Annotated in this window: 37 protein-coding genes; 13 read left to right on the plus strand and 24 right to left on the minus strand. The window is 56.0% G+C overall.

Annotated features, from left to right (window positions below; genetic code table 11):
• The 6 genes from OSH09_RS17775 to OSH09_RS17800 all read right to left on the minus strand — a co-directional run.
• Positions 1 to 2,402, minus strand: a 2,402-nt coding sequence (locus OSH09_RS17775) for a retention module-containing protein (protein WP_266121751.1), incomplete at its 3' end; no start/stop codon positions are given.
• A gap of 175 nt (positions 2,403 to 2,577) precedes the next feature.
• The gene (locus tag OSH09_RS17780) at positions 2,578 to 3,192 is read right to left on the minus strand and encodes a response regulator transcription factor (protein ID WP_222669435.1); all 615 of its coding nucleotides are present in this window, start codon (positions 3,190 to 3,192) and stop codon (positions 2,578 to 2,580) included.
• A 108-nt stretch (positions 3,193 to 3,300) separates the two neighbouring features.
• A complete protein-coding gene (locus OSH09_RS17785) occupies positions 3,301 to 4,662 on the minus strand; it encodes an HlyD family type I secretion periplasmic adaptor subunit (protein ID WP_207872611.1) in 1,362 nt (453 codons plus the stop codon).
• Positions 4,659 to 6,842, minus strand: coding sequence for a type I secretion system permease/ATPase (locus OSH09_RS17790; RefSeq protein WP_266121752.1), 2,184 nt, complete (start codon positions 6,840 to 6,842; stop codon positions 4,659 to 4,661). The genes OSH09_RS17785 and OSH09_RS17790 overlap by 4 nt, the downstream gene beginning before the upstream one ends.
• Positions 6,826 to 7,047: a hypothetical protein gene (locus OSH09_RS17795; RefSeq protein ID WP_207872612.1), complete on the minus strand. Its 222-nt coding sequence runs from the start codon at positions 7,045 to 7,047 to the stop codon at positions 6,826 to 6,828. Before OSH09_RS17795 ends, OSH09_RS17790 begins: the two co-directional genes overlap by 17 nt.
• A 41-nt stretch (positions 7,048 to 7,088) precedes the next feature.
• On the minus strand, positions 7,089 to 8,474 hold the full coding sequence (locus OSH09_RS17800; RefSeq protein ID WP_243430174.1) for a TolC family outer membrane protein: 1,386 nt from the start codon (positions 8,472 to 8,474) through the stop codon (positions 7,089 to 7,091).
• A 980-nt stretch (positions 8,475 to 9,454) separates the two neighbouring features.
• Here OSH09_RS17800 and OSH09_RS17805 point away from each other — a divergent pair.
• The 12 genes from OSH09_RS17805 (at position 9,455) to cysG (ending at position 26,857) form a co-directional block, all read left to right on the plus strand.
• Positions 9,455 to 10,882, plus strand: coding sequence for an NAD-dependent succinate-semialdehyde dehydrogenase (locus OSH09_RS17805; RefSeq protein WP_266121753.1), 1,428 nt, complete (start codon positions 9,455 to 9,457; stop codon positions 10,880 to 10,882).
• Between the two features lie 106 nt (positions 10,883 to 10,988).
• Positions 10,989 to 11,642 (plus strand): TetR/AcrR family transcriptional regulator, encoded by a 654-nt coding sequence (locus OSH09_RS17810; RefSeq protein ID WP_207872614.1) that lies wholly within the window; start codon positions 10,989 to 10,991, stop codon positions 11,640 to 11,642.
• Between the two features lie 213 nt (positions 11,643 to 11,855).
• Entirely contained in the window at positions 11,856 to 14,201 is a 2,346-nt protein-coding gene (locus OSH09_RS17815; protein ID WP_207872615.1) for an acyl-CoA dehydrogenase, read from the plus strand.
• The gene (locus OSH09_RS17820; RefSeq protein ID WP_266121754.1) at positions 14,198 to 15,493 is read left to right on the plus strand and encodes an acetyl-CoA C-acetyltransferase; all 1,296 of its coding nucleotides are present in this window, start codon (positions 14,198 to 14,200) and stop codon (positions 15,491 to 15,493) included. Before OSH09_RS17815 ends, OSH09_RS17820 begins: the two co-directional genes overlap by 4 nt.
• On the plus strand, positions 15,490 to 17,433 hold the full coding sequence (locus OSH09_RS17825; protein WP_266121755.1) for a 3-hydroxyacyl-CoA dehydrogenase NAD-binding domain-containing protein: 1,944 nt from the start codon (positions 15,490 to 15,492) through the stop codon (positions 17,431 to 17,433). Before OSH09_RS17820 ends, OSH09_RS17825 begins: the two co-directional genes overlap by 4 nt.
• Positions 17,434 to 17,558: 125 nt before the next feature.
• Positions 17,559 to 18,884, plus strand: a complete 1,326-nt coding sequence (locus OSH09_RS17830) for an OmpP1/FadL family transporter (RefSeq protein WP_207872618.1) — start codon at positions 17,559 to 17,561, stop codon at positions 18,882 to 18,884.
• A 9-nt stretch (positions 18,885 to 18,893) separates the two neighbouring features.
• Positions 18,894 to 19,412, plus strand: a complete 519-nt coding sequence (locus OSH09_RS17835; protein WP_207872619.1) for a DUF4442 domain-containing protein — start codon at positions 18,894 to 18,896, stop codon at positions 19,410 to 19,412.
• A gap of 19 nt (positions 19,413 to 19,431) precedes the next feature.
• On the plus strand, positions 19,432 to 20,004 hold the full coding sequence (locus OSH09_RS17840; protein ID WP_207872620.1) for a chalcone isomerase family protein: 573 nt from the start codon (positions 19,432 to 19,434) through the stop codon (positions 20,002 to 20,004).
• A gap of 23 nt (positions 20,005 to 20,027) precedes the next feature.
• Positions 20,028 to 21,692, plus strand: a complete 1,665-nt coding sequence (locus OSH09_RS17845; RefSeq protein WP_266121756.1) for an AMP-binding protein — start codon at positions 20,028 to 20,030, stop codon at positions 21,690 to 21,692.
• A gap of 154 nt (positions 21,693 to 21,846) precedes the next feature.
• Complete coding sequence (locus tag OSH09_RS17850; RefSeq protein WP_266121757.1) at positions 21,847 to 23,679, plus strand: assimilatory sulfite reductase (NADPH) flavoprotein subunit; 1,833 nt, start codon at positions 21,847 to 21,849, stop codon at positions 23,677 to 23,679.
• A gap of 11 nt (positions 23,680 to 23,690) precedes the next feature.
• Positions 23,691 to 25,400, plus strand: coding sequence for an assimilatory sulfite reductase (NADPH) hemoprotein subunit (gene cysI / locus OSH09_RS17855; protein WP_266121758.1), 1,710 nt, complete (start codon positions 23,691 to 23,693; stop codon positions 25,398 to 25,400).
• A 2-nt stretch (positions 25,401 to 25,402) separates the two neighbouring features.
• A complete protein-coding gene (cysG, locus tag OSH09_RS17860) occupies positions 25,403 to 26,857 on the plus strand; it encodes a siroheme synthase CysG (RefSeq protein ID WP_266121759.1) in 1,455 nt (484 codons plus the stop codon).
• A 304-nt stretch (positions 26,858 to 27,161) separates the two neighbouring features.
• On the opposite strand, the gene OSH09_RS17865 is transcribed toward cysG, so the two are convergent.
• From OSH09_RS17865 to OSH09_RS17885, 5 genes are all read right to left on the minus strand, one after another.
• A complete protein-coding gene (locus OSH09_RS17865; protein WP_266121766.1) occupies positions 27,162 to 27,911 on the minus strand; it encodes an ABC transporter permease in 750 nt (249 codons plus the stop codon).
• An 86-nt stretch (positions 27,912 to 27,997) separates the two neighbouring features.
• Entirely contained in the window at positions 27,998 to 29,194 is a 1,197-nt protein-coding gene (locus tag OSH09_RS17870; RefSeq protein ID WP_266121760.1) for an ABC transporter substrate-binding protein, read from the minus strand.
• 10 nt (positions 29,195 to 29,204) lie between these two features.
• Positions 29,205 to 30,014 carry an ABC transporter ATP-binding protein gene (locus tag OSH09_RS17875; protein ID WP_266121761.1) on the minus strand — a complete coding sequence of 270 codons (810 nt, stop codon included), beginning with the start codon at positions 30,012 to 30,014 and terminating at the stop codon, positions 29,205 to 29,207.
• Positions 30,011 to 31,102, minus strand: coding sequence for an acyl-CoA dehydrogenase family protein (locus tag OSH09_RS17880; RefSeq protein ID WP_266121762.1), 1,092 nt, complete (start codon positions 31,100 to 31,102; stop codon positions 30,011 to 30,013). The genes OSH09_RS17875 and OSH09_RS17880 overlap by 4 nt, the downstream gene beginning before the upstream one ends.
• Positions 31,087 to 31,647, minus strand: coding sequence for a carboxymuconolactone decarboxylase family protein (locus tag OSH09_RS17885; RefSeq protein ID WP_266121763.1), 561 nt, complete (start codon positions 31,645 to 31,647; stop codon positions 31,087 to 31,089). The genes OSH09_RS17880 and OSH09_RS17885 overlap by 16 nt, the downstream gene beginning before the upstream one ends.
• Positions 31,648 to 31,776: 129 nt before the next feature.
• Between OSH09_RS17885 and OSH09_RS17890 the strand changes: the two genes are divergently transcribed.
• On the plus strand, positions 31,777 to 32,739 hold the full coding sequence (locus OSH09_RS17890; RefSeq protein ID WP_207872629.1) for an AraC family transcriptional regulator: 963 nt from the start codon (positions 31,777 to 31,779) through the stop codon (positions 32,737 to 32,739).
• Positions 32,740 to 32,831: 92 nt separating this feature from the next.
• Here OSH09_RS17890 and rpsQ read toward each other — a convergent pair whose 3' ends face one another.
• The 13 genes from rpsQ to rpsJ form a co-directional block, all read right to left on the minus strand.
• Complete coding sequence (gene rpsQ, locus OSH09_RS17895; protein WP_009462428.1) at positions 32,832 to 33,107, minus strand: 30S ribosomal protein S17; 276 nt, start codon at positions 33,105 to 33,107, stop codon at positions 32,832 to 32,834.
• A gap of 1 nt (position 33,108) precedes the next feature.
• The gene (gene rpmC, locus OSH09_RS17900; RefSeq protein WP_003803032.1) at positions 33,109 to 33,300 is read right to left on the minus strand and encodes a 50S ribosomal protein L29; all 192 of its coding nucleotides are present in this window, start codon (positions 33,298 to 33,300) and stop codon (positions 33,109 to 33,111) included.
• A 9-nt stretch (positions 33,301 to 33,309) separates the two neighbouring features.
• Positions 33,310 to 33,726, minus strand: a complete 417-nt coding sequence (gene rplP, locus OSH09_RS17905; RefSeq protein WP_003803033.1) for a 50S ribosomal protein L16 — start codon at positions 33,724 to 33,726, stop codon at positions 33,310 to 33,312.
• A gap of 3 nt (positions 33,727 to 33,729) precedes the next feature.
• The gene (gene rpsC, locus OSH09_RS17910) at positions 33,730 to 34,503 is read right to left on the minus strand and encodes a 30S ribosomal protein S3 (RefSeq protein WP_207872630.1); all 774 of its coding nucleotides are present in this window, start codon (positions 34,501 to 34,503) and stop codon (positions 33,730 to 33,732) included.
• A gap of 9 nt (positions 34,504 to 34,512) precedes the next feature.
• Positions 34,513 to 34,842, minus strand: coding sequence for a 50S ribosomal protein L22 (gene rplV / locus OSH09_RS17915; RefSeq protein ID WP_009462426.1), 330 nt, complete (start codon positions 34,840 to 34,842; stop codon positions 34,513 to 34,515).
• A gap of 3 nt (positions 34,843 to 34,845) precedes the next feature.
• Positions 34,846 to 35,121 (minus strand): 30S ribosomal protein S19, encoded by a 276-nt coding sequence (rpsS, locus tag OSH09_RS17920; RefSeq protein WP_003803039.1) that lies wholly within the window; start codon positions 35,119 to 35,121, stop codon positions 34,846 to 34,848.
• A gap of 12 nt (positions 35,122 to 35,133) precedes the next feature.
• On the minus strand, positions 35,134 to 35,961 hold the full coding sequence (rplB, locus tag OSH09_RS17925; RefSeq protein ID WP_207872631.1) for a 50S ribosomal protein L2: 828 nt from the start codon (positions 35,959 to 35,961) through the stop codon (positions 35,134 to 35,136).
• Between the two features lies 1 nt (position 35,962).
• Complete coding sequence (gene rplW / locus OSH09_RS17930) at positions 35,963 to 36,259, minus strand: 50S ribosomal protein L23 (RefSeq protein ID WP_003803043.1); 297 nt, start codon at positions 36,257 to 36,259, stop codon at positions 35,963 to 35,965.
• On the minus strand, positions 36,256 to 36,876 hold the full coding sequence (gene rplD / locus OSH09_RS17935; protein WP_094198176.1) for a 50S ribosomal protein L4: 621 nt from the start codon (positions 36,874 to 36,876) through the stop codon (positions 36,256 to 36,258). Before rplD ends, rplW begins: the two co-directional genes overlap by 4 nt.
• 3 nt (positions 36,877 to 36,879) lie before the next feature.
• The gene (gene rplC / locus OSH09_RS17940; RefSeq protein ID WP_003803046.1) at positions 36,880 to 37,554 is read right to left on the minus strand and encodes a 50S ribosomal protein L3; all 675 of its coding nucleotides are present in this window, start codon (positions 37,552 to 37,554) and stop codon (positions 36,880 to 36,882) included.
• A 240-nt stretch (positions 37,555 to 37,794) separates the two neighbouring features.
• A complete protein-coding gene (locus tag OSH09_RS17945; protein ID WP_266121764.1) occupies positions 37,795 to 38,637 on the minus strand; it encodes an ATP-binding cassette domain-containing protein in 843 nt (280 codons plus the stop codon).
• Positions 38,634 to 40,568, minus strand: a complete 1,935-nt coding sequence (locus OSH09_RS18355; RefSeq protein WP_266121765.1) for a glycine betaine ABC transporter substrate-binding protein — start codon at positions 40,566 to 40,568, stop codon at positions 38,634 to 38,636. Before OSH09_RS18355 ends, OSH09_RS17945 begins: the two co-directional genes overlap by 4 nt.
• A gap of 139 nt (positions 40,569 to 40,707) precedes the next feature.
• Positions 40,708 to 41,019 (minus strand): 30S ribosomal protein S10, encoded by a 312-nt coding sequence (gene rpsJ / locus OSH09_RS17955; protein WP_003803053.1) that lies wholly within the window; start codon positions 41,017 to 41,019, stop codon positions 40,708 to 40,710.
• Positions 41,020 to 41,193 lie beyond the last annotated feature (174 nt).

Below are 41,193 nucleotides of genomic sequence, written 5' to 3' on the forward strand. Positions count from 1 at the left end.
ACGTCGTCTTCGGCGATCACGTTGATCGCGATCTCAGCTTCTGGCAGGTCGGTGTCTACGCCGTAGCCACGGTCGGCTTCAGCGCTAGCTGGGTTACCAGCGGCGTCTTCCGTTTCCACCTTGGCGTGAACATTGCTGTCCTTGGCCAGTTCGGCACCAGGAACGTCCACGTTCCAGGTCTTGCCATCAGCGTTAACGGTGGTCGTGTAGTCCTTACCATTGACCGTCACGGTCACGGTGTCACCAGCCTTGACGTCTTTACCCACCGTACCAGAGACAGTGACATCTCCTTCCGATTCGGCCTTGTTGATCACGTCGTCTTCAGCGATCACGTTGATCGCGATCTCGGCTTCTGGCAGATCGGTATCTACGCCGTAGCCGCGGTCAGCTTCAGCGCTAGCTGGGTTACCAGCGGCGTCTTCCGTTTCCACCTTGGCGTGAACATTGCTGTCCTTGGCCAGTTCGGCACCAGGAACGTCTACGTTCCAGGTCTTGCCATCGGCGTTAACCGTGGTGGTGTAGTCCTTGCCATTGACCGTCACGGTCACGGTGTCACCAGCCTTGACGTCCTTGCCAACCGTACCCGTCAAGGTCACGTCGGACTCAGACTCGGCCTTGTTGACTACGTCGTCTTCAGCGATCACGTTGATCGCGATCTCGGCTTCAGGAGGCGTAACGTCTACGTCGTAAGGCTTCTCGTCGGTGGCGGTCGTTGTGTTGCCAGCGTCATCAGTCGTGGTGACTTTGGCTTCAACCTTGTCGTTGTTGACCAGTTCGGAGCCGGGAACGTCCACGCTCCAGGTCTTGCCGTCTGGATTAACGGTGGTTTCGTATTCTTTGCCACCTACGGTCACAGTGACCTTGTCGCCTGGTTTGACGTCTTTACCCACCGTACCGGTGATCGTGACGTCACCGCCCGACTCTTCCTTGTTGATAACGTCATCGCCCGTGATCGAATCAATCTTGATCTCGGCTTCAGGAGGCGTAACGTCTACGTCGTAAGGCTTCTCGTCGGTAGCGGTCGTTGTGTTGCCAGCGTCATCAGTCGTGGTGACTTTGGCTTCAACCTTGTCGTTGTTGACCAGTTCGGAGCCAGGAACGTCCACGCTCCAGGTCTTGCCGTCTGGGTTAACGGTGGTTTCGTACTCTTTGCCACCTACGGTCACAGTGACCTTGTCGCCAGGTTTGACGTCTTTGCCCACCGTACCGGTGATCGTGACATCGCCGCCCGACTCTTCCTTGTTGATAACGTCATCGCCCGTGATCGGATCAATCTTGATCTCGGCTTCAGGAGGCGTGACGTCTACTTCGTAAGGACGATCGGTAGTGACAGTTGTGCTGTTGCCAGCCTCGTCAGTCGTAGTGACTTTGGCTTCAATCTTGTCGTTATTGACCAGTTCGGAGCCAGGAACGTCCACGCTCCAGGTCTTGCCGTCCGGGTTAACGGTGGTTTCGTACTCTTTGCCACCGATGGTCACGGTGACCTTGTCGCCTGGCTTGACGTCTTTACCCACCGTACCGGTGATGGTGACGTCGCCGTCGGACTCGTCTTTGTTAATCACGTCGTCGCCCGTGATGGGGTCGATGGTGATTTCAGCTTCTGGAGGCAGAGTGTCGACCGTGGTCGTGTCTTCGCCGCCGTTACCTGGTGTGCCCACTTCGTTGGTGTAGCTACCGTCAGGTACTTTGACGGTGATTTCGCCTTCGTAGTTCGGTGGGGGAACCAGTGTGCCGGTCCAGGTCTTGGGATCTTTATTGTCAGGCGTCAGGCCTTCGATGCGACCACCGCCGGTGACCACGATGTCTTCGATGTCGAAGCCAAATGGCACTTCAGTGAACGTGAAGGTAACCGTGCCGTCGTCGTTGATCTTGACGGTAACGGAGGGGGGAACCAGGGGACCGGCTTCTTCTTCGCCTGTACCGCTGTAGCCACCCAAGCGCACGTTTTCAACATTAGGCACGCCAGGACGTGGGTATTCCAGTGCCAGTGGGCGCGTGGTTTCCACAATGCTGACCAGACGGGTGAAGCTGCTGCCACCGCCTTCGCCACCACCGGTCAATACGGCAGCGGTTGGGTCAAGTTGGGAGAATGGGTCATTGCCGGCTTCCAAAGCGGCCAACACAGCCGTAATGGCTGGATCGTTGGGGTTAGCCAGGGCGGCTGCCACAGGGTCCACATCCGTTTCTGCGATATCGCCGCTAACCAGGAAAGACCGGTTATCGGAAATCGTCATGGGTGGGCTGCCTGGGATTTCGAGTTCGACGCTGGCGCCGGTCTCGGTGATGATCTCGGCGTTAACAGGGACACGCATCCCTTCTTTTACAGCTACTTTTGAACCATCGCTGGTACGAATCCATGCCGTACCTTCAACTCGGGTTACTAAAACAGTATCCAGTGCCATGACTGTCTGATTCCTAAAAAAAGACCGCGGCGACGCAGCAGTCTGAAATTGACTTTCTTTGATCAGAGAATAGCGAGTTGACCCGCTGCTCGATATTGGCGTCGCCGCCAGTTCGCTGTTTTATTTATTGTTATTGACTTAACTTAACAATACGAACGGGACGGCGAGCAGGCGCTTAGGCTATGCCGTGTACTTTTAGCGCCAACATCAAACGATCTGTTACATCCAGCTTCTCAAAAACAGCCTGGAGATGGGCGCGCACCGTTCTTTCGGTGATTCCCAGATCGTTTGCAATCAACTGATTGGAGTGACCCAGCGAGGCGCGTTGCGCAACCTCGACTTCACGGCTGGTCAAGGTGCTTTCCCAACCCGCCTTCGGTTCCAGACGACGGGTGACATCGCTGAGCAAACGGCTCAGCAAGGACTCGCCCACCCAGACCTGGCCACTGGCCACATGATCCAGCGCCTGCACCAGCAGCGGGGAGGAACTGTAAGCATGAATGTAACCACGCGCACCCAAAGCCAGAACAGACTGGCCTTCCGTATCCAGTGGCCGGGGGCTGGCGATAATTACTTTCATGCCCTGCACGGCCTGGGCCCACTGAGGATGGTTCCACAAAGCCAGGGCGCTATCGACCACCACCAGATCACGATGCTGTTGTTTCCAACGCAATAAATCGTCCATGCCCTGCCCTCTGGCGGGCAGCCAGGTCACGGATTCCAGATGACGCCAATGCTGCCACAACGCCTCATCGGCAGTCAGAAATAAAACCGAATTTACTTGTCGCATACCGCTTTTCCCTTACTGGTAACACGAGCTATAAGCCATCAGCTCTTGGTCTGACTCGGGTGTTACACCTCTATCGTCAGCGCTACTCCCCCAACGGACCGATCGGCCTTAACGCTCCCTGAAGGCGTTGGATCTGGCCCTGAGAATAGGTTTGAGTAAGTACTGCATAACTGTCCGCTTGCCCGTCAGGATGTGCACATCGGCCACCATACCGGGCAAGATTGGACGGTTATCGTCACCGACGTAAACCGTGTCAGTACGTACCTTAGCTATATAGAATGAATTGCCTTTTTCATCGGTAATGGTGTCGGCACTGGTTTGCTCCAGCACGCCAGGCAAGCCACCATAGATGGCGAAGTCATAAGCCGTGAACTTGACCTCGGCAGTCTGTCCCGAGTGCAGAAACCCGATATCGCGCGGATTAATACGTACTTCCAACAACAAGGTGTCATCGGTAGGCACGATTTCCAGAATATCTTTACCGGGTTGCAGCACACCGCCTACCGTATTGGCAGACAGCGTCTTGACCGTGCCGCGCACAGGCGAGCGCACTTCAGCCAGTCGCACACGATCAGCCAAGGCGCGTTGGCCTTGTTCCAGAGAAGCCAATTTGGCGCGTGTTTCAGCCAGCTCGGTACGGGCCTGGTTGCGGAAGATGATTTCCACTTCGCCAATACGGTTCTGAGCTTCCTGAATGGAGGCTTGAATACGGCTGATCTGTGCGGTAGCTGCTTTCTGTTCACCGCAGTAACGAGCTACATCACGTTGCAAGCGCAGCAAGTCCACTTCGGACACCGCTCCGCTCTTGAGCAAAGGACGAGTCATTTGCAGTTCTTGCGAAGTCAGCCCGCAACTGGATGCCGCTTGGTCACGGTTAGCCTGCGTTTCACGCAGTTCCTGTTGGCGCTGGTTCAACTGCTCTTGAGCCACCGAAATATTAGTGCGAAGCTCTTCTGTCCGAGCCTGCCAGACACGGCGCTCCATTTCAGCCAGATCCGGTGCTTTCTCCAGAACTTCGCTGGGCATATCAAAGGGCTGGTCGGCCGCAATGGCTTCCAGACGAGCCGCCTTGGCCATCAAGGACAAGGATTCGGCTTCGTTCTCACCCAGAGACGACGAGGCACGCGTAGGATCAACTCGCAGCAGCACTTCACCGGCTTCCACGGATTGACCGGGCCGCACCAGAATTTCTTCAACAACGCCGCCGTCCAGGCTTTGCACAATCTGCACCTGGCGAGAAGGCACCACTTTGCCTTCGCCGCGCACAACTTCATCAATACTGGCCAGGCTTGCCCAGACGATCAGCACGCATAACGCCAAAAGGCTTAGCCAGATCAGCAAGGTAGAGCCGCGCACTTCCTGGTAGCGAGCTGTCCAGGAAGCGTTCTTGACCATATTGTTGCCAATAGGTGGCGAATCGGAATTGTCGAGCTGAGTACGCACCCAAGCGATCAGATTTTTGATCTTCATGCTGCACTCCGGGCTTTACCGATCTGCCCACTACGCAAGGCAGCAACGACCTGATCTTTCGGACCATCGGCCACAATGCGGCCCATATCCATCACGATCAGGCGATCCACCAGCTCCAGCAAGGCCGTGCGGTGTGTCACCAGCACCACCGTTTTACCTTCGCACTCTTTATGCAGGCTACGGCGCAATGCGGATTCGCTCTGGTTATCCATATTGCTGCTGGGTTCGTCCAGCAACAGAATAGACGGGCTACCAATCAGGGCACGCGCCACGGCAATGGCTTGGCGCTGACCTCCCGACAAGGATTCACCACGCTCGCCAATCATCATGTCGTAGCCATCAGGATGGAGTCGGGCAAAATCGTCTACACCGGCTTGGCGGGCTGCTGCCAGCATCTGCTCGTCGGTCGCATAAGGCGTGCCCATGATCAGATTGTGTTTCAAGGTGCCATAAAACAGCATGGGGTCCTGCGAGACATAACCCATGGAGCGACGTACGTCAGCCGGGTCTATCTGCAAGCTATCAATGCCATCCAGCACCACGGTGCCGCCGGTCGGTTTGTACAGCCCGAGGATCAATTTGGACAGCGTGGTTTTACCAGATCCGATACGACCAATAATGCCGATCTTCTCGCCCGCTTTTAAGGAAAAACTGACCTTGTCGAGCACGTTCTGAGTTGCACCGGGATAGGTGAAACTGACGTTACGAAACTCAATCGAGCCTTCCAGATAGGGACGAGGAACAAAGTGACGCTCTTCGGGATGCTCAACCGGCATCTGCATGTAGGAATCCACCGAACCCAAGGAGGTACGGGCATTCTGATATTGCATCATCAAACCTGCCACCTGCCCCAAGGGAGCCAGACAGCGGCCAGCAATCATGGAGGAAGCAATAATGCCACCCATGGTCAGCTTGGTTTCCTGAACCAGGTACACCCCGATAATGACTACGCTGATGGTGACCATCTGCTGCAGCATTTGCACTGTGTTAACGGTAAGGGTGGAGGTCAGCTTGATTTTGGCGCCCTGGCGAGCCAGATACTCGGTGGACTGTTCCCAGGCCCGCTGAGCATTGCTTTGGGCATTCAACACTTTCAGTGTTTCCAACCCAGCCAGAGACTCGACCAAACCTGCGTTACGCTGAGCGGCCGCCTGGAAGGTCTGTTTGGTCAAACGCTCCATACGCGCCTGGGCGAACCAGGAAATACCCAAAATAATAAAAATAGCGACAACCGGCGGAATCAGCATCCAGGGCGAGATCCACGCCAGCACAGCCAAAAACAACAGCACAAAAGGCAAATCGACCAGTGTGGTCAAACTGGCCGAAGCGATGAAGTCGCGCACGGATTCAAACGAGCGCAGGTTGGCAGCAAAAGAGCCCACCGACGGCGGTCGGTTCTCCATGCGCAAGTCCAGCACCCGCTCCATTATGCGAGCCGATAACTGAATATCCACACGTTTGCTGGCGGCATCGACCACATAGGCTCGCACGCTGGTCAGCAACATGTTCATCAGTAACACCAGACCAATCCCGATCGACAGCACCCACAGGGTTTCAATCGCTTTATTGGGGACGACCCGGTCATACACGTTCATGGTGTAGAGCGGAATGGCCAGGGCAAACAGATTGATCAGAAAGGCGGCGCCAATCGCATCGCGATACAGGCGCCAGTTCTGCACCACGGCAGCCCAGAACCAGTGCTTGCCCTTGATCGGGGCAACACCATCTTTAGCACGTGCTTCAACCCGAAAATCCGGCTGCACAACGGCCAACAGCCCGGAGTACTGCGCTTGCAGAGCGTCCAGACTGATTTCACTGGGGCTACCGCTTTCCGGAAAGTGCACCCGCGCCTGCTGATCATCCAGACTCAGCAAGACACATGCCCGGTTATTGTTCAGCAACAAAATAACCGGGAACAGATTGGTGTCCAGTTCGGTGAAAGGTCGACGCCAGATGCGGGCCGTGCAATGGCCTCGCGCCGCCGCCCGACTTAGTAGCGCGGGCGTCAGTCGTCCTCGCTGCAAAGGCAGACCCGCCGACAAGTGCTGCGGCGTGCAGGGATTACCATGGATACGGGTAATCTCTGCCAAGCAGGTCAGGAGCGGATCATCATGGGTCAGATGAGGCGGGATACTGAATTCCCCGCTTGTGGGTGTCGTGCTATCAGATGAGTGGTTCATCGTCATTAATCAAATCCAGCGAATCCCGCAGGCGCTGGCGGGTCAGTTTGCGCTCATTCAATTTGGCCAAAGCCTGCGGAGGCAGATCAGTCATACGAAGTACACCGTTTGCAATCAGTGCATCAATCAAATCCTCCAGCACCCGGATAAAACCTGCATCCGAGGCAGAAAGCTCTTGCTTGTAATCATCTTCGTTCTGACTCATACGTGCCTCCTTCACTATCTAATACGCCAAGTAGCAGAGACTTACAGCCCGGCTGCTTTCTCGCGCAGGACGGGCGGAGCCATACCATCGCGATAGTCAACCGACACAGGGGTCAAATTGGACGTATCTGGAACTGGCGTCATGCAAGCCTGGAATGCCTCTTCGGGGAAATCCAGCTTGGTGGCTTCTTCAGGCTGCTCCGAGTAAGGCTGGGCCAGGCCAACCGCCGACACCAGACGGTGCGACAGGGTCAACCAACGGTATTCAGCTTGCTGCAAGTCGTACGTGGCATTGGCCAGAGCACGGCGAGCATCAAACAATTCGTTTTCCGTATCCAGCAAGTCCAGCAAGGAGCGCTGACCAATCTGGAACTGCTGCATGTAAGCAACGCGAACCTTGGAGGTAGCCAGTTCGTGTTGTTTCAGGAATGGCAACTGAGCACGCAAGCGCTCGATGTTGTTCCAGGCGACAGCCAGATCTTGCTGCACGTTACGGCAGGTGTAATCACGCACGTCGCGGGCGGCATATTGCTGAGCCGTGGTTTGGCGGATACGGGCTGCATCAGCACCGCCACGGAACAGGTTGTACGACAGCATCAACTGCACGTTGCTGCTTTGCGAATTGCGGTAAGCGGAACCGGGAGGATCATTTTTGTCTTTACCCGTAGCAGCACGGAATTCCAGCGTAGGCGACATGCGGCCTTGGGCCACGTGCTTGCCGGACTCAGCCGCTTGGTACAGCGCCTGCTTGGCCAAGATCATGGGACTGGTGCGCAGCGATGGCAAAAAGTCCTTGGTATTGGCGGGAATGGATTCGCTCAGGCTGGGAGCGGTTTGCATGACTTCAGGAGCGGCCACGCCAACAATACGGCGGTAGCGTTGCAACACGTCGTTCAGGTTGCCTGCTTCGGTCATCATGTTGCTTTGAGCCAAGGACTGACGACCATAGGCCTGTTCCAGGTCAACGCCACGGCCCACGCCGGATGCGGAACGCTCCTGGATCTGGCCCAGGATGTTCATGTGCATGCCGTAGTTTTCACGAGCCAGCTTTTCCATTTCGCGGTAACGCAACACGTCAATGTGTGCATTGGCCGCTTCCAGCGCCAGGGAGTCGACCGAAGCCAACAGCTCGTAATAAGTAGCCAGTTTTTCGTAACCGAGCTGACGGACCTGGTTGATCGAGGAGAAACCATCAAAAATCAACTGACGCAGTTGCAGGCTGTAGCCATTGCGCGACCAGTTGGTCGACGGAGCACCCGAGGTGCTGCCACGCCATTCTTTGCCAACCCAACCCTGGGCATTAACTTCTGGCATCAAGGCGCCACGGCTGACATTCTGGCCTTCAAGCGCAGACTGGAAATCCTGAAAGCGAGCGCCAAGTTCAGGATTGGACATGATTGCCCGCTCAATACTGTCCTTGAAGCTCAAGCTGCTTTCCTGGGCTAGCACTGGTTGCGCCAGCAGTAGCGCTGTCAGTAGCGAACTTACCGTTAGAGTTTTATTACCACGCACGTCGGCCTCCGTAAGATCCTGTGCAACATCGCACGACAGACGTCATCACGTCATCGTTGCAACGCATTGCCAGATCAAATTTAAGTACAAAAATGAAAGAAGAATGGGTTCGGTGTGCCACTTAAACCAAGTGAAAGGAACACCACCCGAGGGCCCAACACCTATGTATTGCACATGGGCTTTACATCTAAGGTTGGCACGCACATCGCCAACCGCAGCAGTATGTTCATAATGGACCGGGGCAAGACAAGGCGGAGCTACAGGCTTCTGACCTGTATTCTTGGAGCATAACCTTGTGTCTGATTGTGACCTTTTGCGTGACGTAGAGTGCAACTGTTCACGTGGATCACGGGACAAATTGTATCTTAGATTACAAGGGCCTTCGTCGATCACAATGTTAAAAATGATAAATAGCCTGTGACAAAAACAGCAACAAAGCCATGAAATTAAACGATTCTGAGCAATTAGGCGCTTAACCAAGAATTGTTGTGTCATGTTCGCCGCTGACAACCGTTGGTAATAATCTACAAAAAACTTTCACCATAATAAGCATTTAGGTTACATCAAGAGAAATCCCAGTTCTCATCAAACGATAAAAATAATTTCTGTGTCGTAAACATAACAATCATTCCAATTAAGAATGCTGCACTTGTAACGATTTCTTATTGCATTTTGATGTCTCTTTTCATCTCTCCGTCAGGTTTTTAAAAAGAGATTGAATATCAAAAACTTATAACAATCGAACCAGTCCTTCGCTTTTTTGCACTCCTTTGTTGCTTCTCTGAACAATCCGTTGCTGCGATCCCTACCACCCATGCTTGTCCCGCTTCTTCCCGCCCGATACCATCGGAAAGGTACGTATCTAGTTAGCAACACAGACAACTTGGAGGCCGCTCATGTATCAACACCTGGCCCTGTATATCAATGGTCAATTTCTGGATGGACAAGGTCGCCAGACCCAGGCCGTCATCAACCCTGCCAATGGCAGCACGCTGGGCCAACTGCCCCTGGCATCCCAGGCGGATCTGGATGCGGCACTGGATGCGGCTCAGACCGCTTTCAAAAGCTGGCGCCATAGTTCACCCATGGACCGCAGTGCGATCTTGCGCAAGGTTGCTGAACTGTCGCGCGAACGCGCTCAGGAAATCGGCCGCAATCTGACCCTGGATCAGGGCAAGCCACTGGCCGAGGCAGTGGGTGAAATTCAGTCCTGCGCTGACCATGCAGATTGGCACGCCGAGGAATGCCGCCGTATTTATGGCCGCGTCATCCCTGCCCGCAATCCCAAAGTGCAGCAAATGGTCTTGCGTGAACCCATCGGGGTCTGCGCAGCGTTTACACCGTGGAACTTCCCCTATAACCAGGCCATCCGCAAAATCTGCGCGGCTATTGGAGCGGGTTGCACCATTATTCTGAAAGGCCCCGAGGATTCGCCCAGTGCAGTCATGGCGATTGCTCAAGCCTTCCATGACGCAGGTCTGCCTCCTGGCGTACTGAATATTGTCTGGGGTGTGCCGCAAGAGGTGTCGGATTACCTGATTCGCTCGCCTATCGTGCGCAAAGTCTCGTTTACCGGCTCTGTACCCGTGGGCAAGCAACTGGCCGCGCTGGCCGGTGCTCATATGAAACGCATCACCATGGAACTGGGTGGCCACTCTCCCGTGCTGGTCCTGCCTGATGCCGATGTGGCACGTGCGGCTCGTCAACTGGCTCGCTTCAAGATTCGCAATGCCGGGCAAGTCTGCATTTCCCCCACGCGCTTTTATATCCACGACGATATCTACACGGCATTTGTGGATCGCTTCACCGAGGAACTGGCGAATGTGAAAGTGGGCGATGGTCTGGACCCGGATACACAAATGGGCCCCTTGGCCCACGAGCGCCGTATCCCCATGATGCAAAAATTTGTCGACAACGCCCGCTCACTAGGCGGCAAAGTGTTGCTTGGCGGCGAACAGATCAAGCGCGACGGTTTCTTTTTCTCGCCCACGGTGCTGACGGATTTACCCGACGATGCCCTGGTCATGACTGAAGAGCCTTTTGGCCCCATCGCCCCCCTGACTCGCTACAGTGATCTGGACGATGCTATCGCCCGTGCCAACAGCCTGCCTTTTGGTTTATCGGCCTATGCCTTTACCCAATCCTTGCAAGATGCGCATCGACTGGGCACAGAGCTGGAAGCGGGTATGGTCAATATCAACCACTTTGGCAGCTCCCTGCCCGAGACCCCGTTTGGCGGTGTCAAAGACAGCGGCATTGGTAGCGAAGGCGGTGCTGAAACCTTTGACGGATACTTAGTCACCAAATTTGTGACCCAGATCTAAGACTGGCTCCTGGCCCCGCTTTGCGGGGCTAGGGTGAACCCCTACTGTACTAACTACGCATTCCCGTTACATTATTCAAACACTCGTTTGAAATTAGGAATTAACGGTGAAACGCTCTGATCGAACACAGTCCTCTATTCTCGATGCAGCCGAACATCTGTTCGCGTTGTATGGTCACGAAAATACCTCCATGCGCCAGATTACGGCGCAAGCCAAGGTGAACCTGTCGGCAGTCAATTATCACTTCGGCAGCAAAGACGGACTTACACAGGCCGTGTTTCAACGCCGCCTGAACAGCATCAATCAAGAGCGTCTGGAAAAGCTGGCCTGTTATCGCCAGCAAGCCGGTGAAGGCCCTCTGAAAGCCTCCCAGGTTGTGGATGCTTTCTTTGGCCCCCTGATCCGGCTGGCTGGCTCGGGCAACGGCGCCCCCCGCTCGTTTATTCCTTTGCCTGGGCAAGACCGCCCGGCACCGCAGGACTTCATCCAGTCTATCTGTTGGGATGAACAAGTCGCCATCTTCCTGCCCTTCAAGCAGGCTTTGCACGAAGCCCTGCCCACGGTGCCGGAAGAAGAAATTATCTGGCGATTCCATTTCATGTTGGGTGCCACTTCCTACGCATTGATGGGCACCCAATCATTGCGTCGGGCTTTGCAATTACCCCTTAGCGACAGCCCCGAAAGTGAACAGCAACTGCAACAACGCTTGATGAGCTTCCTGCTGGGTGGATTACGAGCTCCTTTACCCGCCAACGCCTGAGCTGACCGGTCGTCCCGACTGCCAAGCTGTACCCAGGTGAACCATGCCCCTTTTAGGGGCAGCAAGTCGAAGGTGCAGCGTGGGGGCATTTTTTACCGCCGGGCCGCTCCCAAGGCTCGGCGCCCCCGGTAAAAGCACCCCCTCGGGGGGCAGCAACCCAAAGGCGCAGCGTGGGGGCCTTCTTTTCTTTTTTTTAGCTAGTCCGGAGTTTCTATGTTTGTGACCTTGCTATTGATAGTGCTGGTGCTAGGCTGCGTCTACGTTCTCAAAAACCGGAGCCTACGCAGCAAGTGGCTAAGCCGCCCCATCTACCGCGCGTTTTCGCGCGTTTTGCCCGCCATGTCCCAAACCGAGCGCGATGCGCTGGAAGCAGGCACGGTTTGGTGGGAAAGCGAACTGTTTCGCGGCAAACCTAACTGGAACACCCTGGCCTCTTACCCAGCCTACCGGCTGAGCGAAGAAGAGCGTCAGTTCATGGACAATGAAGTCAACGTGGCCTGCGCCATGATTGACGACTGGCAAGTCAGCCAGGAAGACTTCGACATGCCAGCCGAGGTCTGGAATTACCTGAAAGAGAACCGCTTCTTTAGCCTGATCATTCCCAAGGAATACGGCGGTCGCGGTTTTTCGGCGCAAGCGCACTCGGCGGTGGTCGCCAAACTGTCGACTCGCAACTCGGCCTTGTCCGTATCGGTGATGGTGCCCAACTCCTTGGGACCGGCTGAACTGCTGTTGCACTACGGCACCGACGAGCAAAAGCAACACTACCTGCCCCGCCTGGCTGACGGCCGTGACATTCCCGCTTTCGCCCTGACCAGCCCTTGGGCCGGTTCCGATGCAGCCTCTATCCCGGATGTGGGTATTGTGTGCAAAGGCGAATGGGAAGGTCAGGAAGTCCTGGGTATGCGCGTTACCTGGGACAAGCGCTACATCACGCTAGCTCCTGTTTGCACCTTGCTGGGTCTGGCCTTCCGTCTGTATGACCCGGACGGTTTGCTGGGTGGTGAAAAAGATATTGGCATTACCTGCGCCCTGGTCCCTAGCGACCACCCCGGCGTGGACACAGGCCGTCGTCACTTCCCCTTGAACGCCATGTTCATGAACGGCCCTACTCGTGGCAAAGACGTCTTCATGCCGCTGGAATTCATTATTGGTGGCCCGGCTATGGCTGGCCAAGGCTGGCGCATGTTGATGGAATGTCTGGCTGCTGGCCGCTCCATCTCCCTGCCCTCCTCCTTTACCGGTATGGCCAAACTGACCAGCCGCGCCGTGGGTGGCTACTCTGCCGTGCGCACTCAGTTCCGTAGCGCCATCAGCAAGTTTGAAGGTGTGGAAGAAGCCCTGGCCCGTATCGCTGGTCACACTTACGCGATGGATGCCGCCCGCACCATGACGGCTGCTGCCGTGGACTTGGGCGAGAAGCCTTCCGTGGTCTCGGCCATCGTCAAATACCACGTGACTGAACGTGGACGTATCGTGGTGAACGACGGTATGGACGTGATTGGCGGTAAAGGTATTTGCCTTGGCCCATCAAACTTCCTGGGCCGTGCGTATCAGCAAATCCCTGTCGGTATCACGGTAGAAGGCGCCAACATTCTGACCCGCAGCCTGATCATCTTTGGTCAAGGCGCCATCCGCTGCCATCCCTTCATTCTGGAAGAGATGACCGCGGCCCTGAACCCCGACCGTGAAGCTGGTCTGCGCAAGTTCGACGAAGCCTTCTGGGCACACATTCGCTACACCCTCGCAAACACTGGCCGCTCCTTCTGGCTGGGTCTGGGTGGCTGGCGCTTGTTAAGTGGCCCCACTGGCACGTCCAAAGCCATGCACACCTACTACAGCCAGGCCAGCCGTTACAGCGCTGCGTTCTCTCTGCTGGCTGATGCGTCCATGCTGGTACTGGGCGGTTCGCTGAAAATGCGTGAGCGTCTGTCCTCGCGTCTGGGCGATGTGCTGTCCGAGCTGTACATGCTTAGCGCCGTACTCAAGCGTTACCAAGACGAAGGTCGCCAGCAAGAAGATGCACCTTTGGCTCACTGGGCGGCTCAAGACGCTCTGATGCGTGCTCAACATGCTCTGGACAAGGTACTGGAAAACTTCCCGAACCGTCCTTTGGCTGCCGTGCTGCGCTTCCTGGTCTTCCCTCTGGGTCAGCGCCGTCTGGGCCCGGACGACCGACTGGATCACACCGTTGCCAAACTGCTGACCAAACCCGGCCCAACTCGTGATCGCCTGACTTACGACACCTACTTGCCTGAAGACGACCAAGAGCCCGTCGGTGCGATTGAAGCGGCTTTGCTGGCTTCGCTGAACACCCGCGACATCGACGCCAAAATCCGTCAGTTCGAGAAAAGTGGCCAGTTGCAGGACAACCCCAAAGCCAACGTACGCGATCTGGCCGAAGCCGTCTTCCAGGCCGGTGGCATCACCGCTCAGGAATACGAGCAAATCCAGGCCCGCGACATTGTGCGCGACCGGGTTATTGCCGTGGATGATTTCCCCTTCGATCTGCGTCGGGAAAAGCCCGCCGCTGACGCCGCCAGTGGGAGCCAAGTATGAGTTTTCAACCGGTCTATATTATTGACGGCGCACGCAGCCCGTTTCTAAAAGCGCGCAACGCGCCCGGCCCTTTCTCGGCTGGAGATCTGGCCGTGCAAACAGGCCGCGAGCTGCTGCTGCGCCAACCCTTTGAGGCCCCGCAGCTTAGCGAGGTCATTCTGGGTTGCGCCGCCCCCTCGCCCGATGAAACCAATATCGGCCGGGTACTGGGTCTGCGTCTGGGCACAGGTCACAAAGTGCCCGGCTGGACCGTGATGCGTAACTGCGCATCGGGCATGCAGGCCCTGGACTCCGGCGTTCAAGCCATTCAAACCGGACGCTCGGATTTGGTGTTGGCCGGTGGTGTAGACGCCCTGTCTCACGCCCCCATTCTGTTCAGCGACGAAATGGTGCGTTGGCTGGCCGTGTGGGGTAAAGCCCGCAGTGTGGGCGCGCGTATCAAAGCGCTGCGTGGCCTGCGCCTGTCCTACCTGAAACCCGTTATCGGCCTGCTCAAAGGGCTGACTGATCCCGTGGTCGGTTTATCCATGGGACAGACTGCTGAAAACCTGGCGCACGAATTCGGCATTACTCGTCAGGAAATGGACGAGTTTGCCGCGCGCAGCCACCGTTTGGCACTGCAAGCCCAACAAGAAAACGCCTTTGAAGAAATTGTGCCGCTTAGCGATCAGCGCGGTAATAACTACCCGCAAGATGACGGTGTGCGCGAAGACTCCACCCCGGAAAAGCTGGGCAAGCTGCGCCCCGTATTTGATCCCCCCTGGGGCAATATCACCGCGGGTAACAGCTCCCAGGTGACTGATGGTGCAGCCCTGCTGATTCTGGCCAGTGAGGCCGCAGTCAAAGAGCATCAACTCAAACCCATTGGCCGCATTGTGGATGCGCAATGGGCCGGTCTGGACCCCGCCACGATGGGCCTGGGCCCCGTGTTTGCCGCCACCCCTATTTTGGAACGCAACCGTCTGGCCTTAAATGGTCCGGACTTGTGGGAAATCAACGAGGCTTTTGCAGCACAGGTACTAGCATGTCGTGCTGCATGGGACGACCAGGAGTGGTGCCAAAAGCATCTGGGTCGTGATGCTTTGGGACTGCTGGATATGGACAAGCTCAATGTGGACGGCGGCGCTATTGCGATTGGCCACCCGGTGGGTGCCTCTGGTGCCCGGATTGTGCTGCATTGCTTGAATGCCCTGCGTCGTCGCAACTTGCGTCTGGGCATGGCCGCTATTTGTATTGGCGGCGGTCAAGGCGGCGCCATGCTGATCGAATCGCTGCAAGGAACTGAATCATGATGCCCGTCGCTAACTTGGATTTGCAAAATTTCACGCTATACACGGACGATCAGCAAATTAACTGGCTGAAGATCGATTGCGTGGGCAGTTCGGTCAACCGACTGTCCGCCACCGTGTTGCAAGAGCTGAATCAGGCTTTGGACTATCTAAGCAGCCATCAACCCAAAGCACTGATCATTTACTCCGGCAAGGCCGCCGGTTTTGTGGCTGGTGCGGATATTGATGAGTTCTCCGAGCACAACAACAACCCTGAAAAGGGCTTGGCACTGGTCACACGCGGCTGGACGGTGTTCAACAAGCTGGCCAAGCAAAGCTATCCCACCTTGGCCTTGGTGCAAGGTCACTGCCTGGGCGGTGGCCTGGAGCTGGCCCTGGCGTGCCGTTACTGCCTGGCCGTGGAGCAAGACGACACGCGTCTGGCTCTGCCTGAAGTGATGCTGGGTATTTTCCCCGGTTGGGGTGGCATGTTGCGTTTGCCTGAATATATAGGCCCCGCCGCAGCGATGGACTTGATGCTGAGCGGCAAAAGCGTGGATGCACGCAAAGCGGCCCGCCTGGGTATGGTCGATGCCTGCGTTCCTGCACGGCTGGCCAAGCAAGCCGCCGTCAAGCAGGTGCTCAGTGGCAAGAAGCCACGTCGCGCCAAAGGGCTGCCCCGTCTGATGAATACCAAGCTGCTACGCCCCCTGGTCGCGAATCAGGTACGCAAGCAACTGGCGAAACGCGATCCCTATCAGCACTATCAAGCACCCCGTGCGATTCTGGAGATCTGGGAAAAGCACAACGGCAATGCCTTGAAGGCACCCGAGCTGATTGAGCAAATAACCCGCTCCAACACCGCCGCTAATCTGCTGCGTGTGTTCCATCTGCAAGAACGCCTGAAAAGCGTGGGCAAGCATTCGTCCACTCAAGAGGTCAAACATATTCATGTGGTCGGTGCGGGCGTCATGGGGGGCGATATTGCCGCCGTATGCGCGCTGAAAGGCATGCGTGTGACTCTACAGGACCAGGACCGCAAACGTATTGCTCAGGCCCAGGGTCGTGCTGCCAAGCTGTTCCAACGCCGTCTGAAAGACCGCAGGCTGGTACAAGCCGCATTGGATCGATTGATCCCGGACCCGGACGGCCACGGTATCCCCTCGGCGGATCTGGTTCTGGAAGCCATCTTCGAGAACGCGGATGCCAAGCGCAGCCTGTACGCCAGCATTGAACCCAGCCTGAAACCGGGTGCTGTTCTGGCGACGAATACCTCCAGCCTGCCTCTATCCGAGCTCAGCTTGAATCTGATCAATCCCGAACGCCTGGTGGGCATTCACTTCTTCAATCCGGTGTCTCGCATGCCGCTGGTCGAGGTCGTGGAAAGCGAGCTCCTGTCCCCCGAGGTGCGCAGTGCCGCTTATGCCTTTGTGAACCAGATTGGCAAGCTGCCCCTGCCCGTCAAGGACAGCCCCGGCTTTCTGGTCAATGCGGTCCTGGCTCCCTACATGTTGGAAGCCATGCACTGCGTGGACGAAGGTCTGGACCCAGCAACGGTAGATAAAGCCATGGTGCAGTTCGGCATGCCCATGGGCCCGCTTGAATTGGCCGACACCGTGGGCCTGGATATTGCCCGTGATGCGGGTGCTCAACTAAGCCAGCAAGCTGCCATGCCAGCCTGCCTGAAAACCCACCTGGATCGTCAGGAACTGGGCCGTAAAACCGGCCAGGGTTTCTACACCTGGAAAGATGGCAAAGCCCAGAAACCTCCTGCAGGAACCGTCCCAAGCGGTCTGGCTGATCGTTTGATTAAACCCCTTATTGAACAGACCGAACATCAGGTCCGTATCGGTGTGGTGGAGAACGATGATCTGGCCGATGCCGGTGTAATTTTCGGTACCGGCTTTGCCCCATTCAGAGGGGGGCCTCTGCATTACAAAGCAACACAAAAACAACGGAATTAACCCAGATTGGCACAAATACCTATACGCCGATTGGCCTAGGTCATGCACCATAGAAAACAAACAGGTGTTTTAAAACCTGTCCCAAGCCTCTGTCAGACGTCGCACCTATACCTTGGAGAAGAGACATGAAAAAGATGGTTGTAGCTTTGCGTACCATTCCCGCCTTGCTGATTCCGCTGGGAATGAGCGTTGGTATGGGTCAAGCCCATGCGGCTGGTTTTAACTTGCTGGAACAAAATGCGAGCGGCCTGGGTAATGCCTATGCAGGCTCGGCCGCCATTGGTGACAATGCCAGCACGATCTACTTCAACCCGGCTGGCATGACCTTGCTGCCCGAGACAAACTTCTCGGCAGGTTTTAATGCGATTAAACCCACCTTCAAATTTTCCGATAAAGGCAGTACCGACCCCTTGGCTCTGACAGGTGGCGCCAGCCGTCCAGCCACTGGTGGCTCGGGTGGTGATGCGGGTAAAGTCGCTGCCGTTCCCAATATTTATCTGTCCCATCAGCTCTCCCCCAAATGGTGGGTAGGCCTGGGTATTGGCGTACCTTTTGGTCTGACAACCGAATATGACGAAGGCTGGGTGGGTCGTTACCACTCCGAAAAATTTGCCATTGAAACCATCAACGTCAACCCATCGGTGGCCTACAAGGTCAACGATCAGTTGTCCTTCGGCGTGGGTGTGAACTGGCTGCACATTGATGCGGACTACCGCCTGGCCACGCCTGTCGGCTATCACCCGGCGCTGGGCCCACTGGACATGGACACCCGCGTCAAGATGAAAGGCGACGCATGGGGCTGGAACGCAGGCTTGCTGTACCAGATCACCCCCAGCACCCGTTTGGGCGTGTCCTACCGCTCGCAAATCAAGGTCACGGCTGACGGCGATACCAAGCTGCGCAACCGCAACGTGCCTGCAGGCATTCCGGCTCCCAACATCAACTGGGATGCGGAAGCCACCATCAAGCTGCCTGACACCGCCATTGTCAGCTTGGTGCACGACCTGAACTCGCGCTGGCAGTTGCTGGCCGACGTGTCCTGGACTGGCTGGAGCAGCATCCCACGCCTGACCATTGAAAACAGCGGCCCCGGTGCCAAGGATTCCGGCCTGGAGCTGAAATTCAAGGACGCATGGCGCGTAGCCCTGGGCGCCAACTACCACTACAACGAACAGTGGACCTTCAAGGGTGGTGTGGCTTGGGACCAATCGCCCGTACGCGACAAGAACTACCGCCCAACCGCCCTGCCTGATAGCGACCGTTACTGGGTGTCCCTGGGTGCCCAATACCGTGCCAGCAAGAACGCCACCTGGGATATCGGCTACACCCACTTGTTCCTGAAAAACACAGACATGAACAACAACACAGACCTGAAAGGCCGTGGTCTGACTCGCGGTACCTACAAAAACAGTGGTGACATTCTGGGCGTGCAGTTCAGCTATCGCTTCTAAGGATGCACTATGGCCCGCAGTCGCCGCATGGAGCTGCTCGCACACCTGCCTCCAACATGGCGTGCGCGCTTTTTGCAGTTGGGCTTTAACTGGCACCCCGCCTTCCGGGCAACCGGAGGGCGGGTCCACAAAGTTTCAGCGAACTTGCAACACATCGTCGTACGCCTGCCATTGCGTCGTCGAACTCGAAACATCAATGGCTCTTTATTTGGCGGGTCCCTCTTTGCCATTACAGACGGCGTACACGCCACCATGCTGCTCGCTGGCTTGCAACGTCACGTCGTTGTCTGGGACAAAAATGCAGAGATCCAGTATCGCCGCCCGGGCTACCAGACTCTGTATGCCAACTTTCAAATCAATCCAGAAGAACTGGACGCAATACGAGGACAGCTAGACCAATACCACGAGGCCGAAGCCACATTTACCGTGCAGATCCAGGACCCTGAAGGCCAGATCTACACCACGGTAGAACGCACCATCTACATCGCCGACGCCCACTTCTACAAGCAGAAATCACAATCACGCTAATTTGCCGGAGGACCGCTTCATGTTTACCCCCCGCTGTGCCGCTCTGATTTTAAGTCTGTCCCTAGGGTTACCCGCCGCCCAGGCCGCTACTGTCGCAAATGTCACCGTCCCCGATACGGTCACCGTCGAGCAGCAAAGCCTGAAACTGAATGGAGCGGGCCTGCGCAAGAAAGTAGTTTTTGATGTGTACGTTGCCGCCCTTTACACCGCGTCGCCTTCGCAAGACGCGCAAGCCATTATCCAGTCCCCCGGACCACACCAGATACGCCTGGTTCTGAAACGCGACCTGGACGCCCAAACCCTGATCGATGCCCTGAAAGATGGCATTCACAGCAACCTGACTGATCCTGAAAAACAAGAACTGGATCCCGTCATCAAGCAATTTGAAGACCTGATGCGCCAGGTTGGCGAGGCCAAAGAAGGCGATATCGTGGTGCTGGACATGAACGCCCCCCAGGTCAAGATTCTGTTTAACGACAAGACGCTGGGCGAGCTTTCTCACCCTGATCTGACCGCTGCTTTGTTGAAAATCTGGTTAGGCAAGAAACCTGCCCAGGAATCGCTCAAAAAGGCCCTGCTGGGATTGTCTTGAACCTACACGCCTTGGAGCGCTTCATGGATAAAGTCTGGCTGCAGAACTACCCCACCGGTATTCCTGCCACTATCGAAGATCAGGCCCAGCAGTACTCGTCCTTGCTGGATGTATTTGAACAAAGCTGCAAAGAATTCGACCAACGCACTGCCTATATCAGCATGGGCAAAGGCATGAGCTACCGCGAGCTATCGGACAATGCCTTGGCCCTGGCCAGTTGGCTGCAAACTGCCGGTGTGAAAAAAGGCGACCGCGTCGCCCTGATGATGCCCAATATGCTGCAGTACCCCATCAGCCTGTATGGGGTGCTGCGCAGTGGGGCCACCATTATCAATACCAACCCACTGTATACCGCTCGTGAACTGCGCCACCAACTGCAGGACAGCGGCGCAGAAACCATCATCATTGCTGAAAACTTTGCGCATGTACTGCAGGAAATTCTGCATGAGACGCCCATCAAGCGGGTCATTGTGACCAGTGTGGGTGATTGCCTGGGCAGCTTTAAAGGATGGCTGGTCAATCAAGTGGTACGCCACGTTAAAAAAGGTGTGCCTGCCTGGTCCTTGCCCGGTGCCATCCCCTTTAAAACTGTGTTGGCAAAGGGCCGTACCCGCCCCCCAAGCCCCGTCACCCTGACGCACGATGACATCGCTTGCCTGCAATACACAGGCGGTACCACCGGGGTCGCCAAAGGCGCCGTCCTGACACATGGCAACCTGGTCTCCAACCTGAGTCAGGCATTGTCCTGGATTCGTCCTTATCTGAAAGAAGGCCAGATCGACTGCGTTGTCACCGCCCTGCCGCTCTACCATATCTTCGCATTCACCGCGAACCTGCTGGTGTTCCTGCGCTTGGGAGCGGAAAACCTGCTGATCATCAATGCACGCGATATTCCGTCCATGATCAAGGACATGTCCAAGCTGCGTTTTACCGCCATTACCGGGGTGAATACGCTGTTCAATGCCATGCTCAATAATGCCGAGTTTCGCAAGCTGGACTTCTCCTCGCTGCGCTTTACCTTGGGCGGGGGCATGGCGGTTCAGGAAGTGGTCGCCAAGCGCTGGCTGGAAGCAACGGGCAAACCCCTGGCCCAGGCCTATGGTCTGACTGAAACCTCGCCTGCCGCCACCATCAACCCGCTGGATAAGAAAGAGTTCACCGGTTCGATTGGCCTGCCCGTGCCATCCACTGACATCCGCATACGCGACGAAAACCAGAACGATCTGCCCCTGGGCGAAACGGGCGAGCTGTGCATTCGCGGGCCTCAAGTCACCCCCGGTTACTGGCAACGTCCCGATGAAACCGCCAAGGTCTTTGACCGTGACGGCTTTTTACGAACGGGCGATATTGGCTATATGGACGAGCACGGTTATGTGTTCCTGCTGGATCGCAAAAAAGACATGATTCTGGTCTCGGGCTTTAACGTCTACCCCAATGAGGTGGAAGCCGTAGCCGCGCAGCACCCCGATATTGTCGAAGCCGCCGCCGTCGGTGTCCCTGATGAAAAAGCAGGCGAAGTCGTCAAGCTCTATGTGATCAGCCGTAATCCTGATCTGACTGAAAAAGACGTTATTGCCTTCTGCCGCAAGAATCTGACCGGCTACAAATGCCCGCGCATTGTGGAATTCCGCGACGATTTGCCTCGTACCAACGTAGGCAAAATCCTGCGCCGCGAGCTGCGTCCATAACAGATATTCAGCACGCGCTTAGACCAAGAAGAAAGGGGCTTATGCCCCTTTTTCATTAACCGGAGGATTCATAAACAAATAAGAATCAGATCGTTCGTAGCCCTGATACCGCTCTTTAGAATGGGACAAACTATTTATATAAGCGAGTGTCAGAATGCACGCCCTGTCCCGCCTTTCGGACGCAAATCGCACGGCGATTGCCCAAATTACCGACGAGCTTGATCCGCTGTCCCTGAACTGGCTGTCCGGCTACCTCGCGGGTGTCGCCCAAGTGCGCCACACCGGCCTCCCGGCTCAAGTGCCGGGTTCTCCTGAACTGTCTTTGGTGCCTGCCGCTACAGCGCCCGCCCAACGACCCGCCACGATTATTTTTGGCAGCCAAACGGGCAATGCCCAACGCGTCGCCGAGGCCTTTGCCCAACGCTGCGAAGCCGCCGGAATCCCTGTGCGCCTGCTGCGCGCTGATCGCTACCCCACACGCGAACTGAAAGACGAACGTCTGCTCTATGTCGTTATCAGCACCCAGGGCGAAGGTGACCCACCGGATGACTCCATTGCCTTTTTCGAGTTCCTGTCTGGTGCCCGCGCCCCAAAACTGCCAGAACTGAAGTTCGGTGTGCTGGGTCTGGGTGATTCCAGCTATCCCCTGTTCTGTGGGATCGCAGAAAAGATTGATCAACGTCTGCTGGCTCTGGGTGCAGAACGCATTCTGGACGCAGGCCTGGCCGATCTGGATATTGATACCGTCGCCGCCCCCTGGCAGGACAAGGCCTTTGGTTTTCTGGAAACCGATCACCAAGCCCACGCCGCAGCCGCCATTCCTGCCGCTCAGACCAGCAATGTCACTGTGCTGGAAACACAGGCCCGCAGCAGCTTTACGCGTGACAATCCGTTCCAGGCCACGGTCCTGCAAAGCCAGAACATTACGGGCCGTGACAGCACCCGCGATATCTTTCACTACGAATTGTCTCTGGAAGGCAGCGGCCTGAAATACCAACCGGGTGATGCCTTGGGTGTATGGCCGACCCAGAACGCCACACTGGTCGAAGCCGTTATCCAGACCTTGAAACTGGACCCGCAAGAAGTCGTCACCATTCAGGACAAATCGCACACGCTGCAAGAATGGCTGAGCCACTACCGTGAGCTGACCCAGCTAACCAAACCTTTCCTGGTGGAACTGGCCAAGCGCAATAGCGATGCAACCTTGCAAACTGCTGTTGGCACAGAGGGTTTGAGCACCCTGCAAGAGCTCCTGAAAACGCATCAGGTTCTGGATGTCCTGCAACGCTTCCCTGCCACCTGGAGCGCGACTGAACTGGTGCAGTCTCTGCGACCTTTGGCACCACGCATGTACTCCATCGCCTCCAGTCAGTCCGAGGTGGACGAAGAAGTACACCTGACCGTGGCCAATGTGCATTACGAATTCAATGAACAGGATCGTTGGGGCGTGGCCTCCGACTATCTGGCACGCCTGAATGAAGGCGATACCGTGCCTGTCTTTATTGATCCCAATACCCGTTTCCGCCTGCCTGAAGATACCAGCCGTGACGTGATCATGATTGGTCCAGGCACTGGCGTTGCCCCGTTCCGCGCCTTTGTTCAGGAACGCAGCATCCAGGGTGGTGAAGGCCGCAACTGGCTGTTCTTTGGCAACCCCCACTTTCACTCCGATTTCCTCTACCAGACCGAATGGCAACGCGCCTTGCAAGACGGTCAGTTGCAGCACCTGGATCTGGCCTTCTCACGCGATCAGGAAAACAAAGTCTACGTTCAACATCGACTGCTGGAAAAAGCCGCCGATGTCTACGCCTGGATTCAGGGTGGTGCCCACATCTATGTGTGTGGTGATGCCAACCAGATGGCCAAAGACGTGCACCAGACCCTGCAAGAGATTGCCCGCAAAGAAGGCGGACTGGACGCGGACCAGGCACGTAGCTGGTTGGAAGAACTCTCGGCGCAGGGCCGTTACGCCCGCGACGTTTACTGAGAAGCAAGGACATGACAACAAAGAAAATTGCCGCTATCGAGCAAGTCAAAATTGATAGCCGCTACCTGCGCGGTGGCATTACCGAGGGTCTGGCTGACCCGATTACGGGTGCCATCAGCGAAGACGATAACAAGCTGCTGAAATTTCACGGCAGCTATCAGCAAGATGATCGCGACCAACGTGAAGAGCGACGCAAGCAAAAACTGGAGCCCGCATTCAGCTTCATGATTCGCGCCCGCTTGCCCGGCGGCGTAGTCACACCGGCCCAATGGCTGGCCTTTGACCAAATTGCCTGTGAATGGGCCCAGTTTGGCCTGCGCATCACCACCCGTCAGACCTTTCAATGGCATGGCGTGCGCAAGCCTTTTTTAAAACCCACACTGCAAGCCATTAACAACGCCATGTCCACGACACTGGCTACTTGCGGCGACGTGAACCGTCAGGTGGTCAGCGCCACCAATCCCTTGCTGTCCGAGCAACATGGTCTGGTTCAGGAGTGGGCCGACAAGATTTCCGAAGCCTTCCTGCCCAAGACCCGCGCCTATGCCGAGATCTGGCTGGATGGCAAAAAAGTCGAAGACGCTATTGATGGCGAGGACTTTGAACCGCTGTACGGCAAGACCTATCTGCCCCGCAAATTCAAGATTGGCATTGCCGTGCCTCCCTTGAATGATGTGGACGTGTTTGCGCAGGACATCGGCCTGATCGCGATCATCGAAAACAATCAGCTACAAGGCTTTAACGTCGCCATTGGCGGCGGCATGGGTGCCACACATGGCGATGACACCACCTACCCACGACTGGGCAGCGTGATCGGCTTTGTACGTCCCGAGCAATTGCTGGCCGTTTGCGAAGCCGTCATCACCACACAACGTGACCACGGCAACCGCGACGAACGCCGTCATGCCCGCCTGAAATACACCGTGGATAAGCTGGGTGCCGACTGGTTCCTGGAAGAAGTGCAAAACCGTAGTGGTCAAACCCTGGAGCCTTCGCGCCCCTACCATTTTGACCACAATGGCGACCGCTTCGGCTGGACCCAGGGCAGCAATGGCCGCTGGCACCTGAGCCTGCGTATCGATTCGGGCCGCATCATGGATACCGAAGTCGGTCCCTGGCTGACGGGTATGCGTGAGATTGCCAAGATTCACCAAGGACAATTCCGCCTGACCTGCAACCAGAACCTGATCATTGCCGATGTGCCTGAAGAAGATAAGACCAAGATCGACAAGCTGGTAGCAGACCACAAGCTGGATGTGTACCAGACACAAAGCGGCATACGCAGCAGCACGATTGCCTGTGTTTCTCTGCCCACCTGCGGCCTGGCCATGGCGGAAAGCGAACGCTACGCCCCCATCCTGCTGCCCAAGCTGGAAACCTTGCTGGACAAGTATCAACTGCGTGATGAGCGTATTGTGCTGCGTATTTCCGGCTGCCCCAATGGCTGCGCCCGTCCTTATCTGGGTGAAATTGCCCTGGTGGGCCGTGCGCTGGGTCGCTACGACTTGCGTTTGGGCGCGAACTTCAGCGGCGAACGCCTGAACGTGATCTATCGCCAGAATATTGCCGAGCCTGAAATTCTGAGCATTCTGGATGAGCTCTTTGGCCGCTTTGCTGCCGAGCGTCTGGAAGGCGAACACTTTGGGGATTTCCTGGTTCGTGCTGGCGTGGTTGCCGAGCCTTCAAGCCGCTTGATTCCTCTGGTTTTACAACCGGCCTGACTATGAATCTCTTTCCCTTATTCGCCAATTTGAAACAGCGCGCGGTGCTGGTGATCGGCGGTGGAGAAATCGCCGAACGCAAAGTGCGTCTGGTACTGGCTGCCGGGGCCCAAGTGACGCTGGTCGCCCCCTATGTAGTGGACAGTCTGGAAGAGCTGGCCCGGCAAGGACGCATCACCCTGATTCGGGAGCGCTATCAGGCCCAGCATCTGCAAGGAGCCTGGCTGATTATTGCGGCTACGGACAAACGGGATGTGAACCAGGTCATCGCCCAGGATGCACAAGAGGCCCGCATCCTGGTCAATGTGGTGGATGATCCTGAGTTGTCCAGTTTCCAGGTGCCCGCCATTGTGGACCGCTCTCCGCTGATTATTGCCATATCCTCTGCCGGGTCGGCCCCCATGTTGGCACGGCGAGTACGGGAGCAATTGGAAACCATGTTGGACCATAGCTTGGGCGCGATTAGCCGCTTGGCGCAGGAGTACCGCAGTGCCATCCGCCGCGCCCGCCCTGAGCTGGGTGCCCGTCGACGGTTTTACGATTGGCTGCTAGATGGCCCAGTCGGCGCTGCACTACGCAGTCATCAAACAGAACAAGCCCGCCTAAGCCTGGAAAACGCGCTGCAACAGCCTGAATCGCCCCGTGCCACACAAGGCCGTGTGATTCTGGTGGGAGCCGGTCCGGGCGATCCTGGCCTGCTGACACTGCATGCTTTGCGCGCCCTGAACCGTGCCGATGTGATTCTGTACGACCGGCTGGTTTCCGACCAGGTCATGGAACTGGCCCGCCGTGATGCCCACCGCATTTTTGTCGGCAAGCAATTGGGCGAGGACCATCACCAGACTCAAAACCGCATTCATCAACTGATGATCGAACATGCTCGCGCAGGCCAAACCGTGGTTCGTCTGAAAGGTGGCGATGGCTTTATTTTTGGCCGGGGCGGTGAAGAGCTGGAATATCTGGCTGAACACGGTGTCGCATTTGAGGTGGTGCCCGGCATCACTGCGGCTATCGCATGTGCAGCCTATAGCGGTATTCCCCTGACACACCGTGATCACGCCCAGTCCGTGCAGTTCGTAACGGCACATCGCAAAAGCGGTCACGGTATTGAGGACTGGAATCCGCTGCTGGATACCAGCCAGACGGTCGCCGTCTACATGGGCTTGCAACAAATTCTGGGCTTTAGCCATGAGCTGGTACAGCGTGGCCGTAGTGCCACTACGCCCTGCGCCTTGATTGAAAATGGCTCGCGCCCTGAACAGCGCACCTTGCTGTCCACACTGGAAAATATTGCCCAGGATGCACAACAACATCAGTTTGCCAGCCCCTGCATTTTGGTGATTGGCCAGGTCGCCACTTTGGGCACTACCTTGTCCTGGTATGGCGAGCTGATTGATCAGCTAAGTCCACGTGTAGCGATTACGCAGGACGCGGATAATACCTTGGTCGCTGCCTGAAGACAGTCATCAAGGCAGGGCTAGAGTCCCTGCTTTGCACGACACTCCAACCAGTACGGCAGTAGCGTCCTTAAATACTGCGTCAAGCTGAATCTAAAAAGGCCCTCAACATCTAATCATGTTGAGGGCCTTTTTTATCTTCTGCAGCTTCTGAAAAAGCCACTAAGCACAAGGTAAAACTGTCGGCGTCTATAAGAGCAAAATAGACAACGACAGGTGGCATGATGATTCTCTGTCACTTATTTTTCCCAAAGACAAAAAACAGCCACAGCCTGTCACCCGCCTGCCCCAAAAGGCTACTTATCTAACGCTGTCCAAAAGCCGCAAACAAGGCTCGCAAAGCACTATCCAGCAAGTAACCAATCAGGCCAATCAAAACAATCACCGCCATCAGTTCGGAATACGCCATGCGATCACGTGTATCCAGAATCAAATAACCCAAACCGGCTGATACGCCCAGCATTTCGCAAGGCACCAGCACAATCCACAAGACACCTATAGCCAATCGGCTACCTGTCAGCACCGAGCCGACAATGCCGGGCAAAATCAGATACAGCAGTGTTTCCAGTTTGGTGGCTGCCAGACTACGGCCAAGCATCAACCAACGCGGATTCAAATGACGTACGCCCGAAGCAGTATTGAGCAATACAGGCCAGACACCGGCTACACCCAGCAGAAAATAAATCGGCGCGTCCCCAATCCCGAAGGCCATGACGGCAATAGGCATCCAGGACAGGGGCGAAATCATGCGAAGGAACTGGAACAAGGGTGTCAATGCGGCATGAGCACGGGCTGACAAGCCCAGTAGCAAACCGGCGGGCACGCCGACACCCAATGAAATCGCCAGCCCCACAAAAATGCGCTGCAAACTGGCGCCTACGTGCATCCAGGTCTCCGACCAGCCCAGTATCTCCAGCAAGCTATGACACGCAGCGGCAGGCCCGAACTGTTGCATCAAAGGGCTGCTGGACCAGGCTGTGGCCAGATACCACAGCACGACTCCTGCCAACAAACCACCCAGCCCCCATAGGGTGCTGGCAATCCAGGCATTCATTTTGGGACGTGGTAAAGACGCCGCCGATCGCGAATCGGACTGCGTCAATGACGTCACACTGGTGGAAGAAGCAGACGCACTCAAACTCATACAACAATGCTCTCGTTGCGGGTGTACTGCTCTGCCAGACCAAACTGCGCCAGACCACCCTGTTTTTCCAGAGCTGCACGTACAAAGCGATCATCCACCAAATCACTGGCTACGTGTTGCGGGGACAAACCTTCCAGAAAACCACGCTCTCCCTGAATCAGGGTCCCTTGCAACATCTGCACCAAGGACTCGGTATAGCTGGGGAAAGGATAAGGCTGGAAATCGATACGTTGATCGTCCCAATCCGGGTGACGAATCACACCCGACTTCACGTATTGAGCACGATCTGCCGGATCTGGAGACAGCACTTTCAAGAGGTTCTCCTGGGTATGCGGGGTATAGCGATTTCCACCTTCACGCGACAGGATTTTGGCTGCCTCAGCACGGTTACTCCGTATCCAGATCTGCGCCTTGACCAGGCCATCCACAACAGCTTGTGACCACTGGGGACGTGTCTGCAAATCCTGCTCATGCATAAAGGCCACGCAACAGGCGTGATCACGCCAGACATCGCCGGTAAAGCGCAGGATACGGCCCATGCCTTGCGTTTCAGCCAAGGCATTGAACGGTTCAGCCACGGTAAAACCGGCAATTCGCCCCGATGCCAAAGCGGGGGGCATATCAGCAGGTGCCATCACCACCAGATTGACCTCGTTGGGAGCCAGCGCACCGGAATTTTTCACCACCGGCGTCAGGCCATGCGCTTTGAGCACATGCTGCAAGACCACGTTATGGATGGAGTACCAGAAAGGAATGGCCACTGTCTGCCCACCTAACTGCTCGGCAGAGCTGATGTTCTGGGCCACAGTGATTGCAGAGCCGCTCATATGATTCCAGGCGACCACTTTTGCAGGCACTTTGCTGCCATAACGCGCCCACACCGTCATGGGCGAGAGCAAGTGCACCAGGTTGACCTGACCTGAAATAAAGGCCTCGATCAACTGGGCCCAACTACGCACCATCACAGGCTTTTCAACCGCAATGCCTGCTTCTTCAAAGTATCCATTGTGATGCGCTACCAGCATGGCGGTGGCATCGGTGATGGGCAAATAACCAATACGCAAGGGCGCATTCGACTCGCTTTGTGCACGGGCAGCCCCTTGGGCCAGCAAAGGTGCAGCGCCCGCAACGGTCAGCAGGGACGCCAGTTTCAGCAAGTCACGACGGGTACGGGACGTAGGAGATTCAATCATGAAGTGCACCTTACAAAACAGAAGCGTGAACCGCCTGGGAGAGGCTTTGCTCCAGGCTGGCCACAATTTCCAGGCGTATGGCCTGAAGCCAGTTGTCCAAATGAGATCGGGGATGTGCCGGGCAGCTCCACTCACGCTGCAAACCGGCAGGACGGCCACCTAAGAGCAGGACCCGATCGGCCAGCAAGAGGGCTTCATCAATGTCGTGTGTGACCAGCACAATGGCGCAGCCGGTCTGGTCGCGTATCGACAGAATCAGCTCCTGCATCTGACGACGGGTTACTTCGTCCAGCGCACCAAAAGGCTCATCCATCAACAAGACTTGTGGACGTCGAGCCAGACAACGCGCAATGGCGACACGCTGTGCCATACCGCCCGATAAGGCACCAGGACGCTGATGACGGCTTTCATATAGTCCAACCTGGCGCAGCGCCTGTTCAACTCGCAGGCGACGCTCAGCGGCGGATACGGTGGGTTGTCGCGCAAAGCCCAGGCCAAAGCCGGTATTGGCCTGCACATTCAGCCAGGGCAGGAGAATGGCCTCCTGAAACGCCATCGCCAAAGCAGGATGAACTCCGCGCACGGCTTGCCCCAGGAAAGAAACCTCACCCAGTGTGGGAGTCTGCAAACCGGCCAGGACTCGCAACAAGGAGGACTTGCCAACTCCACTAGGCCCCAGCAACGCCACGATCTCGCCTGCGCGTACGTTCAAGTCCAGGTTCTGCAAGATAGTCTGGCCACCATAGGCCAGACTGATGCCCTTCGCGGCTAAAAGCCCGACCCCTTCCGAATAAAGATAAGAGGGGGCGGTAAGACTCATGGCGCATCCTGCCCAAGTTCGGCCTTCAACTGCGCCACGGTGGGCGAAATCAAAGGCACCAGCATGGCTTCGCGATAGCGACGCAGCAGTTGGGGATGTTTACCTTGCATATAGGTCGCACCACCAATGGCTGAGCTTTCCAGAGCTACGGCTTGCGAGGCCAGACTGCTGAGCTCAATGCGGACCTTGAACAGATCCGGAGGGGTAGCCGAACCGGGTTTGCGTACGGCATCCACCAGCACATTCGAGAGTTCCTGCACGCGATCCAGCAAGCGGCGCGCGGGCTGTTCCTGCACCCACTGGCAGCGTGGCGCCTCCAGCACTTGCTTCAAAGAACGTCGTGCCAAACCCATCGTCATGCCGCATTGCAGCGCCATGAAACGGGGGCGCACCGCGCGTACGAAGTGGCCCGCCTCGGGATGCAGCAGACGCTCTTTGCCCAAACGCACGGCATTGAAGGTCAAGGCCGCGGTATTGCTGCCACGCAGCCCAACCAAATCCAGATCTTCCGAGCGCTCCAGACCTTGGTCACCCAACTCTGCTACCCAAATACCTGCCTGCTGTTCAGGCATGGCGGCCACAATGGCCACCAGACATTTCCCGGGGCGCAGATTGGTGATCCAGGGCAAGCGACCTTGAAACTGCCACTGCCCTTGCTCGGGCTGTGCGCGCACTTGCAGCTCTTCAATGCCACCCAAAAACTTGATGGCATTAGACAGGCCCGTCGCACCAGCAATGCTGCCATCCAGCAAACCGGGCAAATAGCGCTCGCGCATAGCTGGATCCTGCACATCGCGCAGGTATTCAATGAACGTACGCTGGCTCCACAGGACAAAGCCTGCCGTCAGGGAGTGCTCGGCCACCTCCACAATGGACTGAACCGCATCACCAAAGTCTGAAAAGTCCGCTTTCAAGCCCAGACTTAACAAACCATCCTGCGCCAGACGTGGCAGCAAGGCCTGCGACTGGGAGGCATCGCTATCCAGGCACAGAGCATGCTCTTCCAGCCACTGGGCCAGGCCGGGCGACAAAACAGGCTGTTCTGAGACCAGCACAGCCCGTTCAGACTGCGTTAAGACGCTTCCCATGCGTAGGCCTCCAACTGGCTATTAAGCGGTGTACGGGCCAGATTATTGGCAAAGTTGCAGATAGTCGCCAAGCCAATACCGGTAATCACTTCCAGTGCTTGTTGATCGCCATAACCAGCGGCACGGAAATCCGCCAAGGCCTGGTCAGACACTTGACCACGGGTATCAATCACGGCGCGGCTGAACAAGGCCAAAGCCTGCAGGCGTTCGTCATTGATCTGGTCAAAGCCACGAGCACGCAAGGCGGCCAGGATTTCGGGGTCCAGCTTGGCTTTATTAGTCGCAATGGCCGTATGGCCTGCCACGCAGAAACGGCAACCATGAGTGGTCCCAGCCACCAGTTGCACCACCTCGCGCTCGATCAGCGACAGGCTGGCCGTGGCGTTCAAGGCGGACATATCCTGATAGGCTTGCAAGGCAACCGGGGCATTGGCCAAAATAGCCAGCAAATTGGACAAAAAGCCGCTACCACGCACCGCTTTTTCAAGGGCGGGTTTGACCGCGTCAGGAGCGGAGTCCACAGTATGCAAAGTTAGGCGGGTCATGATCGCGTCAATTCCTTAGTTAATCCGAGAAGGTTTTATTGTCGATCGACTGGTGCCTTATCTCCATGTGCGAACATAGCGGTATTCCTATTAAAAATATCCACGAAAAGAAATAAGCATATTTTCCACATGAGCGACTCTGCCTTTCCTGACGGCCATTGCGCCATCGACTCCAAGGACACGGGACACCCTGTGGAGGAATTGTTGTTGTCCGGGCTGGAGATCTCGGCCAGCCTGTTTCACTTGGGCCAATACTGCAATCAATGGGAAAGCAGCCTGCACGGGCATCAACGGGCAGGCTTTCATGTGGTCTTGCATGGACCATGCTGGCTGCATATTCAACATCAGGAAGCCCTGGCCCTGCAGGCAGGCGATGCGGTGTTCTTTTTAAGGGACGTACCCCATCGTTTAAGCTCATCACCCACACCACCCGACTGGAATGCGGCGATGCGCCGTCAAACCATGCAAAGCCTGGAGCCCAATGTGGCACACAGCACGGGGCTGCTCTGTGGCTTTCTGGATCTGGGCCGTGGCTTGAGTGAGCTGCTACTGGCAACCGTGCCAGATGTCTTGCTGATTGATGGCTCGCAGGCTGATGCCGATTCCGGGCGGCCGTTGCTGGATTTGATTCAGGCGGAAATGGGACGTCAGCCGCAGGCTAACTCCAGCTTGCTGGAAAAGTTGGTGGAGCTTTTATTGTTCTATACCTTGCGCCAGCAAATCGGCCAATCACCCGCAGAAGGCGCTCTGCCAGCGGGCCTGATTCATCTGGCCAGCGACCCTGCTTTCGGTGGTTTGATCGAACAACTGCTGCGCGAACCGGCCAAAGCGTGGTCGGTGGACGACATGGCCGCCTATCTGAACATGTCCCGCGCCGCCTTTCATCGTCGTTTTACCCTACTCTGCGGGATGGCTCCGGCCCAGGTGCTGCTGCAGCTGCGCATGCAACTGGCCAAACGCCAACTGGAGCAGGGCCTGACCATGGAACAGATTGCCGAACGTATCGGCTATAGCTCGGCAGCCGCCTTTAGCGCAGCATTCAGGCGTAGTGCCGGCGTCAGCCCGGCACAGTGGCGCAAGCAACAGCCATAGCAATACGTTTGCCCATAAAAAAACCCCCAAGCTGTAAACAGATTGGGGGTTTTTATCAGAGCCAAGCCTGAGCCTGGCATCTGAGCAAGCGTTTAGATCACGCGGGCTGCTTCGATCAGACGCACAACAGTCCAGGACTTGCTGCGGCTGATAGGACGGCCTTCGGTAATCTCAACGGTATCGCCTTCGTTGTACTGGTTGGTCTCGTCGTGCGCTTTGTATTTATTGGAGCGGACGATGATCTTGCCATACAAAGGATGTTTAACGCGGCGTTCAACCAGAACGACGACAGTTTTGTCCATCTTGTTGCTGACAACTTGACCAATCAGGGTACGTTGACGTTTTGCGGTAGTTTGAGTTTCGCTCATCTTACTTTCCTGCGGTCTCAGCCATGACGGTACGGACGCGAGCGATGTCGCGACGTACTTTGCCCAGTTGGCTGGTGTTGGAAAGCTGTTGAGTAGCACGCTGCATGCGCAGGTTAAATTGTGCTTTCAACAGGCTCTCGAGCTCTTTTTGGAGCTCGGCGGCATCTTTAGTACGGAGTTCGCTGGCTTTCATGACGTCTCCTTAAGCACCGATCTGACGCGTTACGAACGTCGTCGAGATAGGAAGCTTGGCAGCGGCCAGACGGAATGCTTCACGTGCCAGCTCTTCGCTAACACCTTCCATTTCGTACAGGACTTTGCCTGGTTGAATCTCAGCGACCCAGAACTCTGGATTACCTTTACCGTTACCCATACGAACTTCAGCAGGTTTCTGCGAAATTGGCTTATCGGGGAAGATACGGATCCAGATGCGGCCACCACGTTTGATGTGACGGTTAATTGCACGACGTGCTGCTTCGATCTGGCGAGCAGTCAGACGGCCACGGTCAGTGGCTTTCAGACCAAATTCGCCAAACGAAACTTGCGCACCGCGAGTTGCCAGACCGGTGTTACGGCCTTTGTGCTCTTTGCGGTACTTTCTGCGAGAAGGTTGCAGCATGTTTTATTCTCCTTCGGACGGAGCAGACGCCGCGTCTTTACGAGGACCGCGACCACGACCACCTGGACGGCGGTTTTCAGGACGGTCACCACGTGGACGACGTGGGCGGCGCTCTTCAGGGGCTACGGTGTCAACAGGCATTTCGCCGTTAGGCAGCATGTCGCCCTTGTAGACCCAGACCTTGATACCGATGATCCCGTACGTCGTGTGCGCTTCGGAAGTGCCGTAATCGATGTTAGCGCGCAGGGTGTGCAGAGGCACACGGCCTTCGCGGTACCATTCGGTACGAGCGATTTCGATGCCGTTCAAGCGACCCGAGCTCATGATCTTGATGCCTTGGGCACCCAGACGCATGGCGTTTTGCATGGAACGCTTCATCGCACGACGGAACATGATGCGTTTTTCCAATTGCTGAGCAATGGAGTCGGCGATCAGTTGAGCGTCAGTTTCAGGTTTGCGAATTTCTTCGATGTTAACGTGCACTGGCACGCCCAACAGACGCTGCAGGTCAGCCTTCAGGCTTTCGATGTCCTCGCCGCGCTTGCCGATCACTACACCAGGACGAGCCGAGTAAATAGTGATGCGAGCATTTTTGGCAGGACGCTCGATGACCACACGGCCAACGGAGGCGCTTTTCAGCTTGCGTTTCAGGTATTCGCGCACACGGATGTCGTCAGCCAACATCGTACCGAACTCAGCACCGTCAGCGTACCAACGCGAGCTCCAGTTACGGTTAACAGCCAGGCGGAACCCAATTGGGTGGATTTTCTGTCCCATTGTGACTCCTTAAGCGCCGACTTTGACCACAATGTGGCAAGTCTGCTTCTCAATACGGTTACCGCGGCCTTTGGCTCGTGCAGAAAAACGCTTCAACGACTGAGCCTTGTCCACGTAAATGGAGGTGACTTTCAGTTCGTCGATGTCGGCGCCGTCATTGTGCTCAGCGTTGGCAATAGCCGATTCCAGAGCTTTCTTGATGATGCCAGCGGCTTTCTTGGGAGTGAAAGTCAGCGTATTCAGAGCGTGAGCGACGGACTTGCCGCGGACCATGTCCGCAACCAGACGTGCTTTTTGCGCCGAAATATGGACTCCACGAATAATTGCTGTAGTTTCCATCACTTATCTCCGGGCCTTTTTGTCCGCAGCGTGACCCTTGAACGTACGGGTCAAAGCGAACTCGCCGAGCTTGTGGCCAACCATGTTCTCGTTGATGTAAACGGGAATGTGTTGACGGCCATTGTGAACGGCAATCGTCAGCCCAATGAACTCGGGCAGGATGGTAGAGCGGCGCGACCAGGTTTTGATTGGTCGCTTGTCGTTACCCACAACGGCTGCATCAACCTTTTTGATCAGGTGAGCATCAACGAATGGGCCTTTTTTGATCGAACGTGACATAGTGTTCGCCCCTTACTTGCGCTTACGGCGCGAAACAATCATGTTGTCTGTGCGCTTGTTACGACGGGTGCGGTAGCCCTTTGCAGGAGTACCCCATGGGCTGACTGGCTCACGGCCTTCACCCGTACGACCTTCACCACCACCGTGCGGGTGATCGACTGGGTTCATCGCCACACCGCGAACGGTTGGGCGAATACCACGCCAGCGAACAGCACCGGCTTTACCGATTTGACGCAGGCTGTGATCGTGGTTGCTGACTTCGCCAATCGTGGCGCGGCAGTCGATGTGAATGCGGCGAACTTCACCGGAACGCAGACGCACTTGAGCGTACGTGCCTTCACGAGCCAGCAACACAGCGGAACCACCAGCGGAACGAGCGATTTGAGCACCCTTACCAGGCAGCATCTCGATGCAGTGAATGGTTTGACCCACAGGAATGTTGCGGATAGGCAATGTGTTGCCGGAACGGATTGGAGCTTCCGCGCCAGAGAACACCGTTGCACCCACTTCCAGACCACGAGGGGCGATGATGTAACGACGCTCGCCGTCTGCGTAGCACACCAATGCGATGTGAGCGCTGCGGTTAGGGTCGTATTCCAGACGTTCTACTTTCGCAGGAATACCGTCCTTGTTGCGACGGAAGTCGACAATACGGTAGTGCTGCTTGTGACCGCCGCCACGGTGACGAACCGTGATGTGGCCGTTGTTGTTACGGCCAGCAGTACTGGATTTCTTTTCCAGCAAAGCCGCGTGAGGAGCGCCTTTGTGCAGTTCAGGGTGAACTACTTTGATCATGCCACGGCGACCTGGCGACGTTGGTTTTACTTTTACCAATGCCATATTAGTTCACCTCAGAAAAGTCGAGTTCCTGACCGGGCTTGAGCGAGACATATGCCTTGCGCACACTGCGGCGGCGACCCATGAAACGGCCAAAGCGCTTTTCTTTGCCCTTCTGATTGAGCACCTGCACCGACTCAACTTCTACTTTGAACAGCAGTTCAATAGCAGCTTTGATTTCAGGCTTGGTAGCATCAGGAGCGACGCGGAAAGCGATTTGCTGATTTTTTTCGGCAACGTACGTGGCTTTTTCAGTCACGACAGGTGCCAGAATGACTTGCAATAGACGTTCGGCGTTCATCCCAACATCTCCTCAAACTGAGCGACAGCCGCTTTGGTGACCAACACTTTTTTGTAGTGGATCAGGGACAGCGGGTCAGCGTAGCGTGGCTCAACCACAGCAACGTGAGGCAGGTTACGCGTAGCCAAGTACACGTTCTCGTCCAGCGCGTCGGTGATGATCAGCACGGATTCCAGGCCCAGGTCTTTCAGCTTGTTGGCTGCCAGACGGGTCTTGGGTGCTTCCAGAGTGAAGGAATCAACAACCAACAGACGCTCGTCACGGACCAACTGAGACAGAATCGCGCTGATACCGGCGCGGTACATCTTCTTGTTGACCTTGTGCGTGTAGTTTTCTTCACCGGTGTTGGGGAATGCACGACCGCCTCCACGCCACACGGGCGAGGATGTCATACCAGCACGAGCGCGGCCGGTGCCTTTCTGGCGCCATGGCTTCTTGGTGCTGTGGTTGACTTCGGCACGAGTCAATTGCTTGCTGTTACCGCTGCGAGCATTGGACTGGTATGCAACAACGATCTGGTGAACCAGGGCTTCGTTGAATTCACGACCGAAAACGGTTTCGTTGGCCTGCAATGTGGATGCAGCTTGGCCTTGTTCGTTCAGGAGCTTCAGTTCCATGGATTAGGCTCCTTTCACAGCAGGGCGCACAACGATATTGGCATTCTTGTGACCTGGGACAGCGCCCCGGACCAACAACAAGCCACGCTCGGCGTCGACGCGGATCACGTCAAGATTCTGAACCGTACGGGTAACGTCACCCATATGGCCCGACATTTTTTTACCTTTGAACACACGGCCTGGATCCTGGGCTTGACCAATGGAACCGGGTACGCGGTGCGAGCGCGAGTTACCGTGGCTGTTACGCTGGCCGCCAAAATTGTGGCGTTTGATGGTACCGGCAAAGCCTTTACCGATCGTGGTGCCCGTAACGTCAACCTTCTGACCCGCTTCGAAAATGCTTTCCACAGCAACTACGGAACCGGCGGAAAGCTCGGCGATAGCAGCGGGGTCGAGGCGGAATTCTTTCAGGATGCTGCCAGCTTCAACGCCAGCTTTTGCATAGTGCCCTGCCTGGGGCTTGGTAACGCGTGTTGCACGACGGGTGCCAAAGGCAACCTGTACAGCAGCGTAACCGTCAACTGCGGGCGTCTTGACCTGGGTGATGCGGTTGTTGGACACGTCCAGCACGGTCACAGGGATGGACTCGCCTTCCTCTGTAAACACACGGGTCATGCCAACTTTACGCCCAACAAGGCCCAGCCGCCACGCGGCAGGCGTAGGTGTCGAGTTCGACATCGTTTTCTCCATTCCCAACTACGATTGGTCGGGGCTAACTGAGAGTACACGCAATGATTTGCGCGACGACCATAGCCAAAACTTTTTGGCTAAGCTAGTAAATATAGCACGCGGCTGTAAAGCCAAGCAAGATTTACTGCAAAAATCGGCCCTAAACTGCTTGATTGACAACAGTTTTTTCAAATTCGAAGGGCTTGGCTATAAAGCATCGATCAGGAAAATTGATCAAGGCCTCAGTTTCTATTGGTGCGCCTTATTCACAAAGCGGGCTACGTATTCGTTCACCGGCTCATCACGAATTTGGGCCGGAGTGCCGCTTTGTTCCACCCTGCCCTCGCGCAAAACCACAATGTGCTGACCCAGCCTCAAAGCCTCATCAATATCGTGAGTAATAAAGATGATGGTTTTGTTCAGGCTGCTTTGCAGGCGCAAAAGCTCATCCTGCATCTCGTAACGAATCAAGGGATCCAGAGCCGAGAAGGCCTCATCCATCAGCAGAATATCGGCATCGACGGCCAAGGCTCTGGCCAAACCTACCCGTTGCTGCATTCCGCCTGACAGTTCATCGGGGTAATTGTCGGCATAGTCCTGCAGGCCCACTCGCTCCAGCCATTGCCGAGCCTGCTCTCGGGCTTGTGAGCGCTTGTCACCTCGCACCTCCAGGCCAAAGGCGACATTCTCCACCACCGTCAAATGGGGCAGCAAACCAAAGGCCTGGAACACCATACTGATTCCAAAACGGCGAAACTGCCGCAAGCTGGCCATATCCAGTTGCAGTATGTCCTGTCCATCTACCAATACTTGCCCGGCGCTGGGATCAATCAGGCGATTGATATGGCGTACCAAGGTAGATTTGCCCGAACCGGATAAACCCATCACGCAGGAGATCTGTTGCGCTGGGAAGCAAGCATTCACACCAGCCAGACCCACAATACAATCCGTCTGCTTTTGTACGGCTTGCTTGTCGGCCCCCTGCTTTAGAAGCTCAACGGCTTCTGTTGCCCGATTACCAAAGACTTTATAAACATCACGCAGCTCTATCTTGCAGGCCTGCTCAATGGTGACGTTGGAGCCTGTGTTCATACTTGCCTCCTGACCTTGCGACGATGACGCTGGGAACGACCAAAGGATTGGGAAATCCGGTCAATCACAATGGCCAGGATCACAATCGCTACCCCCGCCTGCAAGCCACGCCCTATATCCAATGTCTGAATACCCGCCAAGACATCCTCCCCCAAACCTTGGGCACCGATCATGGAAGCCACCACCACCATGGACAGAGCCATCATGGTGGTCTGATTGATACCCGCCATGATGCTGGGCCGAGCCAAAGGCAACGTAACTTTAGTCAGCATTTGCCAACGCGTAACGCCATACGCCTGTGCGGCTTCCATGACGTGTTTATCTACTTGTCGTAATCCCAAGCTGGTCAGACGAATCAAGGGTGGCACCGCATAAACGACGGTCGCCAGGACGGCAGGCACCTTCCCCAAGCCAAACAACATCAGCACTGGAATCAGGTAAACAAAGCTGGGCATGGTTTGCATCACATCCAGCACGGGCGTCAGAACTTTTCTAAGCAGGCGACTGCGGGCGCTAAGAATGCCGACCGGCACACCAATCAGGACTGAAAAAACAGTCGCTACCAACACCAAGGTGAAGGTTTGCATCAGCTTGTCCCACAGGCCCATTGCACCTATCAGATACAGGCCACCGACATAAAGCAGCACAGGAAAAAAGCGCCGTTGCCCCCACCAGGCGAGTAAACCGGTCAAAACCAGAATGGCCCACGCAGGCACCTGCTGCAAGACACGCTCTACTGGCAAGATGGCATGCGTCAAAACCCAGGCGCTGATCTGGCGAAAGCCAGTTCCCCAATCCTGCACAGCAACCAACAACTGACGATTAACCCAATCTGCCGCTGACCACTCGGGGAAGAAGCGGGACTGCGCCGTAGCCACTGGTTTTGTTACTTGGGGTTCCAAAGCAGCCTGCAAGCGATCTGCCTGAGCCACTGGCATCCACTGACGCCATTGCTCGGTGTTCTCTTTCAGGAACTTCTGTACCTGGGTACTGGCGTTTTGCCCGCCTTCCGTCATACCCAGAATAATCGTATTCATTTGCTCAGGCTCTAGCTGGATCTTCTCAAACAAAGCCACCAGCTCGGGGGAAGACTCCACGAAAGGTGTGGAGGCTGCTACGCCAATATGCGCCAGGATAAAGTCCGTAGGACAAACCTTTCCTTTGCCCGAAACGGCAGCTTCCCAGCAACTCTCATTGAAAGGCGCACTACGCAGCTTTTTGAAGGAGTACTTGGCCATCAGGCCTGCAGGCTGCCAGTAGTAGAAAAGGATAGGCTCGCGTCTGTCATAGGCAGCACTGATAGCCGCATCCAGAGCCGCACCCGTACCAGGCCGGAAATTTTGATAATGCTCGCCCAGACCATAGAGATCAAACAGGCGGCTATTGAAGGTTTCACATACCCAGCCAGAGGGGCAATTATAAAAGCGGCCCTTGTCAGGCTGCTCCGGATCACTAAAGACCGTGGCGTAGCGTCCCAAATCTTCCACTTTCTGCAGGTTGGGGGCTACTGGCTTGATGCCCTTTTCCGGGTCGCCATCGACCACATAGTCCGGGACGTACCAGCCCTGCTCGGCTCCACCCTTCAAAGTATTGCCAATCACCTGCACCTGACCGGCTTTAATGGCCTTCTCGATAATCTCGGTCCGCCCGGACCAGATCTCGCCAATCACTTGTATATCGTTTTGTGCCAGTGCACTTTCCAGAGCCGCTGAAGAACCCGGGACACGCTCGGTTTTGCAGCCGTAGGCCTTCTCCAGAATCTGCTGATAGAGCTCAGTGCTAAACGCGGCGCTTTCCCAGCTCAGGTCTGCCAGTCGTATGGGCTTATCTGACTGGCACACTTGCGCCGACGCATTGGTCCCCCACAGGCACAGCCACAAAACCAGGAAGCACCATAGGCCCAGGAACGGCGTTCGTCTCCGATTTATCATTCTTGTCCTCCTTCACCTTGCCCATCGTCGCATTTGTTGCCAACGCAAAGTGTGTCCGGTCGTAAGAGAATGGACGAAAAAAAACGCCATGCTTTTGCATGGCGTTTCTTTCGATGTATCTCGAACAGCTAAGCAGAAATTACTGCAGAGCGATTTCGACGTCTACACCGGCTGGCAAATCCAGACGCATCAGAGCGTCGACGGTCTTGTCTGTAGGATCGACAATGTCCATCAAGCGCTGGTGGGTACGCATTTCAAACTGATCGCGCGATGTCTTGTTGACGTGCGGCGAACGCAGAATGTCGTAGCGACGGATACGTGTTGGCAGTGGTACTGGACCACGAACAACAGCGCCAGTGCGCTTGGCGGTTTCTACGATCTCAGCAGCAGACTGATCGATCAACTTGTAATCGTAAGCCTTCAGACGGATGCGGATTTTCTGGTTTTTCATGGGTAATCCTAAAGAACGATATAAGTGGGGGCTTTTTATCACTGACATCCGGGATTCCGAATGATTCAGGGTAAAAAATCCCCTTTTTGGGGGTAGCAAACCAAAACTGCAGCGCGAAGGTTTGACCCTTCACGCTGCAGGCAAGGCTTATTACTTCAAGATTTTTGCAACCAC

Origin of the sequence: Alcaligenes parafaecalis, assembly GCF_026344135.1 — a bacterium.
In the GTDB taxonomy this organism is placed as follows: domain Bacteria; phylum Pseudomonadota; class Gammaproteobacteria; order Burkholderiales; family Burkholderiaceae_B; genus Alcaligenes; species Alcaligenes parafaecalis.

Excerpts from the sequence above, each read along its gene's own strand:
- OSH09_RS17825 (WP_266121755.1), top strand. The coding sequence starts at position 15,490 with ATGATGCCCGTCGCTAACTTGGATTTGCAAAATTTCACGCTATACACG.
- rplC (WP_003803046.1), bottom strand. The coding sequence starts at position 37,554 with ATGTCGAACTCGACACCTACGCCTGCCGCGTGGCGGCTGGGCCTTGTT.
- rplW (WP_003803043.1), bottom strand. The coding sequence starts at position 36,259 with ATGAACGCCGAACGTCTATTGCAAGTCATTCTGGCACCTGTCGTGACT.
- OSH09_RS17815 (WP_207872615.1), top strand. The coding sequence starts at position 11,856 with ATGTTTGTGACCTTGCTATTGATAGTGCTGGTGCTAGGCTGCGTCTAC.
- OSH09_RS17795 (WP_207872612.1), bottom strand. The coding sequence starts at position 7,047 with ATGAGTCAGAACGAAGATGATTACAAGCAAGAGCTTTCTGCCTCGGAT.
- rplV (WP_009462426.1), bottom strand. The coding sequence starts at position 34,842 with ATGGAAACTACAGCAATTATTCGTGGAGTCCATATTTCGGCGCAAAAA.
- rpsQ (WP_009462428.1), bottom strand. The coding sequence starts at position 33,107 with ATGAGCGAAACTCAAACTACCGCAAAACGTCAACGTACCCTGATTGGT.
- OSH09_RS17870 (WP_266121760.1), bottom strand. The coding sequence starts at position 29,194 with ATGATTGAATCTCCTACGTCCCGTACCCGTCGTGACTTGCTGAAACTG.
- rplB (WP_207872631.1), bottom strand. The coding sequence starts at position 35,961 with ATGGCATTGGTAAAAGTAAAACCAACGTCGCCAGGTCGCCGTGGCATG.
- rplP (WP_003803033.1), bottom strand. The coding sequence starts at position 33,726 with ATGCTGCAACCTTCTCGCAGAAAGTACCGCAAAGAGCACAAAGGCCGT.
- OSH09_RS17780 (WP_222669435.1), bottom strand. The coding sequence starts at position 3,192 with ATGCGACAAGTAAATTCGGTTTTATTTCTGACTGCCGATGAGGCGTTG.
- OSH09_RS17835 (WP_207872619.1), top strand. The coding sequence starts at position 18,894 with ATGGCCCGCAGTCGCCGCATGGAGCTGCTCGCACACCTGCCTCCAACA.
- cysG (WP_266121759.1), top strand. The coding sequence starts at position 25,403 with ATGAATCTCTTTCCCTTATTCGCCAATTTGAAACAGCGCGCGGTGCTG.
- rpsJ (WP_003803053.1), bottom strand. The coding sequence starts at position 41,019 with ATGAAAAACCAGAAAATCCGCATCCGTCTGAAGGCTTACGATTACAAG.
- OSH09_RS17820 (WP_266121754.1), top strand. The coding sequence starts at position 14,198 with ATGAGTTTTCAACCGGTCTATATTATTGACGGCGCACGCAGCCCGTTT.
- rpsS (WP_003803039.1), bottom strand. The coding sequence starts at position 35,121 with ATGTCACGTTCGATCAAAAAAGGCCCATTCGTTGATGCTCACCTGATC.
- OSH09_RS17890 (WP_207872629.1), top strand. The coding sequence starts at position 31,777 with ATGAGCGACTCTGCCTTTCCTGACGGCCATTGCGCCATCGACTCCAAG.
- OSH09_RS17805 (WP_266121753.1), top strand. The coding sequence starts at position 9,455 with ATGTATCAACACCTGGCCCTGTATATCAATGGTCAATTTCTGGATGGA.
- OSH09_RS17865 (WP_266121766.1), bottom strand. The coding sequence starts at position 27,911 with ATGAATGCCTGGATTGCCAGCACCCTATGGGGGCTGGGTGGTTTGTTG.
- OSH09_RS17840 (WP_207872620.1), top strand. The coding sequence starts at position 19,432 with ATGTTTACCCCCCGCTGTGCCGCTCTGATTTTAAGTCTGTCCCTAGGG.
- OSH09_RS17785 (WP_207872611.1), bottom strand. The coding sequence starts at position 4,662 with ATGAAGATCAAAAATCTGATCGCTTGGGTGCGTACTCAGCTCGACAAT.
- rpmC (WP_003803032.1), bottom strand. The coding sequence starts at position 33,300 with ATGAAAGCCAGCGAACTCCGTACTAAAGATGCCGCCGAGCTCCAAAAA.
- OSH09_RS17880 (WP_266121762.1), bottom strand. The coding sequence starts at position 31,102 with ATGGGAAGCGTCTTAACGCAGTCTGAACGGGCTGTGCTGGTCTCAGAA.
- OSH09_RS17875 (WP_266121761.1), bottom strand. The coding sequence starts at position 30,014 with ATGAGTCTTACCGCCCCCTCTTATCTTTATTCGGAAGGGGTCGGGCTT.
- cysI (WP_266121758.1), top strand. The coding sequence starts at position 23,691 with ATGACAACAAAGAAAATTGCCGCTATCGAGCAAGTCAAAATTGATAGC.
- OSH09_RS17845 (WP_266121756.1), top strand. The coding sequence starts at position 20,028 with ATGGATAAAGTCTGGCTGCAGAACTACCCCACCGGTATTCCTGCCACT.
- OSH09_RS17830 (WP_207872618.1), top strand. The coding sequence starts at position 17,559 with ATGAAAAAGATGGTTGTAGCTTTGCGTACCATTCCCGCCTTGCTGATT.
- OSH09_RS17885 (WP_266121763.1), bottom strand. The coding sequence starts at position 31,647 with ATGACCCGCCTAACTTTGCATACTGTGGACTCCGCTCCTGACGCGGTC.
- OSH09_RS17790 (WP_266121752.1), bottom strand. The coding sequence starts at position 6,842 with ATGAACCACTCATCTGATAGCACGACACCCACAAGCGGGGAATTCAGT.
- OSH09_RS17850 (WP_266121757.1), top strand. The coding sequence starts at position 21,847 with ATGCACGCCCTGTCCCGCCTTTCGGACGCAAATCGCACGGCGATTGCC.
- OSH09_RS18355 (WP_266121765.1), bottom strand. The coding sequence starts at position 40,568 with ATGATAAATCGGAGACGAACGCCGTTCCTGGGCCTATGGTGCTTCCTG.
- rpsC (WP_207872630.1), bottom strand. The coding sequence starts at position 34,503 with ATGGGACAGAAAATCCACCCAATTGGGTTCCGCCTGGCTGTTAACCGT.
- OSH09_RS17945 (WP_266121764.1), bottom strand. The coding sequence starts at position 38,637 with ATGAACACAGGCTCCAACGTCACCATTGAGCAGGCCTGCAAGATAGAG.
- rplD (WP_094198176.1), bottom strand. The coding sequence starts at position 36,876 with ATGGAACTGAAGCTCCTGAACGAACAAGGCCAAGCTGCATCCACATTG.